A 57,671-nucleotide genomic window follows, 5' to 3' on the forward strand; every position below is an offset into this window, starting at 1 on the left:
GTCGAGCAGGCGCTCGACAACCCGAGGGCACTGCTCGGGGTGTAGCGCCCCCGCGCTACGCCTGCGGACCCAACCTCAACCCCGTCGTCGAGCCGATCGCGGCCCGGTCCGATCGCGGCCCGAGGCGCTCGACAACCCGCGTACGCCTCAGGGCACGGCGCCTATACCTTCCACCCCTATACCAAAACAGCACTACTGCTTACGTGGCCTGCCCAACAACTCTGATCGTCCGATCACCTCCCGCCCACTTTCAGGCTTATCTGGCTCCGAGAAGGCTGCCTGAGCGATCGCCTCATCTAGCCCTCTAAAGCTTCGGACTCCGCAGAGAAGCCATCCCATCATTCCAGGCATGCACCATGTGCTTGGCAACGGTATGCCAGCGAGGCTCATTCTGAGCCGCTTCGATCACTTCCTGTCCGACCTCTACTGCCGATTCACACAAGCGCTCCACCATCTCTGCATAGCGCTTAGGCGCAATGCCCAGTCTGGCCTTGAAGAACCGCTCCAAGGTTTTTCCCACTGCCCAGGTTTGCCGTCCATCAACTGGCAACCCCGGTGGGTTGGCGGCATAACGTGGATACGCCTGGGTGGTGACGAGGTCATAGACCGGCGTATAAACCACGTCTTGCAAGCCGGTGTAATACAGAGCGATGTTTTTGGTATGGCAATCGGTATTGCGCACTACATAGTTGGTCAGCAAATGCCAGCCAAATAGCTCCAGTTGCTGCCTCATGGCTGCGGCAGGCACATATACTCGGGTGGCATTCAGGGCACGTTCGGTCGTCGTTGCATATTTTTCGTGGGGCGGTAGTCCCAGCAAACTGCAGGCATCCTCGACCCCGTGCGTGACGGCACCCTGCGCATCCACGTCGAACCGATCCACCACTAGCACGCGCCCGTCTTCCGACATGCGTGTCCTGGCCACCGGCACGACATTCAGTCTCTCCAGCACTCGCATGGTGTAGAACTCGTTGAACCCAAGATAAGGGGTGCTGTCATCCGAGCCTTTGATGATATGGCGGCTGGTACGCAATGTGGGTTTCCCGACGGCATGCGCAGGCGCCTCTGTATCTTCTTCCGGTGCCATGAACTTGGGCACCATGCCGGAAATGGATGTCCGGGCATATCGACGCACCAGGCTCGAAAAATGCACCGTGGTGTTCTCAGCTTTGAGCAAGGATTCTATTTGCAGTGGCTCCATATCCCCACCTGGCGCCCCGCCCTCAGGCGTAACGGTGACACGTCCAATCCCGATTCCACCCACCACCGCCAGCAGTGAAAGGTCCGTGCCATCAAGCAGCGGCCCGAACTCTTCGCGGATGATGCTTAGCAGATAGCCTTCGGGCAGGTTCTGGCGAAAAAAGGGATGCAGATCGCGCGGCCAGCGCCAGGGTTCCGCACGTACTGGCATCGTCAGACTGACGAAATCAGCGGGATCGGTATCCGGCAAATAGCTCAGAAGGTATTCGTCACGTTCCCGGTAGAGTTTGGCGACTGTCCTTCCGCACACATGCACGTCGAGTTTCATGGATCGTCCTCCCGACGTTGCTCGGCCAGGATGTCCTCGATAGTTCGGATGTGACCCTGTTTGACAGGCTTGAGGTCGTAGCCTGCTGCTTCCAGCAATCGCAGCAATGCGGAAACGCTCATGTCGCCTTTGGCAAGGCTCTCCATGCGGGCAACGGTCGTGCGCGAGACTCCCGCGCGTTGGGCCAGGGTTTCTTGGCTCAAGCCTGCTTCTCGGCGCACGCTACGCAGAAAGTCTGCAACGTCAGCTAATGTTGTCACTGTGTCCTCTGGGCGTCAAATTTTGGGTTTTAAAGATAAAATGTAGCTTGCGGGCTACATTGCCGCAAGGAGTGCACTTGAAATCTTGCTTAAAGATGGAAGGAGCATTTAAAGAGGGGATTGTAGCCTTCAGGACTCAAGCTGGCCGAATCCGACTTATTTTGATGCCCGACGGATACAATTTATGGCTCGGTCATCCTTCATCCTCGAAGGATGACCGAGTGCAGGGTGAGGGGCGTGCGGGCTTATACCAGCACCGTATTCTCCGGTCGGCCCAGCGTCTGTTCACGAAAGGCGGTTGGGCTCATGTTGGTCCAGCGGCGGAAGGCGCGGGTGAAGCTGCTGGGGTCGAGAAAGCCCAGCTCGAAGGCGATGCGCCCGAGGTTCAGGCGGTTTTCCTGGATCAGCTTGATGGCCAGCTCCATGCGCACTTCATCCAGCAGTTTTTCATAGGTGGTGCAGGTTTCGCTCAGCTTGCGCCGTAGGTGCCGTGGGCTGACGTTGAAGGGCATGGCGACCAGCTCCTCGGAGATCTCCCGCTCGGACAGCAACACGCGAATCCGTTGCTTGACCTGTTCGGCGAAGTCCACGTTGGGCAGATCCTCGAGCATGTCTTCCAGGGAGGCGTCCAGGCGCTTGAGCAGAAAGGCATCACTGGTCGGCAGTCGGGCGTCCAGGGCCCGGCGGCTGAGGCGTACGGCGATTCGCTTGCTGCTCAGCCTGACCCGCGTACCGAGAATCTTCTCGCAGTCCTCCCGCCTCTTTTCGGCATCGCCACCGAGGCGGACTTCCATGACCAGCGGCAGGTTCTCCGCTTCCATTTCCTTCCATGAATTGACGCATCGGGATACCAACGCCTCGATCTGCAAGGGGTGGGCGGCACCCTTGGGTTCGAAATACACTGTCACTGAATGCTCGTCTTCGACCGAATACAGCTGCACCTGGGTGCTGAATACTTGTATGAAACGCACAATGCGTTGGACAGCTGCGCCAGCTGTCTCACTGGAGCGGGCTGTAAGGGCCAATAATTGCATCGTTGGACTGGTGAAGGCCTGCCCCATGCGCAGGGCGAAACACTCATCCTTGCTGAGGCTCGCCGCGGCGTGCCAGAGGCGATTCATGTCTGTTTGGCTGATATGGCGCAGACTTACGTCATCGGGGCCGTTGTATGAGCGCAGATCCTCGGGCAAATCGCGAATCTGTTTCCCATAGGTACTCAATGCCTGAATGATGCCCCTGGCCCATAGCGCTCTTTCCTTGAGGCGATGGCAGGGAAGTGGCGGAAGTACGTGGCTCATGCCGGCATTCCTCTTTGTTGTTCTTATTTGTAACGATTCTTGTCGTTGAGACATAACATAGAGCAGCTGCAGCCATTATGCAAAAAAATACAACAGACTATTGCCGTCGAGAAATTGATCACATTCATCCAGTGAATGTCCTGCAGAGCCAAGGTATTGGTCCGAATCAGCCAAATCGTTTCAGCGCTCCGTGACAGACTTGATAGCGACCGTTCGGCTCCCCCAAGGCCGGAGGGTATGGATCCAATCTAACGGAGCAGCACAATGACAAAAACAAAGCATGCTTGGGCGCTGGCCGCGTTGCCTCTGGCAATCGGGCTAGCCAGCTTCACAGGCTCGGCAAATGCAGTGAACTTCAATATTGGTGAAATTGAAGGGCAACTTGACTCACAGCTGTCCATCGGTGCCAGCATGTCAATGTCCGGTCCGGACAAGCGCTTTATCCATACACTGACCGAAATCAATGGAGTGAATCAGGGTGGGGAGGCAGCTGCACGTACATCGGATGACGGCCGGCTCAACTATAAGAAACACGATGTGTTTTCCAAGATTTTCAAGGGCTCCCACGATCTGGAACTACGCTATGGCAATTCAGGTGCCTTTATTCGTGGCAACTACTGGTATGACTTTGAAACCAAGGACGGCAGTCAGCGTTTCTATGATGTGAGTGATTCCGGTCGTCACCCATTGCAGAAGGGCTCGGGTATCCAACTGCTCGATGCTTTCGTCTATCACAACTATTCCATCGGCAATAACCCTGGCAACGTGCGTCTGGGGCGCCAGGTGGTCAGCTGGGGTGAGGGTGTCTTCATCCAGAATGGTATCAACTCGATCAACCCGATCGACGCCTCTGCGTTTCGCCGTCCCGGTGCGGAGCTGAAAGAGGGGCTGATGCCGGTTGAGATGCTGTATCTGTCCCAGGGGCTGACCGAGAACCTGACGATGGAGGCCTTCTACCAGCTCAAGTGGCACGGCACCATTGCTGATAACTGCGGAACGTTTTTCTCTGGTTCGGATGTGGTGGGGCGTGAATGTAATGACCGCTTAGTATTTGCAGGGGCTGATCTGCCTCATGGTACTCAGCCCAACGGAACATTCATCGCTCGGACTCAGAAAGACAAGGAGGCTAGCGATAGCGGGCAGTTCGGCGTGGCGTTCCGTTGGTTTGTGCCAGAGCTGAACAACACTGAGTTCGGCTTTTATGCGCTTAATTATCATAGCCGAAACCCTATCTACTCCAACGTGGCGGGGACGCTAGCTGGTGGTGTTGGTGTTCCGACTCCTGGTTATGACGGTAGTTTCGGGGCTGCGGGTTATTTCTTTGAGCATCCTGAAGATATCCGTCTCTACGGTATCAGCTTCGGTACTGATATTGGCGGTACCTCTGTAGCGGGTGAAATCAGTTACCGACCAAACATGCCGCTGCAGATCAACTCTGGCGACATGAGCCGTACCGCTTTGCTGGCTGCTCTTGGGCAGCCTGACAATACTCACCGCGATCTGCATAACAGTCTCGCTCCAGGCGATTATATCCGTGGCTATGAGCGCAAGGAGTTCTGGCAAGCATCTATGAGTGCGGTGCATTTCATTGATCGTATTCTGGGAGCAAGCCGGTTGTCGCTGATTGGAGAGGTCGGCGCTAACTACATCAGTGGCCTTGGCACGGGTAACGGTACTACCAAATTTGGTAGAGATTCTCTGTTTGGTCAGAGCCCATACGCGGATGGCACCTGTTCGTCCAACTCAGGCGCTGCGGGTGAGTCCCCTCATGCCGCAAGTTGGTGTGAAAACAACGGCTTCTTCACCGACTGGTCCTGGGGCTACCGCATGCGTGCCTCCCTGGATTACAGCAACGTGTTTGCCGGTATCAACCTGAGTCCGAACGTGGCGTTTTCCCATGATGTCGAGGGTTACAGCCCCAACTTCAACGAAAATGCCAAGTCGGTCAGCCTCGGTCTGAATGCCGATTACGCCAACAAGTACAACGCCAGCATCAGCTACACCAACTTCTTTGATGGCAAGTACAACACCCTGGTTGATCGCGACTTTGCCGCTGTCAGCTTTGGCGTAAGTTTCTAAGCAGGCTAGGAGAAAAAAATGCATATGCAGAAAATGATAATCGGCGCCTGCGGTCTGGCTCTGAGTCTGGTTGCCACAGCGGTATCGGCCCAGAGTGTCAGCCAGTCTGAAATCGACCAGTTGGGCACTACCCTGACTCCGATCGGTGCGGAAAAGGCCGGTAACGCGGCAGGCACCATTCCCGAGTGGACCGGCGGTCTGCCGACGGATGCGGGTAGTGACTTGCCCAACAACTTCCTGCAGAACCCATTCGAGGGGGAGCAGGCGGAGTTTGTAATCACGGCGCAGAACTACCAGGAGTACAGGGACAATCTGACTCCTGGCCAGGTGGCGATGTTCGAGCGCTATCCGGAAACTTTCCGCATGCCGGTCTACAAGAGCCAGCGTACGGTTGGCTTTCCCCAGCGTATCTATGACCAGGTTAAGCAGACTGCAGGTCAGGCCAAGCTGGTGAATGGTGGTGACGGTATCGAGAACGTTACCCCGGGCGCTTCCTTCGTCTTCCCTGTGCCGAAATCCGGTGCGGAAGTGATCTGGAACCACATGACGCGCTACCGCCTGAACGTGCATCGCTGGTATATGCAGGCCATGCCGCAGACTAATGGTTCCTACACGCTGATCAAGCTGGAAGAGGAAGTGGGCTACCCGAACCTGATGCCCGATATCGACGCAACCACCATGCCCAACACGCTGTTGTTCTTCAAACAGCGGGTGAACGCGCCGGCGCGTCTGGCCGGTAACGTGCTGCTGGTGCATGACAGCCTTGACCAGTTGAAAGAGCCGCGTATGGCGTGGGTATACAACGCCGGTCAACGTCGGGTACGTCGTGCGCCGCAGGTGGCCTACGATGGTCCGGGTACTGCATCGGACGGTATGCGTACCTCGGATAACTTCTCCATGTATAACGGTGCTCCTGACCGCTACAACTGGGAGTTGATCGGCAAGAAGGAAATCTACCTGCCCTATAACTCCGGCAAGCTGACTACGCCGGGCCTGAAATACGCGGACGTACTGAAAGCAGGCCACGTTAACCCCGAACATACCCGTTTCGAGCTGCACCGTGTATGGGAAGTACAGGGTAACGTGAAGCAGGGCCAGCGTCATATCTATGCACAGCGTAACTTCTTCATAGATGAGGACTCCTGGCAGATCGGTCTGGCTGATCATTACGACGGCCGTGGCACCTTGTGGCGTGTCGGTGAGGGACATATCTCCTTCAACTACAAGCACCAGATCCCCGGTTATGCTCTGGAGACCCTGTATGACCTGCTGGCTGGTCGTTACATCGCCCTGGGCATGTACACCGAGGAAGCCTCCGCTCCGCAGTTTGGCGGTACGCCTCCGACCTACAACCAGTTCACTCCGGCTGCTCTGAGGGCTGCAGGGGTACGCTGATTGCTGTAGTACGCTTTACGTTTGGGTTTGAGGGGCATCTTCGGATGCCCCTTTTTTATTTCCACCAGCTGCTATCATGCCATTCACCCTCTGAATAACCGTGAATACGAGGAAATATCATGAGCATAGTATCGATTGATCGCTGGCTGGAAGGTCACCCCCTGGTGCAGGAGCTGGTGGCATTGAAGGAGACGGCCTGGTTCAATCCGGCTGTGCAACCTGCAGCTGTGGCGTTGGCTGACGTGGGGCTGACGCGGGAGGATGTGGCGGACGTCAGTGCCAGACTGGGTCGCTTTGCACCCTATATCGCCCGGGTATTTCCGCAAACCGAGCCGGTCGGTGGGATTATCGAGTCGCCGATCCAGGCGGTGCCGCGTATGCAGGAGGCCATCAGCACACGTTATGGCCTGCCCTTGCCGGGCCAGCTATGGCTCAAGCTGGATAGCCACTTGCCGATTTCCGGCTCGATCAAGGCGCGGGGCGGGATCTACGAAGTGCTCAAGCATGCCGAGGATCTGGCATTGGCCGAAGGGCTGTTGAGCACGGATGACGATTACTCGAAGCTCGACAGCGACGAGGTGCGGGCGTTCTTTCGTCAGTACCGCATCGCGGTAGGCTCCACCGGTAACCTGGGTATGTCGATCGGTATCATGAGCGCCACGCTTGGCTTCGATGTGACCGTGCACATGTCCGCCGATGCCCGGCAATGGAAGAAGGACAAGCTGCGCTCGCACGGGGTGACGGTGGTCGAGCATGCCTCGGATTACAGTGTGGCGGTGACCGAGGGCAGAAAGCAGGCGGAACAGGACTCGGCCTGTCATTTCATCGACGATGAGAACTCCACCAGTCTGTTTCTCGGCTATGCGGTGGCTGCCGGGCGGTTGAAGTCGCAGGTGGCGGACGCCGGTGTGGTGGTCGACGCCGAGCACCCGCTGTTCGTCTATCTGCCCTGTGGTGTGGGTGGTGGGCCGGGCGGTGTGGCGTTCGGTCTGAAGCTGGCGTTTGGTGATGCTGTGCATTGCATTTTCGCCGAGCCCACGCATTCTCCGTGCATGCTGCTGGGGGTCTACACCGGGCTGCATGATGAAATATCGGTGCAGGATTTCGGCATCGACAATATCACTGCTGCTGACGGCCTGGCCGTGGGCAGGCCATCGGGGTTTGTCGGCAAGGCCATGCAGCGGCTCATCGACGGTTATTACACCATCAGCGATGAAGAGATGTATGCGTTGCTTGCATTGCTGGAGCAACAGGAGGGCATTCGTCTGGAGCCTTCGGCGCTGGCTGGTGTGCCGGGGATCGCTCGTATCCTGTCAGCGGACCAGGAGGCTTATCGCCAGCGTCTGCAGTTGAGTGCAGAGGCGCTGGCCAATGCCACGCACCTGGCCTGGGCTACCGGTGGCAGCATGGTACCGGATGATGAAATGGCAGCCTATCTGGCCAAGGGGCGGGCGGCTCTGGGGGAAACGGCTCAGTAGGCATTCTTGTTGATAAATCCCTTGAAGATCGTCAGGACGACGATCTTCAGGTCGAGCCACAATGACCAGCGGCGTATGTAGTTGAGGTCGTACTCGATGCGCTTCTGCATCTTGTCGAGGGTTTCGGTCTCGCCGCGCCAGCCATTGATCTGCGCCCAGCCGGTGATGCCCGGTTTGACCTTGTGTCGCAACATATAGCCGGTGATCAGCTTGCGGTATTCCTCGTTGTGGGCGATGGCATGTGGCCGTGGCCCGACAATGGACATCTCGCCGCGCAGTACGTTGATGAATTGGGGCAGCTCATCGAGCGAGGTGCGACGCAGGAAGGCGCCCAGCGGGGTGATGCGGGTGTCATTGCGTGTGGCCTGGGTAACCGTCCCGCCGTTTTCCATGACTCGCATGCTGCGGAACTTCCAGACTTCGATGGGGCGACCGTCCATGCCGTAGCGTTTCTGCCGGAACAACGCCGGGCCGGGTGAGGTGAGGCGTACGGCCAGGGCGATCAGCAGCATGGGGATGGCGATGATGGACAGGATGAGCAACGACAGCAGAACGTCCTCGACCCGCTTGACCAGACGGTTGGCGCCATCCATGGGGGAGTCGAAGATGCTGATGCTGGGCAGGCCGTTGATGCTTTCACTGCGTGCATGCAGCAGGTCGAAGATGAATACGTCGGGGATCAGGTAGACCGAGGCGGTGCTGTCGCTGAGCTGGTCCAGTAGTGTCTTGATCTGTTCTTCCGAGCGCATCGGCAGGGTGATGTACACCTTGTCGATATAACCGTTACGTGCACCTTCGATAGCCGCCTGGATATCGCCCTTGACCGGCATGGGCTCCTGCATGCCTGGCAGGGGGACTGTGCCGGTGATCTGGTTATCGTAGAAACCGAGCAGGTCCAGGCCCATCCATGGGTTGGTGATGATGTTGTTGGCCAGCCGCTGACCGAGCGGACCGGCACCGACAATGGCGACCGTGCGGCTGTTGTAGCCATTGGCCCGAAGGGTGCGCATGATCTGGCGTAGAACGATACGGTAGCCGCTGAGGATGATCAGCGTGGTGGCGAACCAGTAGAGCTTGTCACCGTCGGAGAGCAGGGCGTTTTCGAACCACAGGTAGTCGACCATCGCCATGACGATGAAGGCCGCCCCGCAGTTGGCCGCCACGCGGCGGTGCTCGCGAAAGGTGTGCTCGCCACGCCATGATCCATACAGCTGGCTCATGTCGCTGAGCAGATAGAAGCTGAACATGGCGATCAGCAGGTTGATCCAGTGGTGTGTGTCATAGGGAGGATCGCGCCAGAAGAGGACCAGCAGCAATGCGAGGCCGATAACCAGGATATCCAGCCAGCGCTGGATGACTGCGAGTATGGGTTCGTTGGAGCGGATGATGCCGTCTTGATTGTTCAGCATGGTGGGTACCTTTAATTTGTTCTGTGTTTGGAGGGAGCGAGCTGCGGCGTGGTGGTGCAGGAGCCGGAAGACAAGTGGAAGGCCGCGTTCCATCCCGGCCAGCGGCGTTTCATGCACCTGCGCGGGTCGAGATGGAACTCGACCTTCCTTTCGGGTCTGTGTTTGGGCGCTGCGCCAGTGGTGTTGTCGTCGAGCGGGGGCTCGACAACCCGGTGTTATGGATGGCCGGGTTCCATCCCGGCCTGCGGTGTCTCATGCAGCTCTGCTGGTCGAGATGGAACTCGACCCTCCGGAACCTGCGTTAGTCAGCCCTGTACCTGCAGTTGCAGAAACAGCTTTTTCCAGTAGCAAATGACCGTCGCCAGGGAGAAGTACTGTCTGGCCGAGCAGACGATGGCCTCGGCCGGTGGACTGTTCTGCTGCTGGAGCGCGGCTTCGATGGATTGCAGGTCCTCGATGACCGTCAGCCCCTGCACTGCCAGAGCCTGCTGCACCCAGCTGAAGAAGGGTGTTTTCACGCCGATCACTGGTGTACCCAGGCTCAGGGCATAGAAGAAGCTGCCGCTGACGATCATGTCGTCATCGGCATGGGACAGGATCAGCCCGCGGGCGGTGCCGACCAGCTCTCTGGCTTCTTCCTCGGATAGAAAACGGGGAATGAACTCGACCTGCTTGCCCTGGGCAGCGATTTGCAGCCGCTTGAAATACTCCTGGTCATCGCAGGGGCCGGCGACGATAAGCAGCTGATCGACGGGGAAGCTGTCGATCAGTTGTTCGATGTTCTTGTACGGCATGACCCGGCCGAACACGATGAAGTGCCTGTCCTTGCCCGTTTTGCTCATCATGGGTTGTTCGTAATACAGCGGATGCGGGATGTAGTGCTTGTCCGGAAAGTGGCCGCTGTGGGTGGCGGTAGCCGAGTACAGGCGCTCGGACAGGTCGATGATCCTGGTCAGGGCGGGCGCGCATCGGCTCTCGGCGTGATGAGGGTAGATGTTGTGACGCACATAGATCAGGCGCCGGGCCAGGATGCGGAAGGTGAGAATCTGCACGAAGTACGCGATGATCCCCGGTAGTGACAGCTTGCCGGTGGCGGGGTTGGCGGTCTTGTGTTCCAGCCAGTTGACGATGATGACATCGAAGAATCCGGGCCGAAATTGCAGCATGCGCCACAGAGACCTGGTCGAGGGTGACAGTGGGTAGACCTGCCCAAGGTGCGCTAGGGCGTCCTGGGTACGTTGCACATAGGCGTTTTCATCTGCGAATCCGGGTACATAGCCGATTTTCAGGCGCTGGTCCGGTTCACTATGCAGGGTTTGCTCGTCGGCGGAGCACCGGCCTGCCGATTGGGAGCGGGCGTCAGTCTGTGCGGAGCGTGAATAGAGTGCGGCGCGGAGCATTCGGATCATGGCATCGAATCTGCGTTGGGAGGTCAGGAGCGAATCAGTTGGAGTTTGCGTTTGGCCAGGCCCAGCAGGCGGTTACTCTTGTTGAGACAGGCCAGCCATGGATAGCGGCAGTTACCGTTGTGGATGCGGGCATTCCGTTCGACTACTTGCTCAGTCGTAGGCACAGGCCATTTCCTCCCGTTTGCTGTCAGGGTATTCGGGGGTGGTGAAGTTCCGGCCCGCCATGGTGCGCACTTCCGGCAGTTTGCTGAGCAGGTGCTGGCGCAGATCCTCCGGGTGCGACATCACCTGACGGATGACACTAACCACGCTTTGGCCGAAACCGGGGCGAGGGTCGACGCAGAGACATTCCGCACCGAACAACCGCATCAGCCCTTCGACCTTGCCTTGGGTAGCGAGGGTGATTGCCGGTACGCCGTGATACAGGGACATGATGGCCAGGTGCATGCGACCGGTGACCACCAGGCTGGCGCCGGCGGTCAGGCCGCGAATCTGCGCAGGGCGGAGCAGGTGATCGATCAGCAGAACCTGTTCATCATCGAGTGCCTGATGAATCTGACGGCATAGCAGCAGGTCGTCACCACCGGGGCGGGAGACGTGAGGCAGCAGTACTACCTGCAAGCCCTGGTGCTGCAGTTCGCTGATTACGTGCCGGTACTCCTCGATCTGCTGGTGCCCCTTGCCAATCAGGCCGCTGGCGTTGACCAGGGCATAGCGACTATTCGTGGGCCGTGAGCCGAGCAGATGGGCGGCTGCTTCAAGGTTCACGGTGCGTGCGGCGAACACGATGTCCGACACCTCAGTGACATTGGTCAGGCCGTCCGCGCGGGCCCGTTCGGCTGATAGCGGATCTCGCAGACACAGTTGTACTCCGGCGGCGGTGGCGCGTTTCAGTGCTGCCAGAGCATGGTGATGGGCGCGCCCGTTCCAGCTGAAGCCCAGAATTCGCACCGGCACGCCGGTGCGCGCTGCCAGCCAGGCGAGGTTGGCCCTGTTGCTTGAGGCGTGCCAGTTGTAGGCGCCGTCCATGATGTCGGCACCGATGATGGCCACGGCGTGGGCGTGGCGCAGCAACTGATGAAAGCGCAGCGCACTGGGCAGATGGCTGGCCAGGTGACCATAGATGAGCCCCGGCAATACCATCAGCTGGGCCCGCTCGCTGTACTCGGCCGGCAGGCTGATATCGGCGGATGTGCGGCAGACGATGATGATGTGGCCTGGGGTGTTTTCCAGAAAGCACTCGACCATGGCCTGGTCGCCGATATTACCGCCGCCCGGTGGGGCAATCAGCAGACTGTAAGTAGGAGTCCATTTCCCGCCAGCGACGGCAAGCCGTGGGGTGTAGCGCGCCTGCGCTACGCCGGCTGCCGATGATGCCGGAGCCTGTCGTCGAGCGGGCGCTCGACCACCCGGATGCTTGAGGAGATGAGACAGCAGGCGGTCACACAGAAACAACAGGGGCGGGTAGCCCAGAGTGGCTTTCAGATACTTTTTCATGATGATCCTGGGGATGTCAGAGGGACGATATGGGCGGTGTTACTGGTCCGGTAGGTGTCTGGCCCGCAACAGGGTTCTGGAGCTGAGTACCAGGGCCACGCTGTTGCGGAAAAGCGGCCAGATCAGGCAGGTAAGCAGCAGGCTGGCAGCCATCAGCGGTACGCTGATGAGCAGCTGTAGCGCATGCGAATCACCCCAGGTATGGGCTCCGAACCAGGTCAGGCCGGCGCAGAGGGCATGCCCGGTAATGATGATCAGGCCGTTGCGTAACATACCCAGTACCGGCGCGCCGGAATGCCGTAGAAAGCGCAGGCCCCACAGCCACATCACCGCCATGCCGCTGGCTACTGCGATGCCTACACCGGCCATACCCCAGAGCGCACCGAACAGGATGCAGACAATCAGTACCGGTCGGGAAATCAGGATGAAACGCAGATGCTGCCCGGTCAGTCCCTTGGACAGGAACACCCAGTAGCTGGCATAGCTGGCCGCCTGGAAGATCCCCGCTACTGCGAGAATGCGGAAGATCGGCACCGCTGGGGCCCATTGCGGGCCCAGTACCAGCAGGATCAGCGGTTCGGCCATGGCTGCGGCAAAACTCAGCAGCCCGACGATCACATGCAGCATCACCGTCTGGCCGTGCAGCAGGAACTGCCGATACCGCTGTGGTTCGTGCTGCAGTCGCGACAGCACCGGCAGCGCGATGGTGGTGGCCGGCGCATTGATCTGGTTCAACGGCAACATGGATAGCTGGTAGGACTTGTTGTACAGGCCGAGGGATTCGGCGCCGAAGCGATAGCCGATGATCAGGCTGTCCAGATTGCGTGTGGCATAGGCGATCAGTTGAGTGCCCATGAGATTGCCGCCATAGCGCAGCAGCGCGCGCATGGGTACGCTGCGCCGTGGCAGGCTCGGCAGCCAACGCGCGCTGACCAGCAACACGCACAGCGTGGCGACGGAGAGGGCCAGTTGCTGCCCCACCAATGCCCAATAGGCGAAGCCGTTCAATGCCATGAACACACCGGTGCCGAGACCGCCGGCCATGCCGATGATGTCGACCAATGCCAGATTGCCAAAGCGCATGCTGCGATTGAGTTGCGCCCGGTACTGGGTGGAGATGCCGTTCAATACGAAGGTGATTGCCAGCACCTGGGTGATGGGGACCAGTCTGGGTTCGCTATAGAAAGCGGCGATCGCCGGAGCTATGCCGAGCACCAGCAGGGCAAGGCTCAGGCCGATCGCCGAGTTGATCCAGAACAGGTTGCTGCGTTGCTGCAAACAGAGGGTATCGGCCTGCACGGCAGCCGATGACAGGCCGAAGTCGCGCACCACCTCACCGATGCCGGTGAGCACGACGACCATGGCCAGCAGGCCATAGTCATCGGGGGATAGCAGGCGTGCGAGAACCACAATGCCGCAGAACTGCAGCATTATCTTCACGCCCTGGCCACCCATGGTGAGCACGGCGCCCCGGGCAGCGATGCTGCCGAGGCCTTTGGGTTGAGAAACAGCACTCATGTGGTTGCGGGTTCCGTGCGGTTGGGGGGCTACGCCTTGGTGGTGGCAGGGGCTTTTTCCACTCGCCCGTACCTGTCCTCGAATCGCACGATGTCGTCCTCGCCCAGATAGGAGCCCGATTGCACTTCGATCAGTTGCAGGTCGATGACGCCGGGGTTTTCCAGGGTGTGGACCTGGCCGATGGGGATGTAGGAAGACTGGTTCTCCGTCACCAGGTAGGTCTTGTCGCCATTGGTGACCTTGGCGGTACCGCAGACCACGATCCAGTGTTCGGCGCGGTGATGGTGCATCTGCAGGGACAGCTTGGCGCCGGGTTTCACGGTGATGTGCTTGACCTGGTAGCGATGGCCATGATCGATGGAGTCGTATACGCCCCAGGGGCGATAGACTTCCCGGTGGCTGATGTGCTCCTGGCGGCCGGTGGTCTTGAGCTTTTCCACCAGGGCCTTGACGTCCTGCACCCGGTCGCGGTGTGCGACCAGTACGGCGTCCTTGGTTTCGACGATGATCAGGTCATCCACGCCGAGGGTGGCGACCAGGCGGTGGTCGGCGCGGATCAGGGTGTTGCGCGATTCATGGGCCAGCACGTCGCCCTGCACAGCATTGCCTGCGGCATCCTTGTCGCTGATGTCCCACAAGGCGGACCAGGAGCCGATATCACTCCAGCCGGCATCCAGGCCGACCACCACGGCATCGGCGGTATTTTCCATGACGGCGTAGTCGATGGATTCATCCGGGCAGGCGGCGAAGGCTTCGGCATCGACCCGGGTGAACAGCATGTCATAGGCTTTGCCCAGCGCCGCTTCCCGGCAGGCGGTGAGAATATCCGGACGGTGCTCGGCCAGCTCCTCCAGGTAGCGCGAGGCGCGGAACAGGAACATGCCGCTGTTCCAGAAGTATTCTCCTGATTCCACATAGGCATGGGCGGTGTCGGCGTCGGGCTTCTCCACGAAGCGGTTGACGGCATACGCCCGCTCACTCAATCGCTGGCCCTGCTGGATATAGCCGTAGCCGGTCTCGGCGCTGGTCGGCACTATGCCGAAGGTGACCAGTTTGCCGGCTTCGGCCAGCGGAATCGCTGCCTGTATGCTGTCATGGAAGGCTGCAACATCGGCAATCCGGTGGTCGGCCGCGAGAATCAGCAGCAGCGGATCCTGCCCGGCGGTAGCCAGTTTGATCGCTGCCAGGGCGATGGCCGGTGCGGTATTGCGCCCGCATGGTTCGAGAATGATGCGGGTATCATCCATGCCCAACTGCTCCAGCTGCGTGGCAGCCATGAAACGGTGCTGCTCATTGCAGATCAATAGCGGTTGTGCGCAGGACAGCCCCCTGAGGCGGCCGATGGTGGCCTGCAGCATGGTCAACTGCTGGTCCGCCAGTGGCAGGAATTGCTTGGGATTGAGCTGGCGGGATAGTGGCCAGAGTCGGGAACCGGAACCGCCGGCCATGATTACGGGCTGCAACATGGTCATACTCCTGTCGGGCTGAAAGAGGGATGCAGGTTGAACTCCTGGATGGCCACAGCCACCGTCCGGGAAAACCGTTCGCGAAACAGCTCGACGGAAAAGTGCTCCGCCTGTTCACGGCAGCTTTCGGGACTGATGGCGTGGCCGGTCGTTTCGAAGCGCTCCACAGCCTGGATGAGCGATTCGACATTCTGCTGGGGGAAGAACAGCCCTGTTCGGCCGTCAATGACGGTTTCCAGGGCTCCGCCCTTGCCATAGGCGATCACCGGCGTGCCGCAGGCCATGGCCTCGACCGGGGTGATGCCGAAATCCTCTTCGGCGGCGAACACGAACGCCTTGGCTTCCTGCATGTGGCGTTTCATTTCGGGGAAGGGCAGAAAGCCGGTAACGGTGATGTTGGCGGCGCCGGCCGCCTTGCTGCGTACCTTATGGATATCCGGGCCGTCACCGATGATCACCAGTTGGCGCTCGGGCATCTGCCGGAAGGCCTCGGCGATCAGGTCCATGCGTTTGTAGGGCACCATGCGCGAGGCGGCGACATAGAACTCTTGCTTGCTGCGCTGCAGGGTGAAATCCTGGATGTTCACCGGCGGGTACACCACCTCGGCCGGGCGTCGGTAGCACTTCTGCACGCGCCGGGCGATGAACTCGGAGTTGGCGATGAACACGTTGACGCCGAGTGAGGAGCGCGCATCGAAGTTACGGATGTAATGCAGCGACCAGCGGGCGATCCAGTTCTTCAGCCCGCGGCTGAGGCCGGACTCCGACAGGTATTGGTGCTGCAGGTCCCAGGCGTAGCGCACCGGCGAGTGGATGTAGCAGATATGCAACTGGTCCGGCCCGGTCAGCACGCCCTTGGCTACGGCATGTGAGCTGGAAATGATCAGGTCATAGCTGCTCAGGTCGAACTGTTCGATGGCCAGCGGCATCAGCGGCAGATAGTTGCGGTAACGCTTCCTGGCCATGGGCATGCGCTGAATGAACGAGGTGGTGGCCTGCTTGCCATTGAGGAAAGCACGCTGATCCTCTTCCAGGAAGTCGACCAGGGAAAACAGGTCGGCGTCCGGGTACAGCTTCAATATCTGTTCGACTACACGCTCGGCGCCTGAATAGACGGTGAGCCAGTCAACAACGATGGCAACTTTCATTGCAGGTTCCTTTGATGTTGATGAACGATGAGAACTCCCACCCTGTCGTTGGTGGTGTTTCTACTGGCCATTGCGAGCCCGAAGGGCGTGGCAATCCATGGGCACCGAGCCTGTGGATTGCTTCACCGTTTCACGGTTCGTAATGACGTCTGTGGTTAGTGGGCCGGCAGCTTTTCCAGTGCCTGGCTGACCAGTTCTGCGGTTCTGTCCCAGGTGAAGTTGCGGGCCTGGATCAGGCCCTTGGCGCTGAGGGTGTCACTCAGTTCCGTACTACCCGCCACGGCGATCATGGCGGTGGCGATGCTTTCGGTATCCGTCGGGTCGACATACAGTGCGGCGCCCGCGCCGACTTCCGGCATGGAAGAGATCCGCGAGGTGATGACTGGTGTGCCGCAGGCCATGCTTTCGGCCACCGGCAGGCCGAAGCCTTCGTACAGGGAGGGGAACACCGTAGCGATGGCGCCGCGGTACCAGGAGGCCAGTTCGGTTTCGCTGATACGCCCGGTGAATACCACCTTTTGCTCCAGACCTTCACGGTGGATCAGGCGTTGCAGGTCGGGTGTGGTCGTGCCGGTGAACACCAGTTTGCTGTCGCGATGCAGGCCGCTGTGTCCGAAGGCCCGCACCAGGCGCTGCTCATTCTTGTGGCCCTTGCGGTTGCTGCAACAGAAGAAGTAGGGGAAACCGGGCTGTTTGGGCGCCACCTCGCTGTGGAATACATCGCTGACGCCGTTGCCTACCACACTGACGCACTCCGGCTGGCAGCCTGCCCAGTCGATGATGCGCCGACGCGAGAATTCCGACACGGTCAGCACCTGCGCGGCCTGGTGTACCGCGGGGCGGATGATCAGTTGATAGAAAAGCTTTTTCAGCGCCGAGCTGTTGTGTTCGACATCCAGATGATTGAGGTCATGGATGGTGAACACGAAGGGCAGGCGGCTGGTCGACGGCGGGATATAGCCCGGGCTGTACAAGGCCTTGGCGCCACTGCTGGCCAGCCAGCGACCGAGCTTGACCGAGGATACGAAGGAGCTTGGATGGCCCGCATCGGTGAACAGGCAGGTGAAGTTGAGTCGGTCCTGCAGTTCGGTGGCGAAGCGGCCAATGCCATGCTGGCCGATCCACCTGGAATCAAAGGCTATGTGCGAGTGCTGCATGGTGGCTCCGTGAAAATTGAGGGGATTTCAGACTTACGCAGAGCTGGTCGAAGTAGAAGAACAGCGCCAGGACCGGCAACAGCCAGAACGGATAGAAGACAATCTGGTTGAAGTGCCCGGCCCAGAGCAGGGTCAGTGCGGTGTAGACGACGAGTTTCTTGAACAGCAGGTAGGGCAGGGGCGAGGCCAGCAGGCGCAGCTTGTTGCTGATGACCCAGGCCCAGGCCCCGGCTGCGATAAAGCTGAGCAGGGTGCCGACGAAGCCATAGCTGATGATTACCAGTTGCAGGCTGGAGTCCACCTTGGTGCCGGTCTTGAACAACTGCCTTATGGAAAAGTTGTAGCCATGCCCCAGCAGGGGATGCTCGGCAATCAGGTTGACCCCGGTCTGGAATGCCCTGACCCGCGACAGCGCGGAGTTGTCGGCGCGGGTGGTGGTGAAGCGCTCGACTACCCGTTCGATCTGGCTGTCGAAACTGTAGATCAGCGCCAGGATCAGAAACGGTGACAGCAGCAGGAAATAGACGTGGGCCGGGCGCACGGTAATGCGCTTCATCTGGTACTGGGTGACGGTGCTCAGCAGCCTGATACCGAACAGGCAGGCGAAGGCGAACAGCGCCAGGGAGATGCCAGAGCGGGAGAAGCTGAACAGCAGCGCTACCACCATCAGCAGGAAGATGCCGAAATAGTGGGTATGGCGGATGACCATGGTCGCCATCAGGATCGGCAGCACTATGATGGTGCCGAAGAAGTTCGGGTCCAGATAGGTGGAGACCAGGCGGAACTGGTGGGGGTCGCCAGTGAAGTTGATGCCCATCTGCTCGAGCTTGAGCCAGAGCACGGTAGAGTCGGGATACATGGCCAGCACCACGAAGCTGAAGACCGTGGCGACGCCATAGGTGATGGTGAACGCCTTGGCCAACCGGGAGATGTCGTCACGGAATATCCAGTGCATGGCCACGCCGGCGGCAAAGGCCGAGAGGATCATGGCGCTGAGGCGGATGTTGTAGAAGATAGCGTCGCTGGCCGCGCCGTAGTGATAGATGCCGACTCCGAGGGAGAAGGTGTTGAGGCACAGCAGGAACAGTACCGCCCTGGAAGTGATGAGCCGCTTGAAGTTCTTGACCAGGATCGGCGCGGCGCACAGGTACAGGACCAGTTCGCTGGCATTGATGTTGCCGAACGAGCCGGCAATCGGCACGAAGCGCGGCAGGTTGCCGAGTACGACGAACAGGAATACCAGCAACAGGAATGCTGTGTTGAGGCGGAAATACTGGGGTTTCATGATGGCTCGGTCTGGTTGTTAATGGATGGCCGGGTTCCATCCCGGCCTGCGGTGTCTCATGGCGCGCTGCTGGTCGAGATGGAACTCGACCTTCCTTTATGGGTTGCGTTTGGGCGCTACGCCTGTGGTGTTGTCGTCGAGCAGGCGCTCGACAACCCGGTGTAATGGATGGCCGGGTTCCATCCCGGCCTGCGGTGTCTCATGCAGCTCTGCTGGTCGAGATGGAACTCGACCGGGTCGCGATCGACCTTCCTTTCGGTTCTGCGTTTGGGCGTTACGCCTGTGGTGTTGTCGTCGAGCAGGCGCTCGACAACCCGGTGTTATGGAGGGCCGGGTTCCATCCCGGCCTGCGGTGTTTCATGTTGCTCTGCTGGTCGAGATGGAACTCGACCGGGTCGCGATCGACCTTCCTTTCGGGTCTGCGTTTGGGCGCTACGCCTGTGGTGTTGTCGTCGAGCGGGCGCTCGACAACCCGGTGTTATGGAGGGCCGGGTTCCATCCCGGCCTGCGGCGTCTCATGGCGCGCTGCTGGTCGAGATGGAACTCGACCTTCCTTCTTCCTTGGGTGTACCGCCCCGGATCTGTGTTTGGGCGCTATGCCTGTGGTGTTGTCGTCGAGCAGGCGCTCGACAACCCGGTGTTATGGATGGCCGGGTTCCATCCCGGCCTGCGGTGTTTCATGGCGCGCTGCTGGTCGAGATGGAACTCGACCTTCCTTTCTGGGCTGCGTTTGGGCGCTATGTCCGTGGTGTTGTCGTCGAGCGGGGGCTCGACAACCCGGTGTAATGGAGGGCCGGGTTCCATCCCGGCCTGCGGTGTTTCATGGCGCTCTGCTGGTCGAGATGGAACTCGACCTTCCTTTCGGGTCTGTGTTTGGGTGCTACGCCTGTGGTGTTGTCGTCGAGCGGGTGCTCGACAACCCGGTGTTATGGAGGGCCGGGTTCCATCCCGGCCTGCGGTGTTTCATGCTGCTCTGCTGGTCGAGATGGAACTCGACCTTCCTTGGGGTGTAGTGCGCCTGCGCTACGCCAGGGGTGTTGTTGGTGAGCGTGTGTTTGACAGCTCGTGCCGCTGGGCGAGTTGTTCGAAGGTGCGCAGGTAGTGCTGGGTGATGCCTTGTCGGGAGAACTGCTCGGCCCAGGTGGTGCATTGCGTGGCGACTTCCTGCCGGTCCTGCCTGGCCAGTTTGCCTACGGCGTCGGCGAAGGCGTCGGCATCATCGGGCGGGCAGGCGTAGCCGGTTTGGCCCTGGTTGATGATTTCCGGAATGCCACCGCGATCCGAGCCGACCACCGGTACACCATAGGAGGCCGCTTCCAGCACCACCCGGCCCAGGGGCTCGGCCCATTGCGAGGGCACCAGCAGGATGTCGATGTTGGGGAAGAACTGCGCCGGTGGTACATGCCCCAGCCAGGTCAGCGGCAGATCCCCATTGGCGGCCTGCAACTGCGCCATATACGCGGGCTGGCCAGTGCCGGCGATCTGCAGGCGGTAGCCCGGCCCGAGCCTGCGACACACCTGCAGCGCGACTTCGATCCCCTTGGATGGCTCGATCCTGCCCAGATAGCCAAGCGTGATGACGGCCTCTGTCGCGTCGGCCCGTGGTGGCTGGTCCGGCTGGGCTATCGAGTTGTAGATCACCTCGGCGGGCGCCTGCGGGAAATAGCCAAGCTCCTTGTGCAGTCTGCCGACATGGTCGCTGATCGCTACATAGCGCTCAACGTGCTGCGAGCGCCATTTCTTCACCAGGGAGAACAGCCGGCAAGACAAGGATGCGGGGTTCTGGTTGTGCTTGCCGTCATACAGCGTGCAGTTGGGGTGGATCAGATAGTAGTCCCGCGAAGTATGCACCACCGCAATGCCCAGCGCCCGCGCTGCATCCCACACTGCCACGGAGAATCCGGCCAGGTTGTTGGTGTGCAGCACATCCGGTTGGATCTGTTCCAGCAAGTCACGCACATCCGCCCGCGCCAGCGGGTTGTAGATATCCAGCAGATGCCACGATAGGCGCAGCAGGGAATTGCGCGTTGGCGAGAATGGCCAATAGATGTTTCGCAGCGGCAGGCGATACAGGGTCACGCCGTTGAGTTGTTCCACCGTTCGCTGCTGCGCGTCATGCAAGGTAATGACGCTGACCCCATGCCCGGCATCGGCCAGCGATTCGGCCAGCAGTTGCACGGACACCTCGGCGCCGCCGATCCGGTAGGGGTAATACAGGGTATTGAGCATGGCGATCTTCATTTCATCGCCCTATGGCGTAATAGTGGAAGCCCTTTTTCTGCATGCGCACGGGGTCATACAGGTTGCGTCCATCGAAGATCACCGGACTGCTCAGGTAGTTGGCGATCAGCTCGAAGTCCGGCGCCTTGAATGCCTGCCAGTCGGTGATCAGGATCAGCGCATCGGCGCCCCTGAGGGCAGACTCCTTGGTACCGCACAGCTGCAGATCATCACGATGCAGATACAGGCGCTGGGTCTCTTCCATGGCTTCGGGATCATAGGCCTGCACTCGTGCCCCCGCTTGCCAGAGCGCTTCCATCAGCACCCGGCTGGGGGCTTCACGCATGTCATTGGTATTGGGTTTGAACGCCAGCCCCCAGATGGCGAAGGTCTTGCCACTGAGGTCGCCGTTGAAGTGCCGGGATATCTTGCGGAACAACATGGTCTTCTGTTCCTTGTTGCGTGATTCGACCGCCTTGAGAATGCGCGCGTCGAAGTCGATGCTGTCCGCGGTGCGGATCAGGGCCTGGATGTCCTTGGGGAAACAGGAGCCGCCATAACCGGCGCCGGCGTAGATGAAGTGATAGCCGATGCGCGGATCCGAGCCGATGCCCTGGCGCACCATCTCGATATCGGCACCCAGCTGTTCGGCAAGGTTGGCCATTTCGTTCATGAAGCTGATCTTGGTGGCGAGCATGCAGTTGGCGGCATACTTGGTCAGCTCCGCGCTCTGCACATCCATGACGATGATTTTCTCGTGAATGCGATTGAACGGAGCGTACAGCTCGCGCATCACTTCCTCGGCTTCACTGCTGTCGGTACCGATGATGATGCGGTCGGGACGCATGCAATCGGCCACCGCCGAGCCTTCCTTGAGAAATTCGGGGTTGGAGAGCACCTCGAAGGTCAGCGTCTGATTGCCCCGGCCAGCGAGTATCCGGCTGACGGTGTCATGCACGCGCCGGGCGGTGCCCACCGGTACGGTGGACTTGTTGACGATGATGCGATGACCGTCCATATGCTCGGCGATGGTGCTGGCCACGGCGAGGACGTATTGCAGGTCGGCGGAGCCATCTTCATCCGGTGGCGTGCCGACAGCGATGAACTGGACGCTGCCGTGCTGCACGCCCTGCGCCGCGTCGGTGGTGAAGTGCAGCCGGCCTGCGGCGTGGTTGTCCCTGACCAGGTTTTCCAGACCGGGTTCATGGATCGGGATCTGGCCTTGCTTGAGCTGCTCGATCTTGTCTGGGTCCACATCAACGCAGACGACGTGATGGCCGACTTCTGCGAGCACGGCGCCTTGCACCAGGCCGACATAGCCGGTGCCGAATACGGTTACTTTCATGTTCGTTCCCTGTCATCAAGAGGGCAGAGTGGGTCAGCGGGTGGGGGATCAACCGGGCGTTCAGGCCTTCTCGGATTTGTATTCGTAGAAGTAATGGCCGTAGTGACTGTATCCATACACGGATGACTTCTTGATTACGGCGTTGAAGATGGCTCCCTTGAGCTGGATATCGTCCTGCTCGAAACAGCGCTTGGCGGCTTCGATCTCCTTGGCCGAGTTCTGGCCGAAGCGGGTCACCAGCAGGCAGATGCCCGCCTCGCGACCGACAATGGAGGCATCGGTAACCGCGAGTACCGGTGGCGTGTCGATCACGATCAGGTCGTAGCGCTCGTCGACTTCACTGAGGAAGCGACGGAAGTTCTCATGCATCAGCAGCTCGGAAGGGTTGGGCGGAATACGCCCGCGGGGTATCAGGTCCAGGCTGTCGATCTCGGTACGATGGATGGCGCCGTCGAGGCTGAGCCGCGCGGTGAGCAGCTCGGATAGTCCGTCCCTGGGGGGCAGGCGAAATACCTTGTTGAGATAGCCCTTGCGCATGTCCGCATCGATCAGCAGTACCTTCTGCCCGGCCTGGGCCATGGTTGCGGCCAGGTTGGCGGCGACGAAGGACTTGCCCACCGAGGGGCTGGGGCCGGAAATCATCAGCACGTTGTTCTTCGCTTCGGCATGAGCGAAGTGCAGGCTGGTGCGCAGGCGGCGCAGGGACTCCACGGCCAGGTCGGCGGGGTTTTTCATGGCCAGCAACAGGGAGTTGCGTTGTGCCGCCTTGCTGTTGCTGCGCAGGTTCTTCTCCAGATACTCCTGGTCCTTGCTGAATGGGATGGCGGCATACACCGGCAGCCCCAGGTGCTCGATGACCTCGGGATTTTCCACGCCGCGATTATGGATCTGCCGCAGCAGCACCACGGCAACGCCGAGAAAGCCGCCGAACAGCGTGGCCAGGACGGTGATCAGTGCCTTCTTCGGTTTGACCGGGCGCGATACGCTGGCATCCGCGGCGTCGATGATGCGCACGTTGCCGACGGTGCCGGCGCGCAGTACATCCAGCTCCTGGGAGCGGTTGAGCATCGCGGTATACACCTCGGTGGTCACCGCTACGTCCCGGGACAGGCGTAGCAGCTCCTGCTGGGTTTCGGGCAGTTCGTCGACCTTCTTGCTCAACTCGTTGCGCTGGCGCTGCAACTGCTGGGTCTGCTCGAGCAGGATCTGGTAGGACGGATGCTCGCCAGTGAAGCGGCGTTGCAGCTCGGCGCGCTTGAGATTCTGCTCGGAGATCAGGGTATCCAGTTCGATGATCTGACTCAGTACCGACTGGGTCTCGATGGAGATATCGACCGACTTGCTGCTCATCTGGAAGTCATTCAGGGCCTGCTCGTAGCGCTCCAGTTCCGAGCGAACCTGGGGCAACTGCTCGCGCAGGAATTCCAGGCTCTGCGCCGCTTCGGCGGAGTTGCGCTCAACGTTCTGGCGAACATAGAGACGGCTGACTTCATCCAGTACGCGAATGGAGTGCCGGTGATCCGGATGCTGCAAGCTCAGGCTGATGATGCCGGAATCCTTGGAACGTTCGCTGGCCTCCAGCTCGTTCTGGTAGTACATGATGGTGTTCAGCAGACGGTTGCGGGATACGCTGAAACGCGTGCCTGGTCGGGCCAGCAACGTGGCGATCTGTACCTTGAAGCCGTTCTGGTCGATCTGCTGGCCGGTCTGGCCAGCCAGCAGCTGTGTGTCATGTTCATCGTAGATACTGAAGTAATCATACTCACCGGCGACCAGCGTCAGGGGCTTGTCCAGATACTCGACCGGCACCTCCAACTGGAAGATATCCAGCTCCTCGCCACCCCAGGCATATTCGGCCAGACCAAACCAGGGGATGGCCAGCTCGCCCTTGAACTGCGGTTGAAAGCGCCGCGCCGCCCACTCACCGATGAGGGGGAAGTGGTTGGGCGCGGAAACCGTATCCAGTTTCAGGTTGATCACGGCCTGACCTATCACCGCTCTGGATTTGAGCAGCTCGATCTCCGTGACGGCTTTGGAAGGGGTGCCGAAGACGTCAGAGAGTTCCGAGAGCCCTGCCAGGCGACCGCCGCTTTTTTCCTCGACCTGGATCAAGGCGTTGGCCTGGTAGATCGGCGTCGCCAGGATGGCGTAGGCCATGCCCAGCAGGGCAAAGACGACGGTCAGGCCGACGATGACCCATTTGCCCTCGATGAGCGCGCCGAACAGCACCGCCAGATCGATTTCATCGGTATTGCTCTGGTTCCGATAGGGAGACGTGATGTTTTGCATGATTATCCTTGCGCAGGCGCAAATTAAGGATGGTGAAGCTCTGGCATGGCCTTTTTCAGGCACGCTACCGCCCCAGGATTTGCAGTCGGATCCTGAAAACTGTTGAGTTCTATTTGTTAAAACTTTCTCGGGCGGGCATACGGCAGCCACAACGGCTACTGCACGTTTGAGAAAAAGCAGTTTGGTAAAACGTACCGCTACTGCCGGAACATGTTTGCCAGGGCAGCCGACCAGATTTCAGGCTGTTGGTGATGTCCGATTCGGTGGGTGTACAGGGGCTTGACTAGGTCTTCCACAGACGCCGGCCGCAGGGAAGGGCAGGAGTGTGTGGCTGCTTCTATCGTATGCTGGATCGATCTATTGGTAATGTCTTGTCGCCAGTCAGGAAGCAGTGGCCGGGAAAAATCCGAGGCCAGTATCTGGTACAGCAGAATTCCCAGAGAATAAATATCGCTGCGCTGGGAGACGCCGCAATTGCGGTAGGTTTCCGGAGCGCGGTAGAAACAGCTGCAATCGCTGCAATTACATTCCGTGACGGGATTGCTCACTGACTTGCCAGGTGCAGTGATCTGGATATGACCGTCTTCGGACACAAACAGGTTGCCGGGCTTCAGAAATGAATGCACGGTGCCTTTGGAGTGCTGCATGGACACTTCCCTGGCAAGGTTCATGAAAAGATCGAGCCGGTGCTCGATCGGCATGATGGATAGGTGGTGCCGTCCGGCCCAGGCATCCAGACTGGTACCACCTGCTGCGTGGAAGGCGGTGTCCTCCGCGTATGTTCCCGCTACTTCTGGCTCGACATCGACGGTGGCTCCGAAGCTGCCCTGCTCGTCGGTTGGATTGAGCGAAATGACATCCAGGTAATGCGATGACGGCGGTGGCGGGCTGATCCGTGCGCTGGTGAACAGGGGATTGCTTTTCACCTGACGTGGAGTGAGCTGGGGCGAGGGGATGATGCTGCAATCAGGCGCGGCTTCCATCTTTCTGACCGGCCCCTTGATGCGGTAGCCGACGCGGGGGATGGTAACCAGGAGCGTGGCATTTTCTCCCAGGGCCTTGCGCAGCTTGGCCGTCGCGTTAGCCAATACATTCTCCACGGTGAGGCGGCCGCCCCAGACCGTTTGCAGCAGCTCGCCCTTGGTCACCACCTGGTCTGCGTGCTCGAGCATTTTTGCCAGTAATACCAATGGTCTACGCTCAATCGCTACAGGCGCTCCGTTAATCCTGAGTTCGAACTTCGCTTCATTGAATTCGGCTGTACCGAAGAAGTATCGGTACAGCCTGGCAGGTCGCTTATACAGTAAATCCATATGCCGTCTCCTCAGCAGAGATGAATTACGACGCTATTGGTGAACCACGACTTATTAAGGCAGATGTTTGCTGATTAAGTGTGCTGCGTTATTGAACCGTTATTGATTGGTTACTGCTGAACCGGCGTTACTGATTCGTGAAGGCGGGCCGCTGTTTTTCATGCCTGAATAGCCCCTGTGGATGGGTGGTGGCAATCTCGTATCTGCTGCACCGACTAGGCCTCCCTCAAGTGCGCTGGGGTAAGTATATGGAAATCTTGCGTGGTTCTGCTGAAAAAATCGCTGAAAAAGCGAGAGTGTCAATCATGTCGCCGGTTCTGGATCTTCTACCCGAGGTCGTGGAGTATCAACTGCGGTATCTGAAAAGACACGGCAAACTGTGCAACTTCAAGGACCCGAAGCGGTTGACCGAGAAACTGCATCACCGAATGCGCTATCCCTTGCCGCACTTTTCCCGCCTGGCCGATAAGGTCCTGGCCCGGGATTACATCCGGGATACTGTAGGTGAGAAGTTCAATGTCCCGTTGTACGATGCGGTGGAAATGGTAACTGCGTCACAATTTGATCGATTACCTGATGTGTTTGTCATGAAAACCAACAACAGCAGTGGTTCCGTTCGCATTGTGGCCGATAAGTCTCGGGAGAACATTGCTGAGCTGGTAGCGTTGGGCAACTCCTGGCTGCGTGATGACTTTTCCAAATGTCGCGGTGAACGACACTACAAGGCGATCCGCCCACAGGTGCTGTTCGAGCAGGCGCTATTGACGCCCAACGGACCTCCGGCGGATTACAAGGTGCATGTCTTCAATCCTGCCGAAGGGGAAAGCTTTCTCTTCGTGCAGGTCATCAATGGTCGCTTCGGCAGGATGACCCAGAATCTGTATTCGGCGGACTGGCGAAGTCTGCCATTCCGACTGGGGGGAACATTGCCGCCGAGCACCGATGCGGCGGTGACGGCGGCGCCCGACAATCTGTCCGACATGCTGGAAGTGGCCAGGCGGCTGGGGCAACCCTTTGGCTATTGCCGGGTGGATCTGTACCTGTTCGAACAGCGTATCTATGTGGGTGAAATCACTTTTACCCCGGGAGCCGGCGCTTTCAAGCTGCATCCGGCGGAATGGGACGAGAAGTTGGGAACATTGTTTCGTTGGCCGGAGATGCCCATGCCGAGTGTTGCCGAGACGATCAGCGAGCGCAGCAGTCACTTTCACGATGCGGTGAACGAGCTGGGGTGAAGCATGGACAGACACAACGGGGCGTCGGCGGCCGGTTCATTTCGCGGAGACATCGAAGGGTTGCGCGCGCTGGCGGCCTTGTTGGTGGCGATATTTCATATCTGGATGAACAAGGTGTCCGGTGGCGTGGATGTGTTCTTTGTAGCCTCCGGGTATCTGATCACGCTCTCGCTGTTGCGGCAATGCGAGCAGCAGGGCCGGGTGCGGCCACTGGTTTTCTGGGCGGGCCTGGCCCGGCGGTTGTTGCCGGCTGCGCTGCTGGTCATCGCCGCGGTGCTGCTGGGCACCTGGCTGTTGTTGCCACGGTCGCTGTGGATGCCGTCGATGAAGGAAAGCCTGGCGGCGATGTTCTACCTCGAGAACTGGCTGCTGGCACTCAACTCGGTGGACTACCTGGCACGCGACAATCTGCCCAGCCCGGTGCAGCATTACTGGGCGCTGTCGGCACAGGGACAATTCTATGCGCTCTGGCCGTTCGTCATCATGCTGGCGCTGTACCTGGGCAGGCGACTGCAACTGAATCGCCGTCAGGCGGTGATGCTGACGTTTGCCGGGGTCTTCATCCTGTCGCTGGGGTTTTCCATCATCCACACCGCTGCCAACCAGACCTTCGCCTATTTCAATACCTTTGCCCGGGTCTGGCAGTTCGCTCTCGGCGGGCTGGTGGCGATCATGCCCTGGGCGTCGATTCCCGCTGAAATACGTCGGGTCATGGGCTGGCTGGGGTTGGTGGCCATTCTCAGCTGCGGCATGGTGCTGGATGTGTCGTTGAGCTTCCCCGGTTACGTGGCACTCTGGCCCTCGTTGGGCGCGGCGCTGATCCTGGCGGCCGGAGCGACCGTGGTGGGGGGCAGTGCAGGCCGGTTGCTGTCGATTCGACCGTTGATCTGGTTGGGCGGCATCAGCTATGCCTTCTATCTCTGGCATTGGCCGATAATGATCTTCTTCCGCGCCACCTTTGCCGAGTTGGGCGTTGCCTGGTATGGCGGGGTGCTGATCCTGCTGCTGTCACTGTTGCTGGCCTGGGGAACCACCCGACTGATCGAGAAGCCGGTGCGCAGCCATCTTGGCAGGCGGTCACCGGGCTTTGTCTATGTCACGGCCTTGGCTGCATTCGCTCCGCTGGTGCTGGCAATCGCCCTGTGGCGCAATGAGGTTCAGGGCCTGGCCGAGCAGTATCAGGTGCCGGAAACGGTGGATGCATCGTTGTATCCGGGCGCGCGGGCATTGGCTGCCGGGCTGGCGCACGGCTCCACCGAGGACACGGCCATCATTCCGGAGCCGTTCATGGCCAGCAGGGATGTGCCCAAGCCCTATCGCGAGGGTTGCCATCAGAGTCTGCTGGGGAGCGAGGCGAGTGCCTGCCAATATGGCCATGCGGATGGTGTGCTGACCATTGCGGTGGCGGGCAGCTCACATGCCACCCATTGGGTGCCGGCATTGGAGAAGATCGCTCTGCAGCGCAACTGGCGCCTGGTGAGCTATACCAAGAACGGCTGCCGCTTCACCGCCAATGCTGATGAATCGCCGGATAACCGCCAGAACTCCTGCGCAGTATGGAATGACAATGTGCTGGCGGCGCTCGAGCAGTTGGCGCCGGACCTGGTGTTTACCACCGCCACCGTGGCGGCGACGGCGGATCGCCCGGAGCATGTGCCGGATGGCTATGTTGAGCAGTGGAAGAAGCTGCAGCAGATGCAGCTGAGGATCATCGCCGTGCGCGATACGCCTTTCATGGGCTTCCATGTACCGACCTGCGTGGATATCAATGGCGCTGATTCGCGGCACTGCTCGCGTCCCAGGGAACAGGCGCTGGCGGCCGATCTGCGCCTGCCGCTGGAAGAGCTGGATGCGAAGGAGCAGGCTATCCATTTCATCGATATGAGTGATTACTTCTGCACCCGTGACAGTTGCCCGGCGGTGGCGGGCAATGTCCTGATCTACAAGGACAGAAGCCATATATCCACGGTTTACATGAAGTCCCTGAGCGGCTTCCTGGCGGAGGCGATCGACCGCTCTAGCTGGCCGTTGGCTGAGCGCCAGGCCAGCCACTTTCCGAGGGGCAGACCGCTGGTGTTCTGAGCAGCGGTCTTGCGCAGTGGCTTATTCCACGGTCACCGACTTGGCCAGGTTCCTGGGTTTGTCGACATCCGTGCCCTTGACCAGGGCAACGTGATAGCTGAGCAGTTGCAGCGGAATGGTGTACAGGATCGGAGAGATGATGTCGTCCACCTGGGGCAGGCTGATGGTTCCTTCGCCCTGTTCCTGGTCGATGCTTTCACAGGCGAAGGTGATCAGTTCGCCGCCGCGGGCGCGTACTTCCTCCAGATTGGATTTGAGCTTTTCCAGCAAGCTGTCGCTGGGGGCGACGCTGACTACCGGCATGTCCTCGTCGACCAGGGCCAGCGGGCCATGCTTGAGCTCACCCGCGGCGTAGGCCTCGGCGTGGATATAGGAGATTTCCTTGAGCTTGAGCGCACCTTCCATGGCGATGGGGTAGTGCGGGCCGCGCCCCAGAAACAGCGCGTGGTGCTTGTTGGCGAAACGCTGCGCCAGGGCGGTGATGGCTGGTTCCAGCGCCAGTACCTGAGTGATCAGCGCGGGTAGCTTGCGTAGCGCGGCCACATTGTCGGCTACCTGCGGCGCGCTGCGGTCGCGCACTTGCAACAATGCGGTGGTGAACCACAGCAGGGCGACCAGTTGCGTGGTGAATGCCTTGGTCGAGGCGACGCCGATTTCCGGGCCGGCATGGGTCAGCAACCGCCAGTCGGCTTCACGCACCAGCGAGCTGCCGGCGACGTTGCAGATGGCCAGGGTGGCAAGATAGCCCTGATTCCTGGCGAAGCGCAGTGCGGCCAGGGTATCGGCGGTTTCGCCCGATTGGGAGATGGTGATCAGCAATGTGTTGGCCGGTACCACCACGGTACGGTAGCGGTACTCGCTGGCCACCTCAACCTGGCAGGGCAGCCCGACCAGGGATTCGATCCAGTAGCGGGCGACCAGCCCGGCGTGGTAGCTGGTGCCGCAGGCGACGATATGAATGTTCTGAATGTCTGCCAGACGGGTTTCCGCCTCCGGACCGAGAATGGCGGTCAGTACATGGTCGTCGCCCAGGGTGCCGCTGAGGGTGTCGCTGATGGCCTCCGGCTGCTCGAAGATTTCCTTGAGCATGTAGTGACGGTACTCACCTTTTTCCAGGCTGTGGGCGGCGTGTTCGTAGCGTTTGACCGGACGTTCGGCCTGCTGGTACTCGCGATCCCAGATGTCGCATTGGTCGTGGCTCAGGCGCGCATGGTCGCCTTCGTCCAAGTAGCGGAAGCGGTCGGTGACCTGCAGCAGGGCCAGCGGGTCGGACGCCAGGTAGTGTTCGCCGCTGCCCTCGCCAACGACCAGTGGGCTGCCCATGCGGGCGCAGTACAGGTTGTGCGGTTCATCCTCATGCACCAGGGCCAATGCATAGGCGCCATGCAGTTCACCGAGGGCGGCGCGAAAGGCGCTCAGCAGATCCGGGGTCTGGCTGTAATGCCAGGCGATCAGGTGCGCGACCACTTCGGTATCGGTCTCGGAGGTAAACACGTAGCCCAGATCGGTCAACTTCCTGCGCAGGGGCGCGTGGTTTTCGATGATGCCGTTGTGCACGATCGCCAGCCCTTTGGACACATGCGGATGGGCATTGTGCTCGGCGGGCTTGCCATGGGTGGCCCAGCGGGTATGGGCGATGCCCAGGTAGCCATCAGCCGGACTGGCCGCCAGGGCCTTTTCCAGTTCCGCCACCTTGCCGGTGGCGCGAACCCGCTGAATACCGGTGCCGGCGGCCAACACGGCGACACCGGCCGAATCATAGCCGCGATACTCCAGGCGACGCAGACCTTCGAGCAGAATGGGGGTGATATTGCGCTGAGCGACCGCGCCGACGATTCCGCACATGTTGTGGTTTCCTTGTTGCCGGGTGCAAAGACCGCAGTTTAACACTGCTGGTCGAGGGACGATATTCTGGGGTTTGGGTTGTCGCGCGCCTGCGCGACAACGGGCTGGCTGCTGCTGGGAGCTCGCAGGCGTCGCGCAGGGGCGCTACACCCCGAACCAGGCACAGCGCGTTCTCGGGTTGTCGCGCGCCTGCGCGACGACGGGCTAGCTGCTGCTGGGAGCTTGCAGGCGTAGCGCAGGGGCGCTACACCCCGAAACCAGGCACAGCACGTTCTCGGGTTGTCGCGCGCCTGCGCGACGACGGGCTGGCTGCTGCTGGGAGCTCGCAGGCGTAGCGCAGGGGCGCTACACCCCGAAACCAGGCACAGCGCGTTCTCGGGTTGTCGCGCCCCTGCGCGACGACGGGCTGGCTGCTGCTGGGAGCTCGCAGGCGTAGCGCAGGGGCGCTACACCCCGAAACCAGGCACAGCGCGTTCTCGGGTTGTCGCGCGCCTGCGCGACGACGGGCTGGCTGCTGCTGGGAGCTCGCAGCAGCAGCGCAGGGGCACTACACCCCGAACCAGGCACAGCGCGTTCTCGGGTTGTCGCGCGCTTGCGCGACGACGGGCTGGCTGCTGCAGGGAGCTCGCAGGCGTAGCGCAGGGGCGCTACACCCCGAAACCAGGCACGGCACGTTCTCGGGTTGTCGCGCGCCTGCGCGACGACACTGGGGCCTAGCGCCGGTTGAAGCGCTTCACCAGTGCTCTCTGGCTGGTGGCGCTGGCTGCCAGTTGCAGGTTGATCTCGGCGCTGTGCCGGGCGTGGGTGGCGGTCTGGTCGGAGAGCACGGCGATGTTGGTGATGTTCTGGTTGATCTCGTCGACCACGGCGCTCTGCTCCTCGGCGGCGCTGGCAATCTGGCCGGCCATGTCATTGACCCGCTCGATGGCCTGGCGAATGCCGTCCAGTGCCTCGTCAGCCTGGATAACCAACTGGACGCCCTGGTCCGCCTGTTCGCTGCCGGCGTGCATGGTGCTGACGGCCCGGCCGGTGGCCTGCTGCAGGTTGTCGATCAGCCGGTGAATCTGTTCGGTGGAGTCGGCGGTACGCTTGGCCAGGGCTCGGACCTCGTCGGCGACCACGGCAAAGCCGCGTCCCTGTTCGCCGGCCCGGGCCGCTTCGATGGCGGCGTTGAGTGCCAGCAGGTTGGTCTGCTCGGCGATGCCCTTGATCACATCCACCACGGTGCCGATTTCCTTGGCATCGGTCGCCAGTTGCGAGGCAACGGTGGCGGCGGAGCTGACCGAGGAGGAGAGCATTTCGATCGAGTCGCGGGCCTTGCCGGCCACCAGCTTGCCCTGTTCGGCCTGCTGGTTGGCGCTGCGGGCGGCATCGGCTGCGCGATGTACGTTGCCGGCCACTTCCTGGGTGGCGGCGGACATCTCGTTGACGGCGGCCGCCACCATGTCGGTTTCGTTGCGCTGGCGCTCCAGCTGCTCGCTGCTTTGCCTGGACAGGTCGCTGCTGTGCAGGGCCTGTTGCCGAAGTTGCTCGGTGCTGTCGGCGACGCGGGTGATGCAGGTGCGCAGTTGCGCCTGCTGGCTGTGCAGGGCCATTTCCAGTTGGCCGAGTGGTCCGCGATGGTCGGTATACATCTGTGCGAGCAGCGGATCGGTAATGCTGTTCTCGGCGCCATCGGTGAGCATGCGCAGCAGGGTGCAGTCGCGCATGTGTTTCAGCAGGATGCCGATCGGGCCACCAACCGCCGCTGCCAGCAGCAGCCCCCAGAGACCGAGAAAATGCACCGCCAGGCCGCCGAAGCAACTGAGCAGGGCGACCGGCAGCATGATCTGCGCCATGCCCAGCCAGTCGGCCGGGACCGCCTTGCGTCCGGCATTGAGCCGGGCATACAGACGGGTGGCACGGGCGACCTGGTCAGGTGTGGTCTGGGTGCGCACCGACTCGAAGCCGACTACCTCGTCGTCCTCGCGGATCGGCGTGATGAAGGCGTTGACCCAGTAGTGATCGCCATTCTTGCAGCGATTCTTGACCACGCCCATCCAGCTGCGGCCCTGCTTGAGGTCATTCCACAGGTGCGCATAGACCGCCTGGGGTACATCCGGGTGGCGCACGATATTGTGCGCCTGGCCGATCAGTTCCTCGCGGTCGAAGCCGGAAACCTCGACGAAGGCGTCATTGCAGTAGGTGACTACGCCTTTCAGGTTGGTGGTGGAAATCAGTCTCTGGTTGGCATTGAAGGTTCTCTCCCGTTGTGTCACGGGTAGATTCTTGCGCATGGGGTTTCCTGAAGGCTCGGGTTATCTGGACTATTCTAATTAGATGTTATCCGGTGGTTATCGGCCAGACCGCCTAGTTCTTGAACGGACTTGTCGGTCTTGAGAATTCTAAATGAGGAGCAGTCCCTGATGTCATCAATCGACAGTTTGCAAACCCTGAGCAGTCTGCAGGTAGGCAGCCTGACCTATCAGTATCATTCGCTGCCCAAAGCTGGCCAGCTGCTGGGTGAGATCGACAGGCTGCCAATGTCACTGAAGGTCCTGCTGGAAAACCTGCTGCGCCATGAGGACGGTCAGACCGTCACCGGTGAGGACATCCAGGCCATGGCCGACTGGCTGGTGACGCGGCATTCCGATCGGGAAATCCAGTATCGACCGGCGCGGGTGTTGATGCAGGATTTTACCGGGGTGCCGGCGGTGGTCGACCTGGCGGCCATGCGTGATGCCGTGGCGCGTGCCGGTGGCGATCCGCAGCGGATCAACCCGCTATCGCCGGTGGACCTGGTGATCGACCATTCGGTGATGGTCGACCACTTCGGCGATGAGCAGTCCTTCCACGACAACGTGGCCATGGAGATCAAGCGCAATGGTGAGCGCTATGCCTTCCTGCGCTGGGGGCAGAAGGCGTTCAACAATTTCCGCGTGGTGCCACCGGGCACCGGTATCTGTCACCAGGTGAATCTGGAGTACCTGGCGCAGAGCGTCTGGGCAGAGCAGGTCGATGGGCAGCTGTGGGCCTATCCCGATACTCTGGTGGGCACCGATTCACATACCACCATGGTCAACGGCCTGGGTGTGCTGGGCTGGGGCGTTGGCGGTATCGAGGCGGAGGCGGCCATGCTCGGGCAGCCGGTGTCGATGCTGATTCCTGAGGTGGTGGGCTTCAAGTTGACCGGCAAGTTGCGCGAGGGCATGACCGCCACCGACCTGGTGCTGACCGTGACGCAGATGCTGCGCCAGCGCGGTGTGGTGGGCAAGTTCGTCGAGTTCTATGGCGATGGTCTGGCCGATCTGCCGCTGGCCGACCGCGCCACCATTGCCAATATGGCCCCGGAATACGGGGCGACCTGCGGCTTCTTCCCGATCGATGAGGTAACGCTGAGCTACCTGCGCCTGACCGGTCGTCCGGCCGAGGTGGTGGAGCGTGTGGAGGCCTACAGCAAGGCGCAGGGGCTGTGGCGCGAACCGGGGCATGAGCCGGTGTTCTCCGACACCCTGCACCTGGATATGAACGAGGTGGAGCCGAGCCTGGCCGGCCCGCGGCGCCCGCAGGACCGGGTGGCGCTGGGGGACGTGCACAAGGCGTTCGATGCCTTGCTCGAGCAGCAGCGGGCACCCGTGGTGCGCGATGTCGAACGCCTGGAGGACGAGGGTGGCGGCGGCGCGGCGATCGGCGGGCCGAGTGCCGAGGTATGCGTGACCCTGGACGGCGAGGAGATCGTGTTGAAGGATGGTGCGGTGGTGATCGCCGCGATCACTTCCTGCACCAACACCTCCAATCCCAGTGTGATGATGGCGGCGGGGTTGCTGGCGAAGAAGGCGGTCGAGCGTGGTGTTCGGCGCAAGCCCTGGGTCAAGTCCTCGCTGGCGCCAGGCTCCAAGGTGGTTACCGATTACCTGCTGCGTGCCGGGCTGACCGACTATCTGGACCAGTTGGGCTTCAACCTGGTCGGCTATGGTTGTACCACCTGTATCGGCAACTCCGGACCTTTGCCCGAGCCGATCAGCCGTGCCGTCAGCGAGCATGACCTGGTGGTCTCGGCGGTGCTGTCGGGCAACCGCAACTTCGAAGGGCGTATCCATCAGCAGGTCAAGGCCAACTGGCTGGCATCGCCGCCGCTGGTGGTCGCCTATGCGCTGGCGGGTGACAGCCGCATCAACATGCTGGAGGAGCCGCTGGGGCTGGATAGGGACAACAAGCCGGTGTATCTGCGCGACCTGTGGCCGAGCAACGCCGAGATCGCCGAGGCGGTGGCGCTGGTCGAGGACAGCATGTTCCGCGCTCGCTACGCGGACGTGTTCACCGGCGACGAGCACTGGCAGGCGATCGTCACCAGTGGGGGCGATACCTATGCCTGGGACAGCCAGTCCACCTATGTACAGAACCCGCCGTACTTCGAGGATATCGACAAGCCGCTGCAGCCGCTGCGACCGATAGAGCAGGCCCGGGTGCTGGCGGTGTTCGGTGATTCGATCACCACCGACCATATCTCGCCGGCGGGCAATATCCAGTCGAGTTCCCCGGCGGGTGAGTACCTGCAGCGCCTGGGTGTCAGCCCAGATGACTTCAACTCCTACGGCTCGCGGCGCGGCAACCATGAGATCATGATGCGCGGCACCTTCGCCAATATCCGTATCCGCAACCGTATGCTCGGCGGCGAGGAGGGTGGACTGACCATTCACACGCCCAGCGGTGAGCGCATGTCGATCTATGACGCAGCCATGCGTTATCAGCGCGAGGGTACGCCACTGGTGGTGCTGGCCGGCAAGGAGTACGGCACTGGCTCCAGTCGCGACTGGGCGGCCAAGGGCACCAATCTGCTGGGGGTGAAGGCGGTCATCGCCGAGAGCTTTGAGCGCATTCACCGTTCCAACCTGGTGGGCATGGGCGTGCTGCCGTTGCAGTTCGTCAATGGCCAGGGTGCAGCGACCTTGCAACTGACTGGACACGAAGTGCTGGAGATTCCCGGCATCAACGACCAGATCCGGCCTGGCCAGATACTCAAGGTCATCGCCCACCGTGATAACGGACAGACGCTGGAGTTCGAGGTGCTATGCCGGATCGATACCGGCAATGAGGTGGATTACTTCAAGGCGGGCGGGATCCTGCATTATGTGCTGCGGGAGATGTTGGCGTAGGGGACCTGTCGTCGAGCAGGCGCTCGACAACCCGAAGGGCGTAGCGCCGGCGCGCTACACCCCGGAGTAGCCAAGCATAATGTGGGTGCACTCGCCCCTCCCTCCAATGGGTTGTCGAGCGCCTGCTCGACGACGGCTGTTGCGAGGGGGCTGGGAATTCGCTGGCGCAGCGCCGGCGCGCTACACCCCAGAGTAGCCCAGCATAATGTGGATGCATTCGCCCTCCAATGGGTTGTCGAGCGCCTGCTCGACGACGGCTGCTGCGAGGGGGCTGGGAATTCGCTGGCGTAGCGCAGGCGCGCTACACCCCGGAGTAGCAGGTGCAAGCAGAGTGTGGATGCACTCGCCCCCCCAATGGGTTGTCGAGCGCCTGCTCGACGACGGTTGTTGCGAGATGGCTGGGAGTTCGCTGGCATAGCGCAGGCGCGCTACACCTTGAGGTGCGGAGCCTACTCGCCCAGAAAGCCACCTGACTGCCGTGCCCAGAGCTGGGCATACAGCCCGCCCTGACTTATCAATTCACTGTGGCTGCCATCCTCGACGATGCGTCCCTGGTCCATGACGATCAGCCGGTCCATCTCGGCGATGGTCGACAGGCGGTGGGCGATGGCGATCACGGTTTTGCCCTGCATCAACTGGTTGAGGTTTTCCTGGATCGCGGCTTCGACTTCCGAGTCCAGCGCCGAGGTGGCCTCGTCGAGGATCAGGATCGGCGCGTCCTTGAGCATGACCCGGGCAATGGCGATGCGCTGACGTTGCCCGCCGGAGAGCTTCACTCCGCGTTCGCCGACATGGGCGTCATAGCCGTGCCGGCCCCGGGCGTCACCGAGGCCGGGGATGAATCCGTCGGCATGGGCGCTGCGGGCGGCCTGTTGCACCATCTCCTCGGTGGCGTCGGGGCGGCCGTAGCGGATGTTGTCGCGTACCGAGCGGTGCAGCAGGGAGGTGTCCTGGGTGACCATGCCGATATGTTCGCGCAGCGAGTCCTGGCTGACCTCGGCTATATTCTGGCCGTCGATGAGGATCTGCCCGTCTTCGACATCGTAGAAGCGCAGCAGCAGGTTCACCAGGGTCGACTTGCCGGCACCGGAGCGGCCGACCAGGCCGATCTTTTCCCCGGGGCGGATGTGCAGGTTCAGTTCGTCCATCACCCCATGGCCCTTGCCATAGTGGAACTGCACATGCTCGAAGCGGATATCGCCTTGAGTGACCTGCAGGCGTTTGGCATCGGGCCGATCGGTGACCAGTTGCGGGCGGGAGATGGAACTGATGCCATCCTGCACGGTGCCGATATTCTCGAACAGTGCGGAGATCTCCCACATGATCCACTGCGACATGCCCCACAGCCGCAGTACCAGGCCGACCGCCACGGCGACGGCGCCAACGCCGATGATCTCCTGCAGCCACAACCAGATGGCCAGCCCGGTGACGCTGCTCAGCAGGATGCCGTTGAGCACGTAAAGTGACAGGTTGACCAGGGTCACCAGGCGCATCTGCCGGTAGACGGTGTCCATGAACCCGGTCATGCCCTCACGGGCGTGGACGGCTTCGCGCTGTGCATGGGAGAACAGCTTGACGGTCTGGATATTGGTGTAGCTATCGACCACGCCGCCGGTCATCACCGAGCGCGCATCGGCCTGCTGCTCGGCGACCTTGCCGAGCCGGGGGATGAAATAACTCATCATCAGCAGGTAGCCAGTGGCCCAGGCGAGCATGGGCACGATCAACCGCCAGTCGGCCAGGCCCATCACCAGCAGGGTGCCGAGGAAGTACACGGCGACGTAGTTGAGCACGTCGATCAGCTTGATCACGCACTCGCGCACTGCCAGGGCGGTCTGCATCATCTTGGTGGCGATGCGGCCGGCGAATTCATCCTGATAGAAGGTCATCGACTGGCGCAGCAGGTAGCGGTGTACCAGCCAGCGGATACGCATCGGGTAGTTGCCCATCAGCGTCTGGTGGCTGAACAGCGAGTTGATCAGGATCAGCAGCGGTAACAGGCCCATGACCACCAGGAACATGCCGGTCAGCTTCCAGCCTTCGTTCTGCACGAAGGTACTGCGGTCCTGGTGCGACAGCCAGTCGACGATATTGCCGAGGAAGCTGAACAGCCACACCTCGGTGATGGCAATGCCTGCCATCAGCACGGCGGCGATGATCAGGTACGGCCAGGAGCCCCGGGTGTAATGCAGACAGAATGCCAGCAGCGTGCGCGGCGGCTGGGTGGGTTCTTCTGCGGGGAAGGGGTCGAGACGTTGTTCAAACCAGCGGAACATGAAAGCAGCCTGTGGCAACAGCGAAGGCTGGGCATTATGCGCGCTGAGGGGAGTCGGGCTCAAGTGAGAAGGCATGCGCTGCACGGTTGAAAGGAAGGCCGAGTTCCATCTCGGCCAGCGGCGTTGCAGGCGGCTCCGTTGGTCGAGATGGAACTCGACGGGGTTGCCATCGACCTTTCATGCTTCTCTGTACTTGGGAAGACTTTCATGATGCAGTGCTCCACAATGATATGAGTGATTCAGGCCATAGGTGATCCATGACCTGGTGGAAAAGTCTGTTGGGAAGGTTGTTGATGAGTGATCGGGAAACCCTGCTGGAACGGCGCCGTGATGACTACGGTTCGCTGCGGATCACCGAGAACGGGGAGGGTTATCGGTTTCTGTATTTCGGTGAGCTGACCGAACAGAGCTGTGTTTTTCACGCCGATCCGGCGTGGCTGGAATACGATTACACCCGGGCCATGCTGCTGGGCGCGTTCTGGTGCGCGCCACCGGCGCAGATGACCTTGCTGGGGCTGGGTGGTGGCGCGTTGGCCAATTGCCTGGTGCGGCATTTCGCGCCGGGTCGGGTGACCGCAGTCGAGCTGCGGGCCGAGGTGCTGGCGCTGGCCCGGCACTGGCTGGGCCTGTCGGATGACCCGCGTCTGCAGGTGCGGATCGGTTGTGCCGAGCGGTATATCGCTGCAGCCCCCGCCAGTTGCGATCTGCTGTTCGTCGATCTGTACATGGAAGGCGGGCTGTCGCGTCTGCAGTTGCAGGCGAACTTCTTCGCCAAGTGCCAGCGGGCGTTGCGACCCGGTGGGGTGCTGGTGATCAACCAGTGGCAGATGGGCGACAGTGGTCTGCCCTACGCTGCAGCCATGCTCGGCGACCTGTTCGGCGAGCAGTACCTGCAGGTTCAGGTGGAGGAGGGCAATATCATCCTGTTCGTGCCGGCGGTGGGTGACCCGCCGCTACCGCTGGACCGGCCGGCCATGCATGCCTGGGCAGTGGCCCTGGAGCCGCAGCTGGGGTACTCGCTGCAGCCCTACATCAATGATCTGTACCGCGCCGGAGAGGTGCTGTAGCGCTCGCAGGGCCTCAGCCGACGCGGTGCTGCTGGCCGGTGAAGTGCAGCAGGTCGCCGCAGCGCCGGCACTGATATCGCCGCCCTCGGCGCACCAGGGCATGGCGCTGGGGGGTGAAGGGAATGTGCTCGGGGCAGCCGCAGCGGTACAGGTAGCGGGTGCTGCGCCGTTGCGGGACCGGATAGTCATGGCAGCGGTGAGCGGGCAGGCCGAACAGGCCGGTCATCAGGCTCTGCCATTCACGGCCATGCGGGCGGATACGCTCGCCATACAGGGCATAGGCGATCAGGTGCGCGGCCTCGTGCGGTACCGTCTGCAGCAGGAAATCGTCACGATGGTCGCGGTACATCTGGCCATTGAAGCGCAGCAGGTTGCGATACAGGTAGGCTACGCCCGCCTTCTGGCCGCGCAGGTCAAGGGTAACCTGGGGACGCTCGAAGGTTCTGCCGAAATGTTGTTCGGCGTGTTGATAGCAGTGTTCCAGGCGATGCAGTATCTGATCCATGCGGCATTATAAGGGTGTGGACGCAGGGCAGGTAAAGGAAACGGGATGAATGCATTGAGCTATGGCAGTGAGCTGACGGGGTTGCTGATTGCGCTGGCGGTGGGGCTGATCATCGGCTTCGAGCGGGGCTGGCAGTCGCAGAATCTGGACGAGGCCCGGCATGAAGAGATCGATGACCAGACGGTGACCGGCATCCGTACCTTCGGTTTGCTGGGCCTGTCCGGTGGGGTGGTGGCGCATCTGGCGATGCTGTCCTCGGATCTGTTGCTGGCGGCGGCGCTGCTCGGTGTGGCGGCGTTGTTGATCGTGGGCTATGTGCACAGCAGCAAGGCCACCGGCGACCTGGGGGCGACCACGGAGGTGGCTGCCCTGCTGGCTTTTCTGCTGGGGGCGTTGGCGGTTTACGGGCTGCACCTGGAGGCGGCCACCGCAGCGGTCATCACGGCGGTGCTGCTGGGGGCCAAGGAGCGCATTCATACCCTGTTGCGTAGCCTGTCGCGCCTGGAGCTGAATGCGTCGTTGCAACTGCTGGTCATCGTGCTGGTGGTGTTGCCACTATTGCCGAATGAGCCCATGGGGCCATGGGACAGCCTCAACCCCCGGATCATCGGCTGGCTGGTGCTGTTGATTGCGGGTATCAGCTTTATCGGTTATTTCGCGGTGAAGCTGCTGGGTGATCGTGTCGGGCTGGTGCTGACCGCTCTGTTGGGTGGGCTGACTTCGAGTACCGCGCTGACGCTGGCATTTTCCCGGATGGCGCGAGTGGACGTGTCCCGGCACGCGCTGTTGGGGGCCGGTATCGCGCTGGCCTGCGGCACCATGGCGCCGCGCCTGCTGCTGGAAGTGGCGGTGGTCAATCGTGCGCTGGTATGGCCTCTGCTGCCGGGGATCGTCGGGTTGGCACTGGTGCCGTTGCTGGCGGTGGGCTGGGTCATCCATCGTCATCGGGGTGAGCAGGGGATACGCAACAGTCCGCCGGTCAGCAATCCGCTGGATCTGCAACAGGCGCTGGTCATGGCTACGCTGCTGACACTGGTATTCATGCTGTCGCGCGGTGCCGAGCAGTGGTTCGGCAGTGAAGGGGTATACGTGCTGGCGCTGCTGGCCGGGATCGCCGATGTGGATGCCGTTGCCATTGCCCTGGCGCAGCAGGCGAAAGGGGATTTGGCCGACGATGTGGCGGTGCGCGGCATCCTGCTGGCGGCCTTGACCAACACCGCGGTCAAGGCGGGCATCGTACTGGTGGTGGGCGGCTGGTCACTGGCGCGCTGGGCCAGCTCGATCCTGCTGCTGGCGCTGGTTGCTGGAGGGGTGGGGCTGGCCCTGGTCTGAGTGCCCCTTTATCGGGTTGTCGAGCGCCTGCTCGACGACAACACCACGGGCATAGCGCCCAAACACAGCCCCGAAAGGAAGGTCGAGTTCCATCTCGACCAGCAGAGCAGCATGAAACACCGCAGGCCGGGATGGAACCCGGCCATCCATAACACCGGGTTGTCGAGCGCCTGCTCGGCGACGGGTGTTGCGCCGTGGCGGGGAGTTCGCTGGCGTAGCGCGGGCGCTACACCCCGATGATTCGAGTGGCTGCGAAGTGGCAGGGGTGCTCCACCCTGGTTCAGAATATGCCGCTATCCAACCCCGCGGCCATATACAACCCGAGCTCCTCGGCTTCGTCGACGAACTCGGGCTTCCAGTCGCCACGCAGCACCAGCGGATCGCGCGCCCAGCTCCAGCGCAGGCCGGTGACGATGCTTTCGATGGCGCGGCGGGTGCCGGTGCCGTCCATGCCGGCGCGGATATACAGGGCGCAGGGCAATCCCTGCTGCTGTTCCAGCACCGGGTAATAGCACCGGTCGAAGAAGTCCTTCAGTGCGCCGCTCATGTAGCCGAGATTCTCCGTGGTACCGAGGATGATGGCGTCGGCCTGCAGTACATCCTCCGGCGTGGCCTGCAGGGGGGCCACCCAGCGGGTGGATACGTTTTCGATATCGGGACTGGTTGCGCCGCGCAGCACCGCGTCCACCAGCTTGCGGGTATTGTCCGATGGGGCGTGGGCGACCACCAGCAGTTGTTTCCTGGCCATGGCGTCCTCATGACAGCGATGATGAGTGATTGCACTCAGTGTAGGGCGTTACAGTGCGGTTTGGCGACAGCCATCGGCTATGGGGTGGGCAGGAAGAGGGGAGGTTGGCAGGAGCGGGCGCTGCCAGAGACAGCGCCCGCGGGTCTTGCTGTTACTGCGCGGTGCGTTCCAATTGATTGATCTGGTAGATCACCGTGGTACCACTGACTTCGTTGCCGACGATCAGCAGCGGTTCACCGTTGGGCGAGTCTTCGGCGGAGACGAACACCAGGCCTTCCGGCCCAAGGTCGCCGGCTTCTGCCAGGCGGTTGGCGTCGGCCAGATCCTCGGGGTCGTCAACCCAGTTTTCACGGGTGTTCAGGTAGTCCTGGAACAGCGGCTCCTGCGGGTTGCTGATATCGAATACCATCACTCCGCCCATGCGCTCGAGACCGACAAAGGCGAAGGTCTGCTCGCCGATCCGGCCCAGGGTTATACCTTCCGGCTCGGGGCCCTTGGCGTCGCTGCGGCTGTCGAACGCATTGCCTTCATCATGACCGGAGTTGAAGTAGTCGAGGCAGGGGATATTGCGATCCGGTCCGAGCCGGCACTCGAATCCGCTCTGGTCGGCCAGGAACTTCTCGAAGAAGTCGCCGGAGTCCCATACCTGCTGGCCGTCCTCATCCCAGATGGAGAAGGAGCGGGCACCATAGGAGTACAGTGTGTGGTACATCAGGTAGCCATTGCTGGCGTCAGCACCCGGGGTTGGGTTACCAGCGGCATCATGATAGATCGGGCTGCCGTCCTCGTTGGTGTGATAGCCCTGTACCCAACTGATGTTCAGGCGACCCAGACCACCATTGTCGGGGCTGGCCGCGTCCTCCCGGCACGCACCCGCCTGTTTGCCCGGGTTCAGCCCGGCACCGCAATAGCCGAATACTTCAGGATCGAGTACGGCACCGACGGCGAGGTCGTACAGCTGTGGCGGCATGTCATCGGCGAAGCGGCGGGAAAAGCCCTCATGATGAACCAGGTGCTTGACCCGCAGCTCTTCGACAAAGCCCTGGCTGCGATCACCGGGTAGCGCTTTAGCAGTGCCCCAGTAGGCGTCGTTGTCCTCTCCCCAGGCGCGGGCATCACCTTCGTTGGCCGAAACGAGATAGGTCTTGCCATCCACGCTGTAGCTGGCAATGGCGTCAGGGTGATACATGCCGACCACGCCCGGCCACAGCTGGAAGTTGAGCAGCGGCGCGCCCTTCTCTCCGTCTTCGTCGCTGGCATCAATGGCGTTGCCTTCCTGGCCATAGTCCTTGTAGCCCAGCGGCAGGATGTCAGTGATGGTGGCGCTGGCGATATCCAGCTTGGCGAAGGCGTTGTTTTCCTGCAGCGAGACCCAGGCAGTGGCGCTGTCGTCGGAGACGGCGATGTATTCCGGCTCCATGTCCCGGGCGACGCTGGCGATATTATCGTGGCCATAGCGCTGGCTGTTGTCGGCGGGGCCGTAGATGCGTACCCCCTTGGCGATCAGTTCCTGTTTCCGGGACTCGAAGTGGGCGAAGCCGGCGGTGCGATTGGTGCCGAAACCGGTTCGGTCCTCGAGCACTTCGATGATGCTGACCGAGCCTTCGGGGTCGATCGAGTAGTCATCGCTCGGCTCGCCTTCGTTGGCTGTGAGCACGTATTTGCCATCGGGGGTGAAGGTGACCATGTCCGGCAGAGCGCCGACCGGGGCACTGTCGAGCAGCACCAGGCTGGTGGCGTCGTACAGCTCGACGGCTCCGGGGCTGGTCTTGGGGGAGGCTTCAACGGCCACGGCGAGCAGCCCATCATGCCAGGCGACACTGTTGATGGTGGCAGACGGAACGGAGGTGACCAGCGACTCGATGAACGTCGGGTTGGCCGGATCCGCCGCGTCCAGCACATCAACCGCGCCGGATTGGGCGTTGACGATGAATATGCGCTGGTTGACCGGATCGAAGGCGGGAATCTCCGCTGCACTGGCACCGAATACACCGCTGGAATAGCGCCCCAGCTTGCTCAGCTCGATATTGATCGGCGTGGGGTCGGCCGGGCCACCATTATCCCTGTTGCTACTGCTGCTATTGCCCAGGCAGCCAGCCAGAGCGACGGACATGGCCAGAGTGCTGACCGCAAACCATTTGTTCATGTGCATCCTATTCCTTGATGTATTGGGTGGCCCATTGATACGGGCCGCACATGACAGCTGAATGGCGTTCCGGTTGCCGGGAAGTGACATTTTCGGGTCTGGTGCCGGGCGGGTGAGGGTGAAGCGGTGTGCGATGGAATGGTGATGATTTTTAATCGCTATCACAATATGGTGTGATATTGCCAATGGTTCTAATGACGTAGGTTTTATTTAATCGGGATTTAACTATAGTCAAGGACAAGATCGCTGCGACAGTATGTCGCACCTTCTGCCTGCGACTCGGTATCGATGGAGCGCAGGACAATAACAAATCAGGAGGGCAGACCATGATCAACAACGTAGTGGGGCTTTTCATCAATCCCAACCGTGCCTGGAGAACCATCAAGGACGGCGAGGCACGCATCGGACCGATGTACCTGGTCCATGTGCTGATACTTGCCGCGATTCCCGCGGTTTCCGCCTATATTGGCACCACCCAGGTCGGTTGGACCATAGGCACACTGGAACCGGTCAGGCTCACCCAGGCCAGTGCCTTGCAGATGACCTTCCTGACATGGCTGGCGATGCTGGCCGGGGTAGCGATCATGGGGGCCTTCATTCACTGGATGTCGCGCACCTACGATTCCAGCCCGACCCTGAGTGAATGCGTCATCTTTGCTGCCTATACCGCGACGCCGCTGTTCATTGCCGGCCTGGCGGCGCTTTACCCGAACCTGTGGTTGGCGATGACGGTAGGCACGGTGGCGATTTGCTACACGGTATATCTGCTCTATCAGGGTATTCCGATCTTCATGGAGATCCCGACGGAAGAGGGCTTCCTGTTCTCCAGCTCGATCCTGGCCGTGGGCCTGGTGGTGCTGGTGGGCATGATGGCCACCGCCGTGATCTTCTGGGGGCTGGGCATCGGGCCGATCTACCTGCGTTAGACATTCCACTGCGCCGGGGCTGCGGGAGCATTGCCCCGGCTACCGCTACACGCCGTCGGTTCGACGGCGCTTTGTTTTTATACGACTCGATTCCCGGTAGAATGCAGCCTTTTGAGCATCCCGGATCCCATCATGTCCAGCCTGAGCGTCAACCAGAACAAACTGCAGAAGCGTCTGCGCCGCCTGACCGCCGAGGCGGTCACTGATTACAACATGATCGAGGACGGCGACAAGATCATGGTGTGCCTGTCAGGTGGCAAGGACAGCTATACGCTGCTGGACATGCTGCTGCATCTGCAGAAGGTGGCGCCGATCCGCTTCGAGCTGGTTGCGGTGAACATGGACCAGAAGCAACCGGGCTTTCCCGAGGAGGTGTTGCCGGCCTATCTGGAGGAGCTGGGCATCGCCTATCACATCCTCGAGCGTGACACCTATTCGATCGTCAAGGAGAAGGTGCCGGAGGGCAAGACCACCTGTTCGCTGTGTTCGCGTCTGCGCCGGGGCAACCTGTATACCTTCGCCGATGAGATCGGTGCGACCAAGATGGCCCTGGGGCACCATCGTGACGATATCGTCGAGACCTTCTTCCTGAACATGTTCCATGGTGGCAACCTCAAGGCCATGCCGCCCAAGCTGCGCTCCGATGATGGCCGCAATGTGGTCATTCGCCCGCTGGCCTACTGCAACGAGAGCGATATCGAGGCGTACGCGCAGCTGCGCGAATTTCCGATCATCCCCTGCAACCTGTGCGGCTCGCAGGAAAACCTGCAGCGTCAGGTGGTCAAGCAGATGCTGCAGGCCTGGGAAAGGGAAACCCCGGGCCGGGTGGAAAATATCTTCCGCTCGCTGCGCAATGTACAGCCCTCGCAGCTGGCCGATGCCAGCCTGTTCGATTTCGCCAGCCTGAAGGTGGATACCAGCGCGACACCGCGCTTTGTCAATGTGATGAATCTCTGAACCGCTCCGGCAACCTGAAAGGCGACCCCCATGCGTGATTACCGTTGGCTTGAAGAGTATTGTCTGAACCGCTTCGGCTCACGCCAGGCGCTGGAGGCGCGCCTGCCGATAGCGCGCCCAGCCGAGGAGTTACGGGCCCTGAGCGATGACCGCTATCTATCCAACATTGCCTTGCGGGTCTTCCGTGCCGGCCTCAAGCACAGTGTGGTGGATGCGCGCTGGCCGGCATTCGAGGAGGTGTTCTTCGGCTTCGATCCGCACAAGGTGGTGCTGATGAGCGCCGAGCATATCGAGCGGTTGATGCAGGACAAGCGGCTGATCCGGCACCTGGCCAAGCTACGCAGCGTGCCGCGCAATGCCCAGATGGTGCTCGACCTGAACCGGGAATACGGCAGCATGGGTAATCTGATCGCCGACTGGCCGGGCGAGGATATCGTCGGCCTCTGGCGATTGCTGGCGAAACGCGGCAATCAGCTCGGTGGGCTGTCGGTGCCGCGCTTCTTGCGCATGGTGGGCAAGGATACTTTCGTCACGACCGGGGATGTGCTGACGGCGCTCACGGGCATGGGCGTGCTGGATCGGCCCACCGCCACCAGCCAGCGGGACCTGGCGACGGTGCAGAAGGCCTTCAATCAATTGGCTGATGAAAGTGGTCGGTCAATGGGCCAATTATCGGCCATGTTGGCCTTTACCGTGAATCATTAACAGGTTACGCGCATAGCCTGAACCTTCACCTCAAGACTTGACCTCAACTCCTTGTCAGGGCAAGGTTAGCGAGTATTCTCGCTGAGGCTGTGGCATGCGTGCTATTCACTTGCTCCTGGTATTGTCACTGGCTGTACTGGCCGGGTGCGCCAGTGCGCCGCAATCGCCGCCAGCCCCAGCCTACGCTCCAATGCCGGAAACACCCTCCGCTGCGGCCTCCAGCTATAACGATGACCTGCTGTTCCATGCCTTCACGCTGGTCGGTACGCCGTACCGCTGGGGCGGTAACAGTCCGGAGGTGGGGTTCGATTGCAGCGGCCTGATCAACTACGTCTTCCGTGAAACCGCGGGCCTGAGCCTGCCACGTACTACGGCAGGGTTGAGCCAGCTACCGGGCAAGGCACCGGCCAAGGCGCTGCGCCCCGGTGATCTGCTGCTGTTCGCCACCAGTGGCAAGCGGGTCGATCATGCGGGTATCTATGTGGGTGACGGGCGTTTTCTGCACGCACCCAGCACCGGGGGCAAGGTGCGGATAGATGACCTGCAGGCCAGTTACTGGCAGCGCAGCTTCAACAGCGCCCGTCGGGTGCTGGATCACTGAGGATATCGGGGTGAGCGGGCGCTATTACATAGCTTGCACACGATCCTGCAACCGTCCGCTGCTGACCAGTTCCAGAAACTCATCACCCAGGCGCTGACTTTCCGCCATCGCCCGGCGCCAGTAGTTTTCCCGTCCCTGATCGTCCCGGATGAAACGACGATAATCGCGCCGGTCCGGCAGCTTGCCGTGGGGCAGGCGGGCGAGATAGGCTGGGGAGGGCGCCAGCAGGAGCACGTCGGCGATCTGTCCGGCATTGGCCTTGCGCCAGGGCAGTGCCTTGTCGAACCAGCCCGGCACCACCCGGTCGATGAAATGCGGGTACAGCACCACGCCGGGAGCGCGCCAGGGTAGGTCGAGGTGGTAGTCGAGCAGGCCACCGTCGCGGTAGACCCCCTGGCTGGCGCCGGGAATGTCGGTGACCGCCTGCATCACCATGGGAATCGAGCCGGATGCCAGCAGCGCCGGGCGCAGGTTGTCGGTATTCAGCGTGACGTAACTGGTGACGAAATCCTGCAGCTCGTCCAACGGTGGCAGCAGGCGTTCGTCATGCAATATGACCCGTTCGAACCAGCGCTTGAGATGGCGCCGACCGAGCAGGTTGCTGCCGGCGACACCGCCGAGCCCGAGCCCCAGGCGTGACGGGTGATCATGCTGCAGCAGGCGCAGGCTTTTCACCACCATGATATTGAGGTGATACAGCGGATTGCCCAGGATGTGCTGCTCCTGGTCCTGGAGCAGCTGATCGAGCATCTGCGCGCAGCGCCGGCTGATTTCGGCCACGCTGATGCCCTTGGGAAAGCGTTGCTGGGTATAGAGCTCACCCAGGCGCTGCAAGCCGGCTACCGGATCCGGCAGGCAGACGCTGGCAAACCGCCAACTGCCGATGGAGGCACCGATCAGGCTGCGTGGTTGCGGGGCCTGGGGCAGCCAGTCGCCGAACAGGGCGATGTCCAGGCCCTGGATGCCCAGCGCCTTGGGGCCACCCGCCGCGCCGGGAATCAGATGGACATCGGCTGGTTGCAGGCCGGCGCTGCGAATATGCTGCAGCGCCCGGGTGCCGGCGCGAATGGTCAGGGCCGGTTCGTGAATATGAATTGCAGTCATGGTGTTCCAAAGGTGAATCAGGTGACCGGGAACAAACCCTGGCATTAAGCCTGGATTCAGCTTGTTTTAAGGTTGAATTCAGTTTCCCGGTCTACCATTCAGTTGTGTTCAAACAACGGAGCTTCATGATATGAAAAAACTTATTGCACTGTCTTGCGCTGCACTTCTGAGCATGGGTTCTGCCGCGGTGTTCGCTGACGATGACGTCAGCTCTGCCGAAGCGGCCCGGCTGATCGAAGAGGGCAAGATCAAATCGCTGGAAAGCCTGGAAGAAAAGGCGCTGTCGGTCAAGCCTGGTCGGATCACCGATCGTGATCTGGAGCACGAATATGGACGTTACATCTACAAGCTGGATGTCCGTGCCGATGATGGTACCGACTGGGACATCGATATCGATGCCGCGACCGGCGAAGTGCTCAAAACCGAGCAAGATGACTGATCTCAGGTCTGTCTTGAAGCCAGCCGCCCTGTGCGGCTGGCTGTGTTTTGGCCTGCTGCTGGGCTGGGCACCGCTGAGCGCCGCTGAGGACATCGATCAGGATCAGGCCCTGGCGTTGACCGAGCGGGGCGTGATCCTGCCGCTGCAGTCCTTGATCGACGATGCCCTGGGGCGTTACCCGGGGCGTTTTCTCGAGGCTGAACTCGAGTATGACGATGGACGCTATGTTTACGAGCTGGAAATAGTCACCCATGATCGGCGGGTGCTGGAATTGGAATACGATGCCGTGACCGGCGCGTTGCTCGATGTGGATGAGGATGACTGATGCGGCTGTTGCTTGCCGAAGACAATATTGCCCTGGCCGACACGCTGTGCAGCAGCCTGCGCCAAGCCGGTTATGCGGTCGATTGGCGCACCGATGGCCGCGACGTGCAACTGCTCGGTGAGCAGGAAAGCTATGACCTGTGCATTCTCGACCTGGGCCTGCCCGGGCGCGGTGGCCTGGAAGTGCTGCAGAGCTGGCGCGAGCAGGGGCTGGGCATGCCGGTGTTGATCCTCACCGCACGCGGCAGTTGGACCGACCGCGTCGAGGGGCTGCGTGCCGGGGCCGATGACTACCTGAGCAAGCCTTTCCATCCCGAGGAACTGCTGCTGCGTATCCAGGGCCTGCTGCGCCGCAGTCATGGCCGGGAGCCGCAGAACCAGCTGCGGGCAGCAGGCTTGGTCCTCGACGAGGCCAGCCAGCAGGTTTCCGGCGAGGGGCTGGAGACCACACAACTGTCTGCCAGCGAATTCCGCCTGCTGCGCTGTTTCATGCTGCACGCCGGACAACTGGTGTCCAAGGCGCGGCTGGCCGAGCATCTGTACGATTACGAGGCCGAGCGCGATTCCAATGTGATCGAGGTGCAGATCAACCACCTGCGCCGCAAGCTGGGCAAGCAGGCAATCGAGACCCGGCGCGGCCAGGGTTATGTGCTGGTGGGGCTGCCATCGTGAATTCGATTGGCCGCCAGCTCGGCGGCGGGCTGCTGGTGGTACTGCTGTTGACCGTGATGCTGGTCGGTCAGGGGGGTATCTGGCTGTTCGACCGGGCCTTGCGTGATTACCTGAGCACCGACCTGCAGCGCGAGACCGATGCACTGCTGGCGGCACTGACCCCGTCCCCGACCGGGCTGTATCTGGATCTGCGCCGGGTCAGTCCGGATTATCAGCGGCCTTTTTCAGGCCGCTATTTCGTGGTGCAGACCAGCGAACGCTGGCGTTCCCGCTCTTTGTGGGACCAGCGCCTGCCGCTGGATGCCGACGATCTGCACAATACCCTGGTGCCGGGCCCGGCGGGACAGCAACTGCTGGTGCGCTCCGGCACCTTCGACAAGCTCGGCGAGCCGGTGCGCATCAGCGTGGCGATGGATTACCTGCCGCTGCTGCAGGCCTTTGCCCAGGCCCGGCTATGGCTCTGGGGGCTGGGCGCGCTGGCGGTGCTGGTCAGCCTGTTGATCCAGCAGGGGCTGCTGCGTCGCGCCTTGCGCCCGCTGCACCGCACGCGGGATGAACTGGCCGAGTGGCATGCCGGCCAGCGCCTGGTGCTCAGTGACAATGTGCCCCAGGAGTTGCTGCCACTGGTGCAGGAGATCAATCATCTGGGCGCGCAGGTCGAGCAGATTATCCAGCGTTCACGCAAGGGTGTTGGTGATCTGGGGCATGCCCTGAAAACGCCGCTGGCGGTCAGCGAGAGTCTGTTGGCCCAGACCGATCTCGACCAGGCCGACAAGACCGCCATCGCCGCGCAATTGCAGGAGATTCGCGGTCAGCTGGAGCGAGCCCTGCAGCGCTCGCGGCTGGCGCCGGAAAGCCAGGCCGGCAAGCGCTTCAACCCGCAGCAGGACCTGCACTGGTTGCTCGATTCCCTGCGTCAGATCCACGGCCAGCGGGTGCAGATCGAGCACCCGGCGGCGCAGGCGCAGGATTGGCCCTTCGAGCGTGAGGACATGCTGGAATTGCTGGGCAATCTGCTGGATAACGCCTGTAAATGGGCCAGGGGCAGGGTGCGCCTGGATTGGCAGATGAGCCCGCAGGCGTTGCTCCTGCGGGTGCAGGATGATGGGCCAGGGATCACGCACGAGGATCGGGAGAAGGTACTGCGCCGGGGCACGCGGCTGGATGAAAGCGTTACCGGCCACGGCCTGGGCTTGGCGATCGTTGGTGATCTGGTCGAGGTGTATGGTGGTGAGCTGGCGTTGGGGGATAGCGAATTGGGTGGGCTGGCGGTGCGGGTGAGCCTGCCGCTTTCCCCTCTCCCCCAGCCCCTCTCCCACAAGGGGCGAGGGGTGACTCGCGCCTGAGCCCACTGTGCTTCGCTGGGAGCGTCGAGCGCCAGTTCGATGAGAGCAAGTTCAGCCGTTGCCTCAGAGCACCATCGCCGCCACCCAGCCGAAGGCGATCAGCGGCAGGTTGTAATGCAGGAAGGTCGGTACCACGGTGTCCCAGATATGGTTGTGCTGGCCATCGACGTTCAGCCCGGCAGTCGGCCCCAGGGTCGAATCGGAGGCGGGGGAGCCGGCGTCGCCGAGGGCGGCGGCGGTACCGACCAGCGAAACGATGGCCAGCGGGCTGAAGCCCAGGTGCATGGCCAATGGTACGTAGATCGCGGCGATGATGGGGACGGTGGAGAACGAGGAGCCAATGCCCAGGGTGATCAGCAGGCCGACCACCAGCATGAGCAGGGCAGCCAGTGCCTTGTTGTCACCGATGTACGCTGCCGAGCTGGTGACCATGCTTTCGATATGACCGGTAGCCTGCATTACCGATGCGAAGCCGTTGGCGGCGATCATGATGAAACCGATCATGGCCATCATCTTCATGCCCTCGGTGAACAGGTCGTCGGTCTCACGCCAGCGCACCACGCCGGACAGCGAGAACACCACGAAGCCGGCCAGCGCGCCGATGATCATCGAGTCCAGCCAGAGCTGGATGCCGAAGGCGGCAATCACGGCAACCAGTGCCACCAGCAGGGTTTTCGGCGTATATACCACCTTCTCCGGCGACTCGCCGCCGGCCACGCCAGCGACAGCATAATCGCGGCGCTTGCGGTAGCTGAAGAAGGCCACCAGCAGGCCGAACAGCATGCCCAGCGCCGGCAGGGCCATGGCATGCATGACATTGATGCCGGCGGTATCCAGGCCGCCATCCCGGACGTTGGCCAGCAGGATGTTGTTCAGGAAGATCGCGCCGAAGCCCACCGGCAGGAACATGTAGGGGGTGATCAGGCCGAAGGTCAGGATGCAGGCGACCAGGCGGCGATCCAGGTACAACTTGTTCATCACGAACAGCAGCGGCGGGATCAGCAGCGGGATGAAGGCGATGTGGATCGGCAGGATATTCTGCGAGGCCATGGCGGCTGCCAGCAGCATCAGCAACAGCATGAGGCGCAGCTTGCCGGTATTGCCCCCACGCTGACCGTCGATCATGTGCAGAGCGCGGTCCGCCAGGGCATGGGCGGTGCCGGACTTGGCGATGGCAACGGCAAAGGCGCCCAGCAGGGCATAGCTCAGAGCCACCGTGGCGCCCTTGCCGAGCCCGTCCTGAAAGGCCTGCAGCGTGGCATCCAGGCTCAGGCCGCCGAGCAGACCGCCGGTCACCGCGCCGATGATCAAGGCTACTACCACGTGCACGCGGCACAGACTGAGAACCAGCATTACTGCAACTGCAACGACCACTGCATTCATGGTTGCTTCCTGTTTGAAAATGACTTCACTTGCACAGAACGATAGGAGAGGGCGCGTACTCTGCCGGATGCCTGAATGCCTGTCAAAATTTATGGGAGGAACGGATCATCCTTCGCTCTCCCACCTCGTCCGGCCTGCGCCGAGGATGACGGTGTAGAGCGTGACCAGTGCCATTCAGTACCGCCGTTGGTATCTTTCTGGCGACAATCTTGCATAATCTGTGTCAGCTATCTGAACTGGAGACTTTGCTGTGTTCGAAGGACAACCGCTGCCGTACTACCAGCCACTGATCGATACTGCGACCGGGCGCATCGCCGGATACGAGGCCCTGGCTCGACTGCGCAACGAGGAAGGTGAAGTCATCAGTGCCGGCCCGCTGTTCACCGATCCGCAGGTGGACCAGCTGGCATTGCTGGATCTTGATCGTACGGTCCGGCGCATGGCGCTGGAGCGTTTTCGGGACACGCCCAATGGCTTCATTACGCTGAATATCTCGCCCCTCTGGCTTGCCCAGGTGGACCCGAACGAGCCGCTGCCGAGCCTGGTACTGCTGGAAGAGATCGGTCTGTCCGCTGAGCAGGTGGTATTCGAGATCACCGGTTTGCAGGGTGACCTGGAGCGGTTGCGCGAGGTGGTGCGGCGCTACCGCGAATCCGGGATTCGGGTGGCGGTGGATGACTTCGGTACCGGTTATTCGATGCTCGACCAGGTGATCGCCCTGGCCCCGGATTTTCTCAAGCTGGATATCCAGTTGCTGCACCAGGCCACCCGCGGTAACAGCAACAGCTCGGATTTCGTCAAGTCGCTGGCCCTGATGGCCGAGAAAAGTGGTTGCTGGATCATGGCCGAGGGCATCGAGACCGAAGAGCACCTGCACTTTGCACTGGATTGTGGCGCGCGTTATGTCCAGGGGTTCCTGTTTGGTGCAGCGGCGGAGAATTTCCTGCCGGCAGATGCAGTGCAGCCGGTATTCTCGCGTCTGCGGGATCATTATGTGGAGGCCAAGCTGGCTGAGCGGACGCGACTGCTGGAGCTACGCACCTCGCTGGCGAGTCTGTTCGCCCAGTTACGTCGCTGGCTGGAGAAGGGCGCCAAGCCGAATGCCTTGCCGGCCCCGACGGAGTACCCCTGGCTGCTGCGCTTTTTCCTCTGCGATGCCTATGGCACGCAGATCTCACCGAACTACGAGTGGACCGGTGAACGCTGGCAGCAGGACCCACGCTACCTCGACCACAACTGGTCCTGGCGTCCCTATTTCTACCGCATCCTGGCCGAATCCGGCGAGGACAGCCGGGTGATCCTGTCCAGCCGCTACCGCGATGCCACCACCAATCAGTACTGCATGACCTCGGGATTGTTCATCGACGACAGCCGCCATCTGCTACTGGTGGATATCGATATGGAGCGATTGCAGGACGGTTGAGGGAGGAGTGTCGGCTACTCCGTGCCCGTGGATTGCTTCACCGCTTCGCGGTTCGCAATGACGAGGGGGCGTAATGTTATTTTGCCTACGTTCTCCGTCGTCATTGCGAGCCCGAAGGGCGCGGCAATCCACTGGCTCGGAGCACTGGATTGCCTCCCCTTCAGATCTTGAAGCGGCCCAGCAGGCTGCTGATCTGCTGACCGATCCGGGCCAGGTGTTCGCTGGCCTGGGCGGTCTGCTGCGCCCCATCGGTGGTTTCCCTTGCCAGTTCGGCGGCTTCGGTCACGTTGCGGTTGACATCCTCCACCACGGTGGACTGCTGGGTGGTGGCGCTGGCGATGGAGGCATTCAGCGCTACCAGGTGCTGCATGGACTGGGCGATCTGCTCCAGTGACTGCCCAGCGGCATTGACCTGTTCGACGCTGAGCTCGGAATAGCGGCTGCTCTCATTGATGACATGCACCACCGACTGCGTATTGTTCTGCAGACGAGTGATCATGCCGTGGATTTCCTCGGTGGACTTCTGGGTACGCTGGGCGAGGTTGCGTACTTCATCGGCCACCACGGCGAAGCCGCGGCCCATTTCGCCAGCGCGGGCAGCCTCGATGGCAGCATTCAGCGCCAGCAGGTTGGTCTGTTCGGCGATGGCGCGGATCACATCCAGTACCGTGGCGATTTCATTGGCGTCGGCCGACAGGGTTTCCATATGGGCGACGGCGGTATTCACGCTGCCGGACAGGTGGTTGATCTGCTCGATGGTCTTTTCCACCTGCACACGACCGAAGTCGGCGCCCTCGTTGGCACTCTCCACTTCCTGCGCAGCGGCGTTGGCATTCTGCGCTACGTCCTGCACGCCGTAGGTGATCTCGTTGATCGCCGTGGCCATGAGCTCCATGCGCTCGGACTGGCGGGTCATGCCAACGAGACTGGCATTGCTGATCTGGTCCAGTTGCTGGCTGGCGCTGATCATCTGGTTGGCGCCATCGCCCAGTTGGCCGATCAGCTTGCGCAGGTTACCGGTGAAGGTATTGAAGTGTCGGGCGAGCAGTGACAGTTCGTCTCGCGCGTCGCCGTTCAGTGTGCGGGTCAGGTCGCCTTCGCCATTGGCTATATCCCCCATGGCCTGGACCACCAGATTCAGTGGCTGGGTAATGCTGCGGGCGATGACATAAAGGATACCGATCATGATCAGCATGATGACCGTGACGACGCTCAGTGCCCAGAATACCTGCGTGCGGATCTTGGCCTGCACATCGGTGAGGATGATGCCGGTGCCGATCATGTAGTCCCAGGGTTTGAAGTGGGTGAAGGCGGACAGACGACGTACTGGATCGCTCTCACCGACCTTGTCGCCTGGCTTGACCCAGTTGTATTCGTAGTGGCCGGTACCCTGGCTGCGGGCCAGGTCGGCCATCTCCTTGATGACATTGGGCGAACCGTTCCGGCCCAGGGTGCTGAGATCGACGCCCTCGGTTTCGGGGGCGAAGGGGTGCATGAGCATGACGTAGTTCATGTCGTTGACCCAGAAGTACTCATTGCCGTCATAGCGCAGGCCGCGTAGCGTTTCCAATGCCTGATGGCGGGCCTGTTCGGGGCTCAGCTCGCCGCTGAGTTCCTTGGCGTGGTAGGCGGCCATGAGACTGTGGGCGGTTTGCACCAGATGGGTGGCCTTGGTGATCTCGGCGGTATGGATCTCTTTACGCAGATGATCGAGAGAAATGAAGGTCAGAACCAGCAGGCTGGCGAGGGCAACGATTAGGATCAGCCATATCCTCTGGCTAATGCGTATCCGACGTAACAAATCCATTGTTGATCTCCGCGATCTTTTATTAGTAACTACGGTCTACTTGAGAACCTACCTTTAAGCGTTATCGACCAAGCGGCGTAATACTGGAGTATTTCTTTGCTGGCTGGCCAGTGTCAATGAGCCATTATTCATCTGATGAATCTACTACTGGGGTTTGGCGTTATCGCTTGCCTCCGTCGTCTGTCCGGGCGACCTTCCGAATGGGGTGACAGCGTGTTAAATTGCCGCGGAAATTCAATGCGTACGGCACTTTCTTCCCTCGCCCCGGTCTATCTGTTTGTTTCCTAAAGGATATTTTATGCAGTTATCTATCAAGAGCCTGTCCCTCGCGGCCCTGTTGAGCACAGCGGCAGTATCCCCCGGTGTATTTGCCGCTACGCAGGAGGCCATCGAGCCGCCTGCTGATGCTGTCATGTCGGAGGACCTCACCGGCAAGGTGGTGGTGGGCTGGATCGAGAAGGGATTGATTCTGCCCGAGCAGACCGCGGTGAAGGTCAAGGTGGACTCCGGGGCGCTGACCTCGTCCATGCATGCGGTGAATCTCGAGCGCTTTACCCGCGAGGGCAAGAGGTGGGTGCGCTATGACGTCGAAGTGAAGGACGCCGATACCGGCAAGCGTGTGACCATGAACTTCGAACGTCCGGTATATCGCCAGATCACCGTACGCGGTGCCGGCGGTGAGGACTATCGGCCGGTAGTGAAGATGCGGATGTGCATCGGCAACCGGATCTATGAAGAGCAGTTTTCCCTGCGTGATCGCAGCGACATGACCTATCCCGTGCTGCTCGGTCGGCGCACCATCGAGCATATCGGTCTGATCGATGTGTCCGATACCTTCATGCTGCCGCTGGATTGCCCGGAAACCGCCAGCGAGGACGAGCGCAACAGGCAGCAACAGCTGCGCGATGATGCCAGCCTGGTGGACGACAGTCAGATCGACGAACCATCGGAAACCGAGGAGGAGGATGACGAGCAGGAAGGCGGGGACTGACGCTTTCGGCTATCCGCCCAGGATCCATCCTCCTGCCGCCGTGGCCAGCACCACCAGCCACGGCGGCAGCTTCCAGAATACCAGCGCGATCAATGCTCCGAGGGCCAGGACGAAGTCCCTTGGCCCGAGGATGCTGCTGGTCCACATCGGCTGATACAGTGCAGCCAGTAGCAGCCCGACCACTGCTGCGTTCACCCCGGCCAGGGCGGCCTGGGCCCGGGCGCTGTGACGCAGTTGCTCCCAGAATGGAAGCACTCCGATTACCAGCAGAAATGATGGCGCGAAGATTGCCAGCAGGCAGATGATGCCATTGATCCAACTGGGCATGCCGGTGTCCATGGCGGCACCCAGAAAGCCCGCGAAGGTGAACAGTGGGCCGGGTATCGCCTGGGCTGCGCCGTAGCCGACCAGGAAGGTGTCCGCAGCGACCCAGCCTGAGTCAACCGTCTCCGCCTGCAACAAGGGCAGGACCACGTGTCCGCCCCCGAAAACCAGGGACCCGACCCGATAGAAGCTGTCGATAATTGC

The 57,671-nt window shown here is 61.2% G+C and carries 44 protein-coding genes and 2 pseudogenes (1 of these 46 cut by a window edge); 18 read left to right on the forward strand and 28 right to left on the reverse strand.

Annotation, left to right across the window (positions count from 1 at the left end; translation table 11 throughout):
- Positions 1–304: 304 nt before the first annotated feature.
- The 3 genes from CQ007_RS08935 to CQ007_RS08945 form a co-directional block, all read right to left on the reverse strand.
- The gene (locus tag CQ007_RS08935; RefSeq protein WP_256582251.1) at positions 305–1,528 is read right to left on the reverse strand and encodes a type II toxin-antitoxin system HipA family toxin; all 1,224 of its coding nucleotides are present in this window, start codon (positions 1,526–1,528) and stop codon (positions 305–307) included.
- Positions 1,525–1,788, reverse strand: coding sequence for a helix-turn-helix domain-containing protein (locus tag CQ007_RS08940; RefSeq protein WP_105645312.1), 264 nt, complete (start codon positions 1,786–1,788; stop codon positions 1,525–1,527). The genes CQ007_RS08935 and CQ007_RS08940 overlap by 4 nt, the downstream gene beginning before the upstream one ends.
- 245 nt (positions 1,789–2,033) lie before the next feature.
- Entirely contained in the window at positions 2,034–3,086 is a 1,053-nt protein-coding gene (locus CQ007_RS08945) for an AraC family transcriptional regulator (protein WP_158256745.1), read from the reverse strand.
- Between the two features lie 264 nt (positions 3,087–3,350).
- On the opposite strand from CQ007_RS08945, the gene CQ007_RS08950 reads away from it, so the two are divergent.
- The 3 genes from CQ007_RS08950 (at position 3,351) to dsdA (ending at position 8,038) form a co-directional block, all read left to right on the forward strand.
- Entirely contained in the window at positions 3,351–5,165 is a 1,815-nt protein-coding gene (locus CQ007_RS08950) for a DUF1302 domain-containing protein (protein ID WP_105645316.1), read from the forward strand.
- A gap of 24 nt (positions 5,166–5,189) precedes the next feature.
- Positions 5,190–6,560, forward strand: coding sequence for a DUF1329 domain-containing protein (locus CQ007_RS08955; RefSeq protein WP_105645814.1), 1,371 nt, complete (start codon positions 5,190–5,192; stop codon positions 6,558–6,560).
- A gap of 119 nt (positions 6,561–6,679) precedes the next feature.
- Positions 6,680–8,038, forward strand: a complete 1,359-nt coding sequence (gene dsdA, locus CQ007_RS08960; RefSeq protein WP_305888513.1) for a D-serine ammonia-lyase — start codon at positions 6,680–6,682, stop codon at positions 8,036–8,038.
- On the opposite strand, the gene CQ007_RS08965 is transcribed toward dsdA, so the two are convergent.
- The 13 genes from CQ007_RS08965 to CQ007_RS09025 all read right to left on the reverse strand — a co-directional run bounded on the left by CQ007_RS08965 (position 8,032) and on the right by CQ007_RS09025 (position 26,094).
- Complete coding sequence (locus CQ007_RS08965) at positions 8,032–9,447, reverse strand: undecaprenyl-phosphate glucose phosphotransferase (protein ID WP_105645320.1); 1,416 nt, start codon at positions 9,445–9,447, stop codon at positions 8,032–8,034. The genes dsdA and CQ007_RS08965 overlap by 7 nt on opposite strands.
- Before the next feature lie 305 nt (positions 9,448–9,752).
- Complete coding sequence (locus CQ007_RS08970) at positions 9,753–10,856, reverse strand: glycosyltransferase (RefSeq protein ID WP_146114557.1); 1,104 nt, start codon at positions 10,854–10,856, stop codon at positions 9,753–9,755.
- 23 nt (positions 10,857–10,879) lie between these two features.
- A complete protein-coding gene (locus tag CQ007_RS18925; protein WP_158256746.1) occupies positions 10,880–11,020 on the reverse strand; it encodes a hypothetical protein in 141 nt (46 codons plus the stop codon).
- Positions 11,007–12,353 (reverse strand): polysaccharide pyruvyl transferase family protein, encoded by a 1,347-nt coding sequence (locus CQ007_RS08975; RefSeq protein ID WP_105645324.1) that lies wholly within the window; start codon positions 12,351–12,353, stop codon positions 11,007–11,009. The genes CQ007_RS18925 and CQ007_RS08975 overlap by 14 nt, the downstream gene beginning before the upstream one ends.
- 39 nt (positions 12,354–12,392) lie before the next feature.
- Complete coding sequence (locus CQ007_RS08980; RefSeq protein WP_105645326.1) at positions 12,393–13,871, reverse strand: lipopolysaccharide biosynthesis protein; 1,479 nt, start codon at positions 13,869–13,871, stop codon at positions 12,393–12,395.
- Between the two features lie 29 nt (positions 13,872–13,900).
- Positions 13,901–15,337 (reverse strand): mannose-1-phosphate guanylyltransferase/mannose-6-phosphate isomerase, encoded by a 1,437-nt coding sequence (locus tag CQ007_RS08985; RefSeq protein WP_105645328.1) that lies wholly within the window; start codon positions 15,335–15,337, stop codon positions 13,901–13,903.
- Positions 15,338–15,339: 2 nt separating this feature from the next.
- Entirely contained in the window at positions 15,340–16,485 is a 1,146-nt protein-coding gene (locus CQ007_RS08990; RefSeq protein WP_105645330.1) for a glycosyltransferase family 4 protein, read from the reverse strand.
- Between the two features lie 155 nt (positions 16,486–16,640).
- Entirely contained in the window at positions 16,641–17,642 is a 1,002-nt protein-coding gene (locus tag CQ007_RS08995) for a glycosyltransferase family 1 protein (RefSeq protein WP_105645332.1), read from the reverse strand.
- On the reverse strand, positions 17,617–18,927 hold the full coding sequence (locus CQ007_RS09000) for an O-antigen ligase (RefSeq protein WP_105645334.1): 1,311 nt from the start codon (positions 18,925–18,927) through the stop codon (positions 17,617–17,619). The genes CQ007_RS08995 and CQ007_RS09000 overlap by 26 nt, the downstream gene beginning before the upstream one ends.
- A gap of 1,023 nt (positions 18,928–19,950) precedes the next feature.
- Positions 19,951–21,168 carry a glycosyltransferase family 4 protein gene (locus CQ007_RS09010; protein ID WP_105645338.1) on the reverse strand — a complete coding sequence of 406 codons (1,218 nt, stop codon included), beginning with the start codon at positions 21,166–21,168 and terminating at the stop codon, positions 19,951–19,953.
- A 1-nt stretch (position 21,169) separates the two neighbouring features.
- Positions 21,170–22,492: a UDP-glucose/GDP-mannose dehydrogenase family protein gene (locus CQ007_RS09015; RefSeq protein WP_105645340.1), complete on the reverse strand. Its 1,323-nt coding sequence runs from the start codon at positions 22,490–22,492 to the stop codon at positions 21,170–21,172.
- 60 nt (positions 22,493–22,552) lie between these two features.
- Positions 22,553–24,781, reverse strand: coding sequence for a polysaccharide biosynthesis tyrosine autokinase (locus CQ007_RS09020; protein ID WP_105645342.1), 2,229 nt, complete (start codon positions 24,779–24,781; stop codon positions 22,553–22,555).
- A gap of 197 nt (positions 24,782–24,978) precedes the next feature.
- Positions 24,979–26,094 (reverse strand): winged helix-turn-helix domain-containing protein, encoded by a 1,116-nt coding sequence (locus tag CQ007_RS09025; protein WP_105645344.1) that lies wholly within the window; start codon positions 26,092–26,094, stop codon positions 24,979–24,981.
- 248 nt (positions 26,095–26,342) lie between these two features.
- On the opposite strand from CQ007_RS09025, the gene CQ007_RS09030 reads away from it, so the two are divergent.
- Both CQ007_RS09030 and CQ007_RS09035 read left to right on the forward strand, forming a co-directional pair.
- Entirely contained in the window at positions 26,343–27,329 is a 987-nt protein-coding gene (locus CQ007_RS09030) for an ATP-grasp fold amidoligase family protein (protein ID WP_105645346.1), read from the forward strand.
- Positions 27,330–27,332: 3 nt separating this feature from the next.
- Positions 27,333–29,411, forward strand: coding sequence for an acyltransferase family protein (locus CQ007_RS09035; protein ID WP_105645347.1), 2,079 nt, complete (start codon positions 27,333–27,335; stop codon positions 29,409–29,411).
- A 21-nt stretch (positions 29,412–29,432) separates the two neighbouring features.
- Here the strand turns inward: CQ007_RS09035 and glmS are convergent, their stop codons facing one another.
- The 3 genes and pseudogenes from glmS to CQ007_RS19365 all read right to left on the reverse strand — a co-directional run.
- Positions 29,433–31,256, reverse strand: coding sequence for a glutamine--fructose-6-phosphate transaminase (isomerizing) (glmS, locus tag CQ007_RS09040; protein WP_105645350.1), 1,824 nt, complete (start codon positions 31,254–31,256; stop codon positions 29,433–29,435).
- 713 nt (positions 31,257–31,969) lie between these two features.
- Positions 31,970–33,094, reverse strand: coding sequence for a methyl-accepting chemotaxis protein (locus tag CQ007_RS09045; RefSeq protein WP_371919822.1), 1,125 nt, complete (start codon positions 33,092–33,094; stop codon positions 31,970–31,972).
- A 111-nt stretch (positions 33,095–33,205) separates the two neighbouring features.
- Positions 33,206–33,532, reverse strand: a pseudogene (locus CQ007_RS19365) (PAS domain-containing protein); the annotation flags it as partial.
- Positions 33,533–33,661: 129 nt separating this feature from the next.
- Here CQ007_RS19365 and acnA point away from each other — a divergent pair.
- Positions 33,662–36,391 carry an aconitate hydratase AcnA gene (gene acnA / locus CQ007_RS09050; protein ID WP_105645353.1) on the forward strand — a complete coding sequence of 910 codons (2,730 nt, stop codon included), beginning with the start codon at positions 33,662–33,664 and terminating at the stop codon, positions 36,389–36,391.
- Positions 36,392–36,840: 449 nt separating this feature from the next.
- Here acnA and CQ007_RS09055 read toward each other — a convergent pair whose 3' ends face one another.
- On the reverse strand, positions 36,841–38,667 hold the full coding sequence (locus CQ007_RS09055; RefSeq protein ID WP_105645355.1) for an ABC transporter ATP-binding protein: 1,827 nt from the start codon (positions 38,665–38,667) through the stop codon (positions 36,841–36,843).
- A gap of 293 nt (positions 38,668–38,960) precedes the next feature.
- On the opposite strand from CQ007_RS09055, the gene CQ007_RS09060 reads away from it, so the two are divergent.
- Positions 38,961–39,734: a spermidine synthase gene (locus CQ007_RS09060; protein WP_105645357.1), complete on the forward strand. Its 774-nt coding sequence runs from the start codon at positions 38,961–38,963 to the stop codon at positions 39,732–39,734.
- 13 nt (positions 39,735–39,747) lie between these two features.
- On the opposite strand, the gene CQ007_RS09065 is transcribed toward CQ007_RS09060, so the two are convergent.
- On the reverse strand, positions 39,748–40,239 hold the full coding sequence (locus CQ007_RS09065; RefSeq protein ID WP_105645359.1) for a SprT family zinc-dependent metalloprotease: 492 nt from the start codon (positions 40,237–40,239) through the stop codon (positions 39,748–39,750).
- Positions 40,240–40,284: 45 nt separating this feature from the next.
- On the opposite strand from CQ007_RS09065, the gene CQ007_RS09070 reads away from it, so the two are divergent.
- On the forward strand, positions 40,285–41,571 hold the full coding sequence (locus CQ007_RS09070; RefSeq protein WP_105645361.1) for a DUF4010 domain-containing protein: 1,287 nt from the start codon (positions 40,285–40,287) through the stop codon (positions 41,569–41,571).
- Between the two features lie 280 nt (positions 41,572–41,851).
- On the opposite strand, the gene CQ007_RS09075 is transcribed toward CQ007_RS09070, so the two are convergent.
- Together CQ007_RS09075 and CQ007_RS09080 are read right to left on the reverse strand one after the other, a co-directional pair.
- Positions 41,852–42,319 (reverse strand): flavodoxin family protein, encoded by a 468-nt coding sequence (locus CQ007_RS09075; protein ID WP_105645363.1) that lies wholly within the window; start codon positions 42,317–42,319, stop codon positions 41,852–41,854.
- 151 nt (positions 42,320–42,470) lie between these two features.
- The gene (locus CQ007_RS09080) at positions 42,471–44,465 is read right to left on the reverse strand and encodes a choice-of-anchor I family protein (RefSeq protein WP_105645365.1); all 1,995 of its coding nucleotides are present in this window, start codon (positions 44,463–44,465) and stop codon (positions 42,471–42,473) included.
- Positions 44,466–44,791: 326 nt separating this feature from the next.
- Here CQ007_RS09080 and CQ007_RS09085 point away from each other — a divergent pair, with 326 nt between their 5' ends.
- The 4 genes from CQ007_RS09085 to CQ007_RS09100 all read left to right on the forward strand — a co-directional run bounded on the left by CQ007_RS09085 (position 44,792) and on the right by CQ007_RS09100 (position 47,654).
- Positions 44,792–45,391, forward strand: coding sequence for a Yip1 family protein (locus CQ007_RS09085; RefSeq protein WP_105645367.1), 600 nt, complete (start codon positions 44,792–44,794; stop codon positions 45,389–45,391).
- A 132-nt stretch (positions 45,392–45,523) separates the two neighbouring features.
- Positions 45,524–46,348: a tRNA 2-thiocytidine(32) synthetase TtcA gene (ttcA, locus tag CQ007_RS09090; protein WP_105645369.1), complete on the forward strand. Its 825-nt coding sequence runs from the start codon at positions 45,524–45,526 to the stop codon at positions 46,346–46,348.
- A 30-nt stretch (positions 46,349–46,378) separates the two neighbouring features.
- Positions 46,379–47,053, forward strand: a complete 675-nt coding sequence (locus CQ007_RS09095; RefSeq protein ID WP_105645371.1) for a DNA-3-methyladenine glycosylase I — start codon at positions 46,379–46,381, stop codon at positions 47,051–47,053.
- 94 nt (positions 47,054–47,147) lie between these two features.
- Positions 47,148–47,654 carry a C40 family peptidase gene (locus CQ007_RS09100; protein ID WP_105645373.1) on the forward strand — a complete coding sequence of 169 codons (507 nt, stop codon included), beginning with the start codon at positions 47,148–47,150 and terminating at the stop codon, positions 47,652–47,654.
- 24 nt (positions 47,655–47,678) lie between these two features.
- On the opposite strand, the gene CQ007_RS09105 is transcribed toward CQ007_RS09100, so the two are convergent.
- Positions 47,679–48,758 (reverse strand): hypothetical protein, encoded by a 1,080-nt coding sequence (locus CQ007_RS09105; protein ID WP_105645375.1) that lies wholly within the window; start codon positions 48,756–48,758, stop codon positions 47,679–47,681.
- A 130-nt stretch (positions 48,759–48,888) separates the two neighbouring features.
- Between CQ007_RS09105 and CQ007_RS09110 the strand changes: the two genes are divergently transcribed.
- Genes CQ007_RS09110 through CQ007_RS09125 form a run of 4 tightly spaced genes read left to right on the forward strand, consistent with a single transcriptional unit; the run spans position 48,889 to position 51,539 of the window.
- Entirely contained in the window at positions 48,889–49,197 is a 309-nt protein-coding gene (locus tag CQ007_RS09110) for a PepSY domain-containing protein (RefSeq protein WP_105645377.1), read from the forward strand.
- A 13-nt stretch (positions 49,198–49,210) separates the two neighbouring features.
- Entirely contained in the window at positions 49,211–49,522 is a 312-nt protein-coding gene (locus CQ007_RS09115) for a PepSY domain-containing protein (RefSeq protein ID WP_256582253.1), read from the forward strand.
- A complete protein-coding gene (locus tag CQ007_RS09120) occupies positions 49,522–50,193 on the forward strand; it encodes a response regulator transcription factor (protein ID WP_105645381.1) in 672 nt (223 codons plus the stop codon). Before CQ007_RS09115 ends, CQ007_RS09120 begins: the two co-directional genes overlap by 1 nt.
- Positions 50,190–51,539 carry a sensor histidine kinase gene (locus CQ007_RS09125; RefSeq protein ID WP_105645383.1) on the forward strand — a complete coding sequence of 450 codons (1,350 nt, stop codon included), beginning with the start codon at positions 50,190–50,192 and terminating at the stop codon, positions 51,537–51,539. The genes CQ007_RS09120 and CQ007_RS09125 overlap by 4 nt, the downstream gene beginning before the upstream one ends.
- Before the next feature lie 63 nt (positions 51,540–51,602).
- Here the strand turns inward: CQ007_RS09125 and CQ007_RS09130 are convergent, their stop codons facing one another.
- Positions 51,603–52,922: a Na+/H+ antiporter family protein gene (locus CQ007_RS09130; protein ID WP_105645385.1), complete on the reverse strand. Its 1,320-nt coding sequence runs from the start codon at positions 52,920–52,922 to the stop codon at positions 51,603–51,605.
- Positions 52,923–53,172: 250 nt separating this feature from the next.
- Here CQ007_RS09130 and CQ007_RS09135 point away from each other — a divergent pair, with 250 nt between their 5' ends.
- The gene (locus tag CQ007_RS09135) at positions 53,173–54,345 is read left to right on the forward strand and encodes an EAL domain-containing protein (RefSeq protein ID WP_105645387.1); all 1,173 of its coding nucleotides are present in this window, start codon (positions 53,173–53,175) and stop codon (positions 54,343–54,345) included.
- A gap of 160 nt (positions 54,346–54,505) precedes the next feature.
- On the opposite strand, the gene CQ007_RS19370 is transcribed toward CQ007_RS09135, so the two are convergent.
- On the reverse strand, positions 54,506–55,315 hold the full coding sequence (locus CQ007_RS19370) for a methyl-accepting chemotaxis protein (protein WP_371919823.1): 810 nt from the start codon (positions 55,313–55,315) through the stop codon (positions 54,506–54,508).
- A gap of 48 nt (positions 55,316–55,363) precedes the next feature.
- A pseudogene (locus CQ007_RS19375) lies at positions 55,364–56,152 on the reverse strand (cache domain-containing protein); the annotation flags it as partial.
- A 298-nt stretch (positions 56,153–56,450) separates the two neighbouring features.
- Between CQ007_RS19375 and CQ007_RS09145 the strand changes: the two are divergent.
- The gene (locus CQ007_RS09145) at positions 56,451–57,143 is read left to right on the forward strand and encodes an ATP-dependent zinc protease (protein WP_218278860.1); all 693 of its coding nucleotides are present in this window, start codon (positions 56,451–56,453) and stop codon (positions 57,141–57,143) included.
- A gap of 9 nt (positions 57,144–57,152) precedes the next feature.
- Here the strand turns inward: CQ007_RS09145 and chrA are convergent, their stop codons facing one another.
- Positions 57,153–57,671 carry the end of a chromate efflux transporter gene (chrA, locus tag CQ007_RS09150; protein WP_105645391.1) on the reverse strand. The gene runs 693 nt beyond the window's last position, so the window shows 519 of its 1,212 coding nt (coding positions 694–1,212); the start codon falls outside the window, past its right edge; the stop codon is at positions 57,153–57,155.

The sequence above is a fragment of the Pseudomonas sp. MYb185 genome, assembly GCF_002979975.1.
Lineage (GTDB): Bacteria > Pseudomonadota > Gammaproteobacteria > Pseudomonadales > Pseudomonadaceae > Halopseudomonas.

Excerpts from the sequence above, each read along its gene's own strand:
- CQ007_RS08935 (WP_256582251.1), bottom strand. The coding sequence starts at position 1,528 with ATGAAACTCGACGTGCATGTGTGCGGAAGGACAGTCGCCAAACTCTAC.
- CQ007_RS08945 (WP_158256745.1), bottom strand. The coding sequence starts at position 3,086 with ATGAGCCACGTACTTCCGCCACTTCCCTGCCATCGCCTCAAGGAAAGA.
- CQ007_RS08950 (WP_105645316.1), top strand. The coding sequence starts at position 3,351 with ATGACAAAAACAAAGCATGCTTGGGCGCTGGCCGCGTTGCCTCTGGCA.
- CQ007_RS08955 (WP_105645814.1), top strand. The coding sequence starts at position 5,190 with ATGCAGAAAATGATAATCGGCGCCTGCGGTCTGGCTCTGAGTCTGGTT.
- dsdA (WP_305888513.1), top strand. The coding sequence starts at position 6,680 with ATGAGCATAGTATCGATTGATCGCTGGCTGGAAGGTCACCCCCTGGTG.
- CQ007_RS08965 (WP_105645320.1), bottom strand. The coding sequence starts at position 9,447 with ATGCTGAACAATCAAGACGGCATCATCCGCTCCAACGAACCCATACTC.
- CQ007_RS08970 (WP_146114557.1), bottom strand. The coding sequence starts at position 10,856 with ATGATCCGAATGCTCCGCGCCGCACTCTATTCACGCTCCGCACAGACT.
- CQ007_RS08975 (WP_105645324.1), bottom strand. The coding sequence starts at position 12,353 with ATGAAAAAGTATCTGAAAGCCACTCTGGGCTACCCGCCCCTGTTGTTT.
- CQ007_RS08980 (WP_105645326.1), bottom strand. The coding sequence starts at position 13,871 with ATGAGTGCTGTTTCTCAACCCAAAGGCCTCGGCAGCATCGCTGCCCGG.
- CQ007_RS08985 (WP_105645328.1), bottom strand. The coding sequence starts at position 15,337 with ATGTTGCAGCCCGTAATCATGGCCGGCGGTTCCGGTTCCCGACTCTGG.
- CQ007_RS08990 (WP_105645330.1), bottom strand. The coding sequence starts at position 16,485 with ATGAAAGTTGCCATCGTTGTTGACTGGCTCACCGTCTATTCAGGCGCC.
- CQ007_RS08995 (WP_105645332.1), bottom strand. The coding sequence starts at position 17,642 with ATGCAGCACTCGCACATAGCCTTTGATTCCAGGTGGATCGGCCAGCAT.
- CQ007_RS09000 (WP_105645334.1), bottom strand. The coding sequence starts at position 18,927 with ATGAAACCCCAGTATTTCCGCCTCAACACAGCATTCCTGTTGCTGGTA.
- CQ007_RS09010 (WP_105645338.1), bottom strand. The coding sequence starts at position 21,168 with ATGAAGATCGCCATGCTCAATACCCTGTATTACCCCTACCGGATCGGC.
- CQ007_RS09015 (WP_105645340.1), bottom strand. The coding sequence starts at position 22,492 with ATGAAAGTAACCGTATTCGGCACCGGCTATGTCGGCCTGGTGCAAGGC.
- CQ007_RS09020 (WP_105645342.1), bottom strand. The coding sequence starts at position 24,781 with ATGCAAAACATCACGTCTCCCTATCGGAACCAGAGCAATACCGATGAA.
- CQ007_RS09025 (WP_105645344.1), bottom strand. The coding sequence starts at position 26,094 with ATGGATTTACTGTATAAGCGACCTGCCAGGCTGTACCGATACTTCTTC.
- CQ007_RS09030 (WP_105645346.1), top strand. The coding sequence starts at position 26,343 with ATGGAAATCTTGCGTGGTTCTGCTGAAAAAATCGCTGAAAAAGCGAGA.
- CQ007_RS09035 (WP_105645347.1), top strand. The coding sequence starts at position 27,333 with ATGGACAGACACAACGGGGCGTCGGCGGCCGGTTCATTTCGCGGAGAC.
- glmS (WP_105645350.1), bottom strand. The coding sequence starts at position 31,256 with ATGTGCGGAATCGTCGGCGCGGTCGCTCAGCGCAATATCACCCCCATT.
- CQ007_RS09045 (WP_371919822.1), bottom strand. The coding sequence starts at position 33,094 with ATGGCGCAGATCATGCTGCCGGTCGCCCTGCTCAGTTGCTTCGGCGGC.
- acnA (WP_105645353.1), top strand. The coding sequence starts at position 33,662 with ATGTCATCAATCGACAGTTTGCAAACCCTGAGCAGTCTGCAGGTAGGC.
- CQ007_RS09055 (WP_105645355.1), bottom strand. The coding sequence starts at position 38,667 with ATGTTCCGCTGGTTTGAACAACGTCTCGACCCCTTCCCCGCAGAAGAA.
- CQ007_RS09060 (WP_105645357.1), top strand. The coding sequence starts at position 38,961 with ATGAGTGATCGGGAAACCCTGCTGGAACGGCGCCGTGATGACTACGGT.
- CQ007_RS09065 (WP_105645359.1), bottom strand. The coding sequence starts at position 40,239 with ATGGATCAGATACTGCATCGCCTGGAACACTGCTATCAACACGCCGAA.
- CQ007_RS09070 (WP_105645361.1), top strand. The coding sequence starts at position 40,285 with ATGAATGCATTGAGCTATGGCAGTGAGCTGACGGGGTTGCTGATTGCG.
- CQ007_RS09075 (WP_105645363.1), bottom strand. The coding sequence starts at position 42,319 with ATGGCCAGGAAACAACTGCTGGTGGTCGCCCACGCCCCATCGGACAAT.
- CQ007_RS09080 (WP_105645365.1), bottom strand. The coding sequence starts at position 44,465 with ATGAACAAATGGTTTGCGGTCAGCACTCTGGCCATGTCCGTCGCTCTG.
- CQ007_RS09085 (WP_105645367.1), top strand. The coding sequence starts at position 44,792 with ATGATCAACAACGTAGTGGGGCTTTTCATCAATCCCAACCGTGCCTGG.
- ttcA (WP_105645369.1), top strand. The coding sequence starts at position 45,524 with ATGTCCAGCCTGAGCGTCAACCAGAACAAACTGCAGAAGCGTCTGCGC.
- CQ007_RS09095 (WP_105645371.1), top strand. The coding sequence starts at position 46,379 with ATGCGTGATTACCGTTGGCTTGAAGAGTATTGTCTGAACCGCTTCGGC.
- CQ007_RS09100 (WP_105645373.1), top strand. The coding sequence starts at position 47,148 with ATGCGTGCTATTCACTTGCTCCTGGTATTGTCACTGGCTGTACTGGCC.
- CQ007_RS09105 (WP_105645375.1), bottom strand. The coding sequence starts at position 48,758 with ATGACTGCAATTCATATTCACGAACCGGCCCTGACCATTCGCGCCGGC.
- CQ007_RS09110 (WP_105645377.1), top strand. The coding sequence starts at position 48,889 with ATGAAAAAACTTATTGCACTGTCTTGCGCTGCACTTCTGAGCATGGGT.
- CQ007_RS09120 (WP_105645381.1), top strand. The coding sequence starts at position 49,522 with ATGCGGCTGTTGCTTGCCGAAGACAATATTGCCCTGGCCGACACGCTG.
- CQ007_RS09130 (WP_105645385.1), bottom strand. The coding sequence starts at position 52,922 with ATGAATGCAGTGGTCGTTGCAGTTGCAGTAATGCTGGTTCTCAGTCTG.
- CQ007_RS19370 (WP_371919823.1), bottom strand. The coding sequence starts at position 55,315 with ATGATCAGCGCCAGCCAGCAACTGGACCAGATCAGCAATGCCAGTCTC.
- CQ007_RS09145 (WP_218278860.1), top strand. The coding sequence starts at position 56,451 with ATGCAGTTATCTATCAAGAGCCTGTCCCTCGCGGCCCTGTTGAGCACA.